Annotated in this window: 57 protein-coding genes and 2 tRNA genes (1 of these 59 running past the window's edge); 33 read left to right on the forward strand and 26 right to left on the reverse strand. The window is 66.2% G+C overall.

Annotated elements, in window-relative coordinates; genetic code table 11:
• The 9 genes from VGM20_01690 to VGM20_01730 form a co-directional block, all read left to right on the forward strand.
• On the forward strand, positions 1–233 hold a 233-nt coding region (locus VGM20_01690; protein ID HEY4099568.1), incomplete at its 5' end, for a hypothetical protein.
• Positions 226–1,146, forward strand: coding sequence for a hypothetical protein (locus VGM20_01695; protein ID HEY4099569.1), 921 nt, complete (start codon positions 226–228; stop codon positions 1,144–1,146). The genes VGM20_01690 and VGM20_01695, both read left to right, overlap by 8 nt.
• Positions 1,143–2,888, forward strand: a complete 1,746-nt coding sequence (locus VGM20_01700) for a DNA cytosine methyltransferase (protein HEY4099570.1) — start codon at positions 1,143–1,145, stop codon at positions 2,886–2,888. Before VGM20_01695 ends, VGM20_01700 begins: the two co-directional genes overlap by 4 nt.
• A gap of 17 nt (positions 2,889–2,905) precedes the next feature.
• The gene (locus VGM20_01705) at positions 2,906–3,967 is read left to right on the forward strand and encodes an HNH endonuclease signature motif containing protein (protein HEY4099571.1); all 1,062 of its coding nucleotides are present in this window, start codon (positions 2,906–2,908) and stop codon (positions 3,965–3,967) included.
• A gap of 4 nt (positions 3,968–3,971) precedes the next feature.
• Positions 3,972–4,421, forward strand: a complete 450-nt coding sequence (locus tag VGM20_01710) for a hypothetical protein (GenBank protein ID HEY4099572.1) — start codon at positions 3,972–3,974, stop codon at positions 4,419–4,421.
• On the forward strand, positions 4,418–6,916 hold the full coding sequence (locus tag VGM20_01715; GenBank protein ID HEY4099573.1) for a DNA methyltransferase: 2,499 nt from the start codon (positions 4,418–4,420) through the stop codon (positions 6,914–6,916). The genes VGM20_01710 and VGM20_01715 overlap by 4 nt, the downstream gene beginning before the upstream one ends.
• Positions 6,913–7,257, forward strand: a complete 345-nt coding sequence (locus tag VGM20_01720) for a helix-turn-helix domain-containing protein (protein ID HEY4099574.1) — start codon at positions 6,913–6,915, stop codon at positions 7,255–7,257. Before VGM20_01715 ends, VGM20_01720 begins: the two co-directional genes overlap by 4 nt.
• Positions 7,254–7,463 (forward strand): hypothetical protein, encoded by a 210-nt coding sequence (locus VGM20_01725; protein ID HEY4099575.1) that lies wholly within the window; start codon positions 7,254–7,256, stop codon positions 7,461–7,463. Before VGM20_01720 ends, VGM20_01725 begins: the two co-directional genes overlap by 4 nt.
• Positions 7,460–8,518, forward strand: a complete 1,059-nt coding sequence (locus VGM20_01730) for a hypothetical protein (GenBank protein HEY4099576.1) — start codon at positions 7,460–7,462, stop codon at positions 8,516–8,518. Before VGM20_01725 ends, VGM20_01730 begins: the two co-directional genes overlap by 4 nt.
• An 88-nt stretch (positions 8,519–8,606) precedes the next feature.
• Here the strand turns inward: VGM20_01730 and VGM20_01735 are convergent.
• Positions 8,607–8,679: transfer RNA gene (locus tag VGM20_01735), tRNA-Asn, on the reverse strand.
• A 380-nt stretch (positions 8,680–9,059) separates the two neighbouring features.
• Between VGM20_01735 and VGM20_01740 the strand changes: the two genes are divergently transcribed.
• Genes VGM20_01740 through VGM20_01750 form a run of 3 tightly spaced genes read left to right on the forward strand, consistent with a single transcriptional unit; the run spans position 9,060 to position 11,238 of the window.
• A complete protein-coding gene (locus tag VGM20_01740) occupies positions 9,060–10,127 on the forward strand; it encodes a hypothetical protein (GenBank protein HEY4099577.1) in 1,068 nt (355 codons plus the stop codon).
• Positions 10,124–10,606 carry a cyclic pyranopterin monophosphate synthase MoaC gene (moaC, locus tag VGM20_01745; GenBank protein ID HEY4099578.1) on the forward strand — a complete coding sequence of 161 codons (483 nt, stop codon included), beginning with the start codon at positions 10,124–10,126 and terminating at the stop codon, positions 10,604–10,606. Before VGM20_01740 ends, moaC begins: the two co-directional genes overlap by 4 nt.
• 17 nt (positions 10,607–10,623) lie before the next feature.
• Positions 10,624–11,238: a transglycosylase SLT domain-containing protein gene (locus VGM20_01750; GenBank protein HEY4099579.1), complete on the forward strand. Its 615-nt coding sequence runs from the start codon at positions 10,624–10,626 to the stop codon at positions 11,236–11,238.
• Positions 11,239–11,240: 2 nt separating this feature from the next.
• Here VGM20_01750 and VGM20_01755 read toward each other — a convergent pair whose 3' ends face one another.
• The 12 genes from VGM20_01755 to VGM20_01810 form a co-directional block, all read right to left on the reverse strand.
• Positions 11,241–12,923 (reverse strand): LysM peptidoglycan-binding domain-containing protein, encoded by a 1,683-nt coding sequence (locus tag VGM20_01755; protein HEY4099580.1) that lies wholly within the window; start codon positions 12,921–12,923, stop codon positions 11,241–11,243.
• A 100-nt stretch (positions 12,924–13,023) separates the two neighbouring features.
• A tRNA-Lys gene (locus VGM20_01760) sits at positions 13,024–13,096 on the reverse strand.
• 57 nt (positions 13,097–13,153) lie between these two features.
• Entirely contained in the window at positions 13,154–14,062 is a 909-nt protein-coding gene (locus tag VGM20_01765; GenBank protein HEY4099581.1) for a ChaN family lipoprotein, read from the reverse strand.
• Positions 14,059–14,706: a ribonuclease HII gene (locus VGM20_01770; GenBank protein ID HEY4099582.1), complete on the reverse strand. Its 648-nt coding sequence runs from the start codon at positions 14,704–14,706 to the stop codon at positions 14,059–14,061. The genes VGM20_01765 and VGM20_01770 overlap by 4 nt, the downstream gene beginning before the upstream one ends.
• 85 nt (positions 14,707–14,791) lie before the next feature.
• A complete protein-coding gene (gene rplS / locus VGM20_01775; GenBank protein ID HEY4099583.1) occupies positions 14,792–15,136 on the reverse strand; it encodes a 50S ribosomal protein L19 in 345 nt (114 codons plus the stop codon).
• A 39-nt stretch (positions 15,137–15,175) separates the two neighbouring features.
• The gene (trmD, locus tag VGM20_01780) at positions 15,176–15,889 is read right to left on the reverse strand and encodes a tRNA (guanosine(37)-N1)-methyltransferase TrmD (protein ID HEY4099584.1); all 714 of its coding nucleotides are present in this window, start codon (positions 15,887–15,889) and stop codon (positions 15,176–15,178) included.
• Between the two features lies 1 nt (position 15,890).
• Positions 15,891–16,418 (reverse strand): ribosome maturation factor RimM, encoded by a 528-nt coding sequence (gene rimM / locus VGM20_01785; GenBank protein ID HEY4099585.1) that lies wholly within the window; start codon positions 16,416–16,418, stop codon positions 15,891–15,893.
• 5 nt (positions 16,419–16,423) lie between these two features.
• On the reverse strand, positions 16,424–16,663 hold the full coding sequence (gene rpsP / locus VGM20_01790) for a 30S ribosomal protein S16 (protein HEY4099586.1): 240 nt from the start codon (positions 16,661–16,663) through the stop codon (positions 16,424–16,426).
• Between the two features lie 23 nt (positions 16,664–16,686).
• Positions 16,687–18,024: a signal recognition particle protein gene (gene ffh, locus VGM20_01795; GenBank protein ID HEY4099587.1), complete on the reverse strand. Its 1,338-nt coding sequence runs from the start codon at positions 18,022–18,024 to the stop codon at positions 16,687–16,689.
• 35 nt (positions 18,025–18,059) lie between these two features.
• Complete coding sequence (locus tag VGM20_01800; GenBank protein ID HEY4099588.1) at positions 18,060–19,280, reverse strand: hypothetical protein; 1,221 nt, start codon at positions 19,278–19,280, stop codon at positions 18,060–18,062.
• Positions 19,277–20,071, reverse strand: coding sequence for a prepilin peptidase (locus tag VGM20_01805; protein ID HEY4099589.1), 795 nt, complete (start codon positions 20,069–20,071; stop codon positions 19,277–19,279). The genes VGM20_01800 and VGM20_01805 overlap by 4 nt, the downstream gene beginning before the upstream one ends.
• A complete protein-coding gene (locus tag VGM20_01810) occupies positions 20,068–20,826 on the reverse strand; it encodes an RNA methyltransferase (protein ID HEY4099590.1) in 759 nt (252 codons plus the stop codon). Before VGM20_01810 ends, VGM20_01805 begins: the two co-directional genes overlap by 4 nt.
• A 15-nt stretch (positions 20,827–20,841) precedes the next feature.
• Between VGM20_01810 and thiD the strand changes: the two genes are divergently transcribed.
• Entirely contained in the window at positions 20,842–21,639 is a 798-nt protein-coding gene (thiD, locus tag VGM20_01815; protein ID HEY4099591.1) for a bifunctional hydroxymethylpyrimidine kinase/phosphomethylpyrimidine kinase, read from the forward strand.
• 13 nt (positions 21,640–21,652) lie between these two features.
• Here thiD and VGM20_01820 read toward each other — a convergent pair whose 3' ends face one another.
• From VGM20_01820 to VGM20_01835, 4 genes are read right to left on the reverse strand one after another with little or no spacing between them, the layout of a single operon-like run.
• Positions 21,653–22,480 (reverse strand): purine-nucleoside phosphorylase, encoded by an 828-nt coding sequence (locus VGM20_01820; protein HEY4099592.1) that lies wholly within the window; start codon positions 22,478–22,480, stop codon positions 21,653–21,655.
• Entirely contained in the window at positions 22,477–23,874 is a 1,398-nt protein-coding gene (locus VGM20_01825; protein HEY4099593.1) for a nucleoside transporter C-terminal domain-containing protein, read from the reverse strand. Before VGM20_01825 ends, VGM20_01820 begins: the two co-directional genes overlap by 4 nt.
• 28 nt (positions 23,875–23,902) lie before the next feature.
• The gene (add, locus tag VGM20_01830) at positions 23,903–24,922 is read right to left on the reverse strand and encodes an adenosine deaminase (GenBank protein ID HEY4099594.1); all 1,020 of its coding nucleotides are present in this window, start codon (positions 24,920–24,922) and stop codon (positions 23,903–23,905) included.
• Positions 24,915–25,154 (reverse strand): hypothetical protein, encoded by a 240-nt coding sequence (locus VGM20_01835; protein HEY4099595.1) that lies wholly within the window; start codon positions 25,152–25,154, stop codon positions 24,915–24,917. The genes add and VGM20_01835 overlap by 8 nt, the downstream gene beginning before the upstream one ends.
• A gap of 106 nt (positions 25,155–25,260) precedes the next feature.
• On the opposite strand from VGM20_01835, the gene VGM20_01840 reads away from it, so the two are divergent.
• From VGM20_01840 to VGM20_01890, 11 genes are all read left to right on the forward strand, one after another.
• Complete coding sequence (locus VGM20_01840; GenBank protein HEY4099596.1) at positions 25,261–25,968, forward strand: response regulator transcription factor; 708 nt, start codon at positions 25,261–25,263, stop codon at positions 25,966–25,968.
• Positions 25,965–27,296: an ATP-binding protein gene (locus VGM20_01845; GenBank protein HEY4099597.1), complete on the forward strand. Its 1,332-nt coding sequence runs from the start codon at positions 25,965–25,967 to the stop codon at positions 27,294–27,296. The genes VGM20_01840 and VGM20_01845 overlap by 4 nt, the downstream gene beginning before the upstream one ends.
• A gap of 24 nt (positions 27,297–27,320) precedes the next feature.
• Positions 27,321–29,438, forward strand: coding sequence for a polyphosphate kinase 1 (gene ppk1 / locus VGM20_01850; protein ID HEY4099598.1), 2,118 nt, complete (start codon positions 27,321–27,323; stop codon positions 29,436–29,438).
• 198 nt (positions 29,439–29,636) lie between these two features.
• A complete protein-coding gene (locus VGM20_01855; protein ID HEY4099599.1) occupies positions 29,637–30,713 on the forward strand; it encodes a hypothetical protein in 1,077 nt (358 codons plus the stop codon).
• 33 nt (positions 30,714–30,746) lie between these two features.
• Positions 30,747–31,799 carry a phosphate ABC transporter substrate-binding protein PstS gene (pstS, locus tag VGM20_01860; GenBank protein ID HEY4099600.1) on the forward strand — a complete coding sequence of 351 codons (1,053 nt, stop codon included), beginning with the start codon at positions 30,747–30,749 and terminating at the stop codon, positions 31,797–31,799.
• Between the two features lie 144 nt (positions 31,800–31,943).
• Positions 31,944–32,921 carry a phosphate ABC transporter permease subunit PstC gene (pstC, locus tag VGM20_01865; GenBank protein HEY4099601.1) on the forward strand — a complete coding sequence of 326 codons (978 nt, stop codon included), beginning with the start codon at positions 31,944–31,946 and terminating at the stop codon, positions 32,919–32,921.
• Positions 32,918–33,766, forward strand: a complete 849-nt coding sequence (gene pstA, locus VGM20_01870) for a phosphate ABC transporter permease PstA (GenBank protein ID HEY4099602.1) — start codon at positions 32,918–32,920, stop codon at positions 33,764–33,766. The genes pstC and pstA overlap by 4 nt, the downstream gene beginning before the upstream one ends.
• A complete protein-coding gene (gene pstB / locus VGM20_01875) occupies positions 33,759–34,526 on the forward strand; it encodes a phosphate ABC transporter ATP-binding protein PstB (GenBank protein HEY4099603.1) in 768 nt (255 codons plus the stop codon). Before pstA ends, pstB (VGM20_01875) begins: the two co-directional genes overlap by 8 nt.
• On the forward strand, positions 34,523–35,380 hold the full coding sequence (gene pstB / locus VGM20_01880) for a phosphate ABC transporter ATP-binding protein PstB (protein ID HEY4099604.1): 858 nt from the start codon (positions 34,523–34,525) through the stop codon (positions 35,378–35,380). Before pstB (VGM20_01875) ends, pstB (VGM20_01880) begins: the two co-directional genes overlap by 4 nt.
• Entirely contained in the window at positions 35,377–36,066 is a 690-nt protein-coding gene (gene phoU / locus VGM20_01885) for a phosphate signaling complex protein PhoU (GenBank protein HEY4099605.1), read from the forward strand. Before pstB (VGM20_01880) ends, phoU begins: the two co-directional genes overlap by 4 nt.
• Positions 36,063–37,697 carry a Ppx/GppA phosphatase family protein gene (locus tag VGM20_01890; GenBank protein HEY4099606.1) on the forward strand — a complete coding sequence of 545 codons (1,635 nt, stop codon included), beginning with the start codon at positions 36,063–36,065 and terminating at the stop codon, positions 37,695–37,697. The genes phoU and VGM20_01890 overlap by 4 nt, the downstream gene beginning before the upstream one ends.
• Before the next feature lie 85 nt (positions 37,698–37,782).
• On the opposite strand, the gene VGM20_01895 is transcribed toward VGM20_01890, so the two are convergent.
• Together VGM20_01895 and VGM20_01900 are read right to left on the reverse strand one after the other, a co-directional pair.
• Positions 37,783–38,298 (reverse strand): phosphatase PAP2 family protein, encoded by a 516-nt coding sequence (locus VGM20_01895; GenBank protein ID HEY4099607.1) that lies wholly within the window; start codon positions 38,296–38,298, stop codon positions 37,783–37,785.
• Complete coding sequence (locus VGM20_01900; GenBank protein HEY4099608.1) at positions 38,295–39,170, reverse strand: alkaline phosphatase family protein; 876 nt, start codon at positions 39,168–39,170, stop codon at positions 38,295–38,297. Before VGM20_01900 ends, VGM20_01895 begins: the two co-directional genes overlap by 4 nt.
• A gap of 180 nt (positions 39,171–39,350) precedes the next feature.
• Here VGM20_01900 and VGM20_01905 point away from each other — a divergent pair, with 180 nt between their 5' ends.
• Positions 39,351–40,559: a glycosyltransferase family 1 protein gene (locus tag VGM20_01905; GenBank protein ID HEY4099609.1), complete on the forward strand. Its 1,209-nt coding sequence runs from the start codon at positions 39,351–39,353 to the stop codon at positions 40,557–40,559.
• A gap of 75 nt (positions 40,560–40,634) precedes the next feature.
• Complete coding sequence (locus tag VGM20_01910; protein HEY4099610.1) at positions 40,635–41,180, forward strand: DUF4142 domain-containing protein; 546 nt, start codon at positions 40,635–40,637, stop codon at positions 41,178–41,180.
• A gap of 75 nt (positions 41,181–41,255) precedes the next feature.
• Here VGM20_01910 and VGM20_01915 read toward each other — a convergent pair whose 3' ends face one another.
• The 4 genes from VGM20_01915 to VGM20_01930 form a co-directional block, all read right to left on the reverse strand.
• Positions 41,256–41,405: a lmo0937 family membrane protein gene (locus VGM20_01915; protein HEY4099611.1), complete on the reverse strand. Its 150-nt coding sequence runs from the start codon at positions 41,403–41,405 to the stop codon at positions 41,256–41,258.
• A gap of 63 nt (positions 41,406–41,468) precedes the next feature.
• Entirely contained in the window at positions 41,469–44,585 is a 3,117-nt protein-coding gene (locus VGM20_01920) for an efflux RND transporter permease subunit (protein ID HEY4099612.1), read from the reverse strand.
• Positions 44,586–44,588: 3 nt separating this feature from the next.
• Entirely contained in the window at positions 44,589–47,714 is a 3,126-nt protein-coding gene (locus VGM20_01925) for an efflux RND transporter permease subunit (protein ID HEY4099613.1), read from the reverse strand.
• A gap of 22 nt (positions 47,715–47,736) precedes the next feature.
• Positions 47,737–49,068: an efflux RND transporter periplasmic adaptor subunit gene (locus VGM20_01930; GenBank protein ID HEY4099614.1), complete on the reverse strand. Its 1,332-nt coding sequence runs from the start codon at positions 49,066–49,068 to the stop codon at positions 47,737–47,739.
• Positions 49,069–49,254: 186 nt separating this feature from the next.
• On the opposite strand from VGM20_01930, the gene VGM20_01935 reads away from it, so the two are divergent.
• Genes VGM20_01935 through VGM20_01955 form a run of 5 tightly spaced genes read left to right on the forward strand, consistent with a single transcriptional unit; the run spans position 49,255 to position 54,088 of the window.
• Positions 49,255–49,935, forward strand: coding sequence for a hypothetical protein (locus tag VGM20_01935; protein HEY4099615.1), 681 nt, complete (start codon positions 49,255–49,257; stop codon positions 49,933–49,935).
• Positions 49,936–49,937: 2 nt separating this feature from the next.
• Entirely contained in the window at positions 49,938–51,050 is a 1,113-nt protein-coding gene (locus tag VGM20_01940) for an alanine--glyoxylate aminotransferase family protein (protein ID HEY4099616.1), read from the forward strand.
• Complete coding sequence (locus VGM20_01945) at positions 51,047–52,279, forward strand: dicarboxylate/amino acid:cation symporter (protein ID HEY4099617.1); 1,233 nt, start codon at positions 51,047–51,049, stop codon at positions 52,277–52,279. The genes VGM20_01940 and VGM20_01945 overlap by 4 nt, the downstream gene beginning before the upstream one ends.
• Positions 52,279–53,547: an aconitase/3-isopropylmalate dehydratase large subunit family protein gene (locus VGM20_01950; protein HEY4099618.1), complete on the forward strand. Its 1,269-nt coding sequence runs from the start codon at positions 52,279–52,281 to the stop codon at positions 53,545–53,547. Before VGM20_01945 ends, VGM20_01950 begins: the two co-directional genes overlap by 1 nt.
• 1 nt (position 53,548) lies before the next feature.
• On the forward strand, positions 53,549–54,088 hold the full coding sequence (locus VGM20_01955) for a 3-isopropylmalate dehydratase (GenBank protein ID HEY4099619.1): 540 nt from the start codon (positions 53,549–53,551) through the stop codon (positions 54,086–54,088).
• On the opposite strand, the gene VGM20_01960 is transcribed toward VGM20_01955, so the two are convergent.
• On the reverse strand, positions 54,072–54,809 hold the full coding sequence (locus tag VGM20_01960) for an SH3 domain-containing protein (protein HEY4099620.1): 738 nt from the start codon (positions 54,807–54,809) through the stop codon (positions 54,072–54,074). The genes VGM20_01955 and VGM20_01960 overlap by 17 nt on opposite strands.
• Positions 54,806–55,261 carry a hypothetical protein gene (locus tag VGM20_01965; protein HEY4099621.1) on the reverse strand — a complete coding sequence of 152 codons (456 nt, stop codon included), beginning with the start codon at positions 55,259–55,261 and terminating at the stop codon, positions 54,806–54,808. The genes VGM20_01960 and VGM20_01965 overlap by 4 nt, the downstream gene beginning before the upstream one ends.
• A 122-nt stretch (positions 55,262–55,383) precedes the next feature.
• Between VGM20_01965 and VGM20_01970 the strand changes: the two genes are divergently transcribed.
• Positions 55,384–55,776, forward strand: coding sequence for a VOC family protein (locus tag VGM20_01970; protein ID HEY4099622.1), 393 nt, complete (start codon positions 55,384–55,386; stop codon positions 55,774–55,776).
• Between the two features lie 56 nt (positions 55,777–55,832).
• On the opposite strand, the gene VGM20_01975 is transcribed toward VGM20_01970, so the two are convergent.
• Positions 55,833–56,168: a hypothetical protein gene (locus tag VGM20_01975; GenBank protein HEY4099623.1), complete on the reverse strand. Its 336-nt coding sequence runs from the start codon at positions 56,166–56,168 to the stop codon at positions 55,833–55,835.
• A gap of 265 nt (positions 56,169–56,433) precedes the next feature.
• Here VGM20_01975 and VGM20_01980 point away from each other — a divergent pair, with 265 nt between their 5' ends.
• Positions 56,434–57,332, forward strand: partial view of a hypothetical protein gene (locus VGM20_01980; protein ID HEY4099624.1) — the 5' portion only. 1,510 nt of this gene lie beyond the right edge of the window; 899 of the gene's 2,409 nt are visible here — the first part of the coding sequence; its start codon is at positions 56,434–56,436; the stop codon falls past the right edge of the window.

A 57,332-nucleotide genomic window follows, 5' to 3' on the forward strand; every position in this document is an offset into this window, starting at 1 on the left:
TCCGCGGCGCGTCGGTGGGCGAGCGCCTCCTGGCGCACCTCGTCTATCTCGTCGTCGACGGCTTCGAGCTCGGCGCCGAGGTCGGCCGGTTCTGGCCGAAGCGCAAGATGTTCCCTTCAACCCCTTCTCTCCGCGATGCCCACGGCGACTTCTACGACGCCGTCCGCTTCGCCTGTCTCGCGAGCCACGGTCACGCGGCCGCCGCCTCATCCCTGAAGCACGCTGATGACTAACACGTTGAAGGCCCCGCGCATCGTGCGCGAATTGCCGGACGGTCTCCAGCTCGCCGCTGGTGGCCACGCTGACCATAAATCCTTCTGCTTCAACGAGGCCGTGGCATTTGTCGCCGGCGAGAAGTGGAGCGACGCGCCGGCGTGCGTGAGCCCGGTGATTCGCCGCTTCGGTATGGGGCTCAACGACCGGTGGTCGGATGCGGATCGCCAGCTGTTAGTGCCGTTCATTCCTCGCGTCATCGGGACGCGGACGACCGACGCCGACGAACTGACGCGGAAGTTCATGGCGCTCGACTGGGCGTACCGCACGGCGGCTCCGGCCGCGTTCCGTCTCCTCAAGCTCGACGAGCAGGCGGAACGGCTTGCCACGATCGCGCCGATCGTCGATCAGGCGACGTGGGATCTCGCGTGGCCGGTCATGCGCCAGCTGCGCGACAAGGCGTGGGAGCGCCGCGCAGCGGCGCTCGAAAAAATCCGCGCAATCGTGAAACCGGCGGAGGTGGCGGCGGCGGTGGCGGCGGTGGCGGCGGAGGTGGAGGCGGAGGCGGAGGCGGAGGCGGTGGCGGAGGCGGTGGCGGCGGCGGTGGCGGCGGCGGCGGCGGCGGCAATTTCGCGAATTCTCGGCGATGAATCCGCCGAGAATTCGCTCCTGCGTCGCGAGCTCGTCGAGATCATCCGCAAGGGTGCGGCGTCACTCCCGAAGAATCCGAGCTGGGGCCAAGCATGGGAGGCGGTCTACTGGCCGGTACGCCACAAGATCCGTGAGCTGATCGGCACGCCCGGCGTCTTCGGGCCCGCGTATGAAGCGCACCGGGTCTGGGTGCGCGACTCCGCACTGGATCTCCTCGATCGCATGATCGCGGTCGGTCGGGTTGAGCCGACGATCGCGATCAAGAAGGGCGCCCAGGCGTGAGTCGTTCGCCTGTCGTCCGCCTGGGACTGGATCCCGACGAGCTGATCATCGACAGCTTCGCCGGCGGCGGCGGCGCGTCGGAGGGAATCCGTCTCGCGCTCGGCCGGGATCCGGACGTCGCGATCAATCATGACGCCGAAGCGATCGCGCTCCACAAGGCGAACCACCCCGGCACGAAGCATTACTGCGAGAACGTCTGGAAGGTCGACCCGGAGGAAGCCGCTGACGGTCGGCCGATCGGACTGATGTGGCTGTCACCGGACTGCAAGCACTTCAGCAAGGCGAAGGGCGGCAAGCCCGTTGAGAAGAAGATTCGCGGCCTGGCGTGGCTCGCGGTCCGCTGGGCGTCGTTGCCGGAGGGCAAGCGACCGCGCTGCATCTTCCTCGAAAACGTCGAGGAGTTTCAGGGCTGGGGGCCGGTGCTGGCCGACGGGAAGCCGTGCCCGGTCCGGAAGGGAAAGACGTTCCGCGCCTTCGTCCGGAAGCTCGAGCGGCTCGGCTATCGAGTGGAGTGGCGCGAGATGCGCGCCTGTGATTTCGGCGCGCCGACGATCCGTAAGCGCCTCTTCCTCATCGCGCGATGCGATGGGCAACCGATTGTCTGGCCGCAGGCGACGCACGGGAAGCACCACGCGTTGCCATGGCGCACCGCCGCGGAATGCATCGACTGGTCGATTCCCTGCCCCTCGATCTTCGACCGCAAGAAGCCGCTGGCGGCGAACACGCTCCGGCGCATCGCCCGCGGGCTGGATCGGTTCGTGATCAACTCGCCGAAGCCCTTCATCGTCAATATGGCGCACGGCGGGAAGATCGAGGACATCGATCGCCCCATCAGCACGATCGCGACCGAGAAGGGGGGCTGCAGGGCGTTGACCGCCCCTGTCCTCGCACCGGTGCGCCATGCCGACGACAATCGTCGGCAACGTGTCGACGATCCGATGCCAACGATCACCGCCTCGCAGCGCGGGGAGATCGCGCTCGCCGGTGCCACGCTCGTCCAGACCGGTTACGGCGAGCGTGATGGGCAGGCGCCGCGCGCGCTTGATCCGGAGAAGCCACTCGGGACCGTCGTCGGGTCTGAGAAGCATGGGCTCGCAGCTGCGACGCTGACTCGCTTCAACGGCGACCGCGTCGGTCAGGATGTTCGCGAACCGCTCGGCACGGTCGTCGCCTCGACACCTAAACACGGGGTGGTGGCGGCGTTCCTCGCGAAGCACTACAGCGAGACGCACGATACCGTCCAGGCGGCCTCGCTGTTCGCGCCCACGCCCACCGTCACCGCGGTTGACCACAACGCGCTCGTCGCTGCGCATCTGACACAATTCAACGGCACCAGCGACGGTCAGCCGGCGGACAAACCCCTCCCGTCGATCACGGCGCACGGGTGGAAGTTCGCCGAGGTGCGCGCGTTCCTGGTGGCGTACTACGGCAACGAGAAGGACGGTGGCACCCTCTTCGACCCGATGCGTACCGTCACATCGAAGGACCGGCTGGGGCTCGTCGCGGTCGAAGGGATCGACTACGAGATCGCCGACATCGGCATGCGGATGCTGGCTCCGCGCGAGCTCTACAACGCCCAGGGATTCCGGCCCGACTATCGGATCGATATCGAGTTCAACGGCAAGCCGCTGACGAAGACCGCGCAGGTGCGGATGGTGGGGAACAGCGTCTGCCCACCGATGGCCGCGGCGCTCATCCGCGCCAACTTCGCCACTGAGCAACGCGCCGAGGTCGCCGCTTAGTGGCCCGGATCCGGACGGTGAAGCCCGAGTTCTGGTCGGACGAGAAGATCGGTCCGCTGAGCCCGTTGACTCGCCTCATCTTCCTTGGGCTCGTTTCCCAAGCCGACGACGCCGGGCGATTGTTGGACAGTCCCCGGCTCCTCAACGGGATTCTGTTCCCCTACACCGATGACGATTGTGTCGAGTCGCTCGACGAGCTTGCCGAGGTGGGTGTCATCCGCCGCGGGACAACGGCGAGCGGTCAACCGGTGATTCAGATCTGCGGATGGAATAAGCACCAGCGTATCGAGAAGCCGAACATGAACGCAGCGCTCGGAGCAGTCGCCGAAGAATCTGCGACCCGTCGCCGACGCATCCCTGACGCTACCAAGACAGCCCTCATCGAGCGAGCCGAGGGCCGCTGTGAGGAATGCAACGTCGAGGTGAAGCTCGGGAAGTCGAACAAATACGACAGCTCGCCGAATTTGGCCGAGATCGACCACATCGTCGCGCTGGCTGACGGCGGAACAGACGAGCCGGAAAACCTTCGCCTGCTTTGCCTTAGCTGCAATCGCCGTAAGGCAGGACGCGACTTGTCCGCGAGGAATCGCCGACAAGTCGGCGATGCGTCTGCGACAAGTAACCTCCCCGACCAACGACCAACGACCAACGATCAACGACCAACGACCAACGATCAACGATCGGGGAGCGAGGAGCGAGCGGCGCGCGACAGCACACCGCGGCCAAACGAACGCCGGTTGCGGGAATTGTTGCCAGCGACCTGCCATGAAGCGCTCCGCCGGGTGCTGCTCGAATCTCACCGCGGGGCAGAAGGTGCCGCGCAGTCGATGCTCCAGATGCTTGACCCGAACGACGGAACCACCGGCCCCGGAGGTCGACCGGTGACACCGGCGGAGCTCGCGACGGCCCTGCAGCAGCTGGCCGGCATGCCCAATCCCGGGTGGAATGGCGGGAACTACGTCCGGAAGGCGATCCAGACGATGCGCGCGACGCCATCGACCGCCGCAACGCCTGGCGCCGACCCCATCCTGGACATGGCCGAAGAGATCAAGCGGAAGCAGGCTGGCTATGCAGCTTGACGAGTTGCCGATGGGATTTGTGCGCGAGCAGGTTGCGCGGCTGGCGGCGGCGTTCGGCGGCAAGCCTGCTGCCGAGCTCGCGGCATTCGCGGTGGAACTGCAACGGGCGACGCACAACTGGACGACCGGCGAGCTCTTCAACGCCATCACGTCATCGATCCAGTCGAGCGATCACTTCCCCCGGATCAAGGTGATCAAGCTCCATCGCGCCGCGCGCGAGACGCCACAGAAAGCGCAGGGGTCCTTCGACGTCTGCAACGAGTGCGGGCGGCACACGTATTACGCCGGGTTCGAATTCCCCGACGGCACGGTAAAGCCGCGGCTTCGCTGCGACTGCCCACACGCCGGCGCGGGATGGGAGACGGAGAAGGCAAAGGCGTACGTCGAGCAGGACAAGGTGCTACTCGCCGCTGGGTTCGGCACACCGCCGGATCGCGAGGAGTTCAGCGCGTGAATCAGGCCTACCTCGACTTCCTCCGCGCCAAGGCCGTCGCCGCGCCGCAGTTCGGCCGCGGCGATGAGCCTGGTCAGGCGAATGCCCTGCTGAAGGGACATCAGCGGGCGATTGTCGAATGGGCGGTTGGCGGCGGACGGCGGGCGATCTTCGCGTCGTTCGGACTGGGCAAGACACTCATGCAGCTCGAGACGATTCGACTGACACTAAATCCTGACGAGCGCGGGCTCATCATCTGCCCGCTGGGTGTGCGCGCCGAGTTCGCGAAGGATGCTGCGATGCTCGGCGCGGCCGCGACGTTCGTTCGCACTTCGGCCCACGTTGCCGGTCCGGGGATCTATATCACGAACTATGAGAGTGTGCGTGAGGGAAAGATCGACCCTGCCCTCTTCACGGCGATTAGCCTGGATGAAGCCGCGATCCTTCGCGGCATGGGCGGGACGAAGACGTTCCGCGAATTCATGCGGCTCTTCGAGCACACACCGTTCCGGTTCGTGGCCACGGCGACACCGAGCCCGAATGACTACATCGAGTTCCTCTCCTACGCCGCATTCCTCGGCATCATGGATATCGGCGAGGCGAAGACTCGGTTCTTCCAGCGGAACAGCGAGAAGGCCGACGAGCTCACCATCCTGCCGCACAAGGAAGACGAGTTCTGGGCGTGGGTTGCCTCCTGGGCGGTGGTGATCCTCCGGCCTTCAGACCTCGGATTCTCCGACGAGGGGTATGAACTGCCCGCGCTCGACGTGAAGTGGCACTGCGTCACGCCGGCGGTCGATGATCATGGGACCGAGTATGACGGCCAGGGAAAACTGCTGCGCGATGCGTCGCTCGGGGTACAGCAGGCCGCGGCCGAGAAGCGCCTTTCCCTTCCCGCTCGCGTCGCTGAGGTCGGGCGGCTCGTTGATTCGCGGCCGGGCGACCACGTCATCGTCTGGCACGATCTCGAATCGGAGCGTCATGCCATCACGTCCTCGATCGAGGGCATTGAGGCCGTCTATGGCTCACAGGATCTGGACGAGCGGGAAGACCTCGTCGCGGCATTCGCCGAGGGCCGTCTCGCGCGCCTCGCCGCGAAGCCGGTCATGCTCGGCGCCGGATGCAACCTGCAGCGCCATTGCCACTGGGCGATCTTCGCCGGGATCGGCTTCAAGTTCCGCGACTTCATCCAGGCGATTCACCGGATCCACCGCTTCCTCCAGCCGCAGCAGGTCACGATCGACATCATCTATTCCGATGCCGAAGCCGAGATCGTCCGCGACCTGCAGGCGAAATGGCGCCGGCACGATGCGATGATGGAGCGGATGTCGGCGCTGATGCGGGAATGCGGACTCGGCGGAGAACTGGCCCGAGCGCGGCTGCAGCGGTCGATCGGGTGTGAACGGAAGGAAGAACGCGGCAAGCAGTTCGTGGCGGTGCTGAATGATTGCGTCGACGAGACAACCGCGATGCCGGACGCATCGGTCGACCTGATCATCACGTCGATCCCGTTCGGGACGCAGTACGAGTACACGCCGTCCTACAACGACTTCGGCCACACCGACGACGACGAGCACTTCTTCCGGCAGATGGACTTCCTCTCGCCGCAGCTGCTCCGAGTACTCCAGCCGGGCCGAGTGATGGCGGTCCACGTGAAGGACCGGATCCGGCCCGGGAGCCTCGACGGGCTCGGCTTCCAGACTGCTAGTCCGTTCCACGCCGAGTGCATCCTCCACTACCGGCGCCACGGGTTCGCGTACCTCGGCATGATCACGGTCGTCACCGACGTTGTGCGGGAGAACAACCAGACCTACCGGCTCGGCTATTCTGAGCAATGCAAGGACGGCTCCCGGATGGGCGTCGGGATGCCGGAATATGTCCTGCTCTTCCGGAAGCCGCCGACGGATGCCAGCAATGGTTACGCGGATCACCGCGTCGTGAAATCGAAGTCGGAGTACTCGCGCGCCCGCTGGCAGGTCGACGCCCATGCGCTCTGGCGCTCGAGTGGCGAACGACTGATCGGCACCGAAGAACTCGTCGGCCTCCCGGCCGAGCAGGTCTTCAAGCGGTACCGGGCCATGTCCTTCGCCACCGTCTACGACCACGAGCGGCACATCGCGATCGGTGAGGCGCTCGAACGAGCGAAGCAGCTGCCGCCCGGCTTCATGCTCCTGCAGCCGCAGAGCCACGACGAGGATGTCTGGTCGGATGTCACCCGGATGCGCACACTCAACGGCGCCCAGGAGGCCGCGGGGCGGGAGAAGCATCTCTGCCCGCTCCAGTTCGACATCGTCGACCGGCTGATCGCCCGGTATTCCAATCCGGACGAGCTGGTCATGGATCCCTTCGGCGGCCTGATGACCGTGCCACTACGCGCGATCGAGATGGGACGGCGAGGCCTCGGGATCGAGCTGGCGCCGCCGTATTTCGCCGATGGTGTCCAGTATCTCCGCGCAGCGGAGGAGAAGATCTCAATGCCAACCCTCTTCGACTTCCTCGACGAGGCTGCGGCATGAGTCTCACTCGTAAGCAAGCCGCGATTCTCGACTTCCTGAAGATCGAGATCGCCCGCAACGGTTTCGCGCCGAGCTACGACGAGATGGTCCGCAGTCTCGGTATCACGGTTGCAACCGTAGCGGAGCACCTGCAAAACTTGGAACGCAAGGGGTATATCCGGCGCGAACGCATGAAGGCCCGGTCGATCGAGATCGTCGACCGTGACGCGATTCGCTGCGCCGTCGATGAAACGATCGATCTCATTCGTCGGAAATGCGACGGCGAGGGTACGGTGCCGTGGGGCGACGGTCGCGCCGACTTCCTGGCACTCGCCGATGAGATTCGGGAGCTGGCCTCGTGATCGACCTCAACGCGCACGCCGACGACGTGGTGCTCACCACCCGAGAGGTCGCGCTATGGCTCGGCATCTCCGTGAAGTCGGTGCGCCGGTTGCCGGTCCGGCCGGTGCCAGTGCGGACGCGCGAGCGGCAATTCCTTGCGGCCGATGTGAAGGCGGCGTATCGTGGGCAGGCGCAGAAGCGCCTGCACCTTCGGAAGATCTCGTGACGCCTCATCGATCCAGCAGCGGCCGCGGTACTCTCCTGATTGACCGGGTCTTCCCGGGCATCGGGCGCGTGCGTCGATCGAGTGGCACCACCGATCAGCGGACATTCAAGGGCATCAACGCGATGCTCACCGAGCTCTACGACAAGGGCCTGCACGGTCCGCTCGAGGCGATTCGCGACGGGAAGCTGCGCGCGGTGGCGGCATACAGCGCTGCGCGCACCAGCTCGGTGGAGAAGCTGCCCGATGCGCCGGCGATGGAGACGCTCTCCGACGCCTGGGCCGACTGGGTGAAGAAGACCACAAATGCCAGCACGCGCCGCCAACGCAACTATGCGTGGACGCACTTCGAAGCGGTGCTCCGCGACGATGCGCCGGTGGCCGGTCTGACGCCGGCGTTGCGCGAACTGCGCGAGACGCTCGAGGACCACGCCCCGGCGTTCAACCGGATCCGGAGTGCCGCCTCGGCTTTCCTGCGCGATCGCGTCGGCCGGCATCACCACCTCTACCTCGACCTCGTGGCGATCCCGGCGCTCGCCGAGGATCCGGCTGAGCGCACCGCGCCGTCGATCGAGCAGGTGATTCGGATCCGGAACCGGCTGACCGGCCACGCGCGGCAGCTCTGGTGGGATCTCTGCCTCACCGGCATGGGACCGGCCGAAATGGATGGCCCCTGGTCGCTGCTGCAGGATCGGATTGAGATCCTCGGCACGAAGCGGAAGGCGCGGGTGCGGATCGTCCCGCGGCTGACGACGCCGGCACGCCGGGCGATGGGGTGGAAGCAGTTCCGGGACCTGATCGAGCCGCTCGGCCTGCAGCGATACGACGGCCGCCGGGCCTTCGCCCGGCTCCTCGAGGACGCCGAGATCCCATTCACCCGGCGCAAGCTCTACATGGGGCACGCCCTGGCGAACGTCACCGACCGGTACGGCCGAGCGGAATTGACCGGGTACGTCGTCCAGGATGCCGAGAAGGTGCTGGCCCGGGTCGCGAAAGCGGAGGCGCTGGTCGAGCAGGAGACGAAGGCGGCGGGGCGGAAGGGGCTGCGTCGCGCATGAGTAGCGCCGTGTCGGTCCCCGAACATCTCCCCGAACAGGCAAACGCCCCCACGGGGATCGTGGAGGCGCATGCCGCTTCAGAATTGAGCTCCCGAGGAGGGACTCGAACCCCCGACCCGCTGATTAACAGTCAGCTGCTCTACCGACTGAGCTACTCGGGAATGCGCCGCGCAGTACCGCGCAACGGCGCGGTCAAAGTAGCTGTTTCGGCTGGCGTTTGGCAGTGTAGGTCACCCCGGCCCGCGGTTGAAGGACACGCCGCCCCTACTGACCTGGTCAGTCTTGGGAGCTAGCCGGCCGTACTCACAGATCCCCGACCAGCCAAGGGGAAAGACGCTCGATTTTGTTGCATCAGGAGACAAAATGAGCAAACGCTCACGAAATTCCACCACATGTGAGTGATCGCTCTTCCACGCCAGCCGGCATACCGGCCAAACTGACGTGAGTTGACAAATCGTAATGGTCGTAAACTATTGCGAAAAAACGAGTTATGAAACATTCCCGCCCTTGGAGAAGGCCGCACGTACGGCTATCTTGGAGCATGCCTTTGGCACCGATTACCGGTCACGAAACAACTCGGAAGGACCTTCTCTCCTCGCTGCAAAACGGGCGGGTGCCGCAGGTCCTGCTGATGACCGGAGCGATCGGAGTTGGCAAGCAACGCCTGGCACTCTGGTTCGCCCAGGTCCTCTTCTGCTCATCGCGCGCCGACGCGCCGTGTGGCCGCTGTTCTGGGTGCACCCGGGTACTGGCGCTCAGCCATCCCGACTTGCACTGGTTCGTTCCGGTACCACGTCCCAAGGCTGGTGACTTCGACAAGCAGATCGACGAAGTCGCCGAATCGATCGAGGCGCTCATCGCGGAACGGCGAGCGGCTCCGTGGTGGGGCCCCGCCGACGGGATGAGTTCGCACGGCGTCGCGTCGGCGCGGCTCCTTCAGCGTCACGCCTCGATGACACCGGTCGAGGGTGGCTGGCGCGTCTTCATCATCGGCGACGCCGAGCGGCTAGTTCCCCAGGAGTCCAGCCCCGAAGCGGCGAATTCGCTCCTCAAACTTCTTGAGGAACCACCGACCCGCACGCTCTGCGTCCTGACCACGTCGGAGCCTGGCCAGATCCTCCCGACGATCCGGTCGCGGTCGGTGCCGGTCAGGCTCGGCCGGCTCACCGACGCCGATGTCCGGAGTTTCCTCGCGGCCCATCGCCCCGACCTCGCCAGCGACGCCGTCGTCACGCGAGCGCGCGGTTCGATCGGCGCTGCGATCGCCACGGCCAGCGACGTCGCCGCCAAGGCGGCGGCGGGAGCTGCGAGCTTTCTCGATGCGATCGAAGCCGGCGGGAGTGCGCCAGTCGAGCGGGCACTCAAGCAGGGCCCTTGGCAGGCTCGGGGCGATTTCACCGCACTCCTCGATGCCCTTGCCGCTGAGCTCTCCCGGCAGGCCCGGCGTGCTGCGGACCATGGTGACCGCGTCTCCCCCGAGGGGCTGGAGTGGCTGACGGCGGCGATCGGGCACGTTTTGATGGCGCGAGAGCGGGCGCAGGGAAATATCAATCCCCAGCTCCTCCTCGCGTCGCTCGCGGACGAGCTCGCCACATCCGGGGCGGCATGACGCTGACGCATCTTGACGAATCGACAGGCCGCCCCCGGATGGTTGATGTCGCCGAGAAGCCGGTGACTGCCCGGCGGGCGGTGGCGGAGGGACGGGTGACGATGTCCAGCGCTGCGTTCGAACAGATCCGCAGCGCAACGGTGGCGAAGGGAGAGTTGCTGACGACCTCCGAGCTTGCCGGCGTGATGGCCGCGAAACGGACCAGCGAATTGATCCCGCTCTGCCACCCGCTGGCGCTCGACCAGGTGACCGTCGAGGCGGAACTGGTCGAGGAGTGGCCTGGCGTCCGGATCATCGCGACAGCGATGGCAACCGCGCGGACCGGAGTCGAAATGGAAGCGTTGACGGCGGTGAGTGTTGCCTGTCTCACCGTGTACGACATGATCAAGAGCGTCGATCGCGGGATGCGGATCGGCGAAATCAGGCTGCTGGAAAAGTCGGGCGGCGCGCGCGGACCGTGGCGCGCCGAAACGAAATGATCCGAGGAGACGCCAGGATGCGACGCTTCTTCGCTCGTATAGCAGTGCTCGTGGTTGGAACAGCAGCGTTCGTTGCGATCGGCGGCGTGTCGACGCTGCTCGCCACGCACAACGCCGTCGCCGCGGCGGCGCAGCCGACGGACACGGTACTCGCCGTGGTGCGGACCCAGCTCGCTGATACCCGGCGCGAACTCGATCGTGCGCACGAGGTTCTCGAATTCTCCTCCCGCTACGGCATTCCCGCCGACCTCTCGGCGCAGATCTACGACATTGCCGTCGCAGAGGGGATCCCCGCGTCGGTAGGCTTTCAGCTGGTCAAGGTCGAGAGCGGATTCCAGAACACAGCCCAGAGCCCGGCGTCGGCGATCGGCCTGACTCAGCTCCGCGTGGCGACTGCGCGAAGCTATGACCCGACCGTCGATCCCAGCGACCTGATGAACGCCAACGTGAATCTCAAGCTTGGATTCCGGTACCTGAAGGATCTGCTGACACGTTTCGATCAGAACCTGCCGCTCGCCCTGGAGGCGTACAACAAGGGGCCGACGTTCGTGTCGGCCCAGCAGGATTCAGGGATGGCTGTTGAGGGGCGCTACTCGAAAGCGGTGATGAGCGGCATTCGTCGCCGCGGCTGAGTTCAGCCCGGCGGGATGCGAAGGGTTTGACCCTCGCGAAGCGCCCTGCTCGCGAGGCCATTGAAAGCGACCAGCTCCGATTTCCGCACGCCGTATCGTTGCGCAATTCCTCCCACTGTTTCGCCACGCTGCACGACATGCACCTTGGTCCTGGCTGACTGAGTGGCTCGGCGCGAGGTATTGGCCGCGACCACACGGCCGCCGGACGTGACCATCGTCCGCCGCGTGACCAGCCGCTGCCCGGTCTTGACCCGATCGGCGCGGCCGAGGCTGTTCTCGCTGCGCAGGCGCGACACCGATATCCCGGCGCGGCGCGCGACCGACGCGATGCTTTCACCGCGACGCACGACGAAGGTGCGGGTCACGGTGCGAATGGTTCGCGGAGGATCTGGCTCATGCAGATCCGCCGCCGACAACGTCGTCGCCGCGGGAAGGTAGAGCGTCGTACCTGGTGCGACCCATCGACCGCGAGCGGCGCGGTTGATCGAGCGGATCGTCTCCGCCGGCACGTGATAGTGGCGTGCGAGCGTCGCCACTGTCTCGCCCGCCTTCACCGTGTGCGGTACGATCGCGCGCCGTTCGCTGTCGGGGAGCGCGGCGTAGGCAGCCTGGATCTGGGCGGCGCTTCCCACCGGCACCCGCACGGGGTATGGACCGTCCGGCGGCGTGACCATCCGCAGGAGGTGCGGATTGAGGTCACGCAGCGCGTCGAGCGTGGTGTCGGCGAGCCGCGCGATCAGGTCGAGACCGGTGCCACCCTCGACCATCACCGAGTCGCGGGAAAATGCCGGGATATCGCTGGCGATCTGGAAGCCGTACTTCTCCGGCTCCTTCGCCACGATCGCGGCGGCGATCAGCTGCGGGACATAGTTCTTGGTCTCGTCACGGATCATCCGGGTGTCGGCGAGCGTGAAGAACGCATCGTCGCTGGTGACATCGACGGAGTCGCTGTCGGCGCCGTCGTTGATCCGATTGAGGCCCCGCCCGACACGACCGGCACCGGCGTTGTATGCCGCGGCCGCGAGATAGTGCGAACCGAAGCGCTGGGTGAGGTCATCGAGATCGCGCGCCGCGGCATCGGTCGACTTGATCGGATCGCGGCGTTCATCGACCCACGAATCGGTCCTGAGTCCATACAGCTTCCCGGTGCCGAGCATGAACTGCCACATGCCCACGGCGTAGGTGCGGCTCACCGCCTCGGGTGAGAACCCTGATTCGATCAGCCCGAGATAGACGAAGTCGCCGGGGAGCTTGTGCGCCGCGAATTCCGCCCGCGCGAACCCCTCATAGCGTTCCATCCGATCGAGCCAGGTCTGGAAGCGCTGGTGTTCGCGCCCGGCGAAGAAGTCGAGATAGTACTTGACGCGCGGCTGATCCGCGAAGTCGGCGACATTGAGATCCCAACTGACGTGCGCATCGATCGGGACGTCGGGGAGATTCGCCGCCGGCTGATCCTTCTGGAGCGTGTCGAGTGCGGCGGCGTCGCTCGCTGAATCGGCCGCAGCAGCCGCCCGGCTGGTATCGCGCAAGGCGTTCGTCGTGTCGGCGTGGGTGACTGGAATTGCCGGAGAGGGCATCGCGCCCGGCAACACTTCGGCGTGCTGCGGACCCGCAGGGAGAGCAGCGACGGCAGCGAGCGTGTCGTGCGCGATGGCAGGCGCCGGGGCCCCGGCCGGGGGCGCCATCGACCGGCCTCCGCATGCTGCGAGACCCACAAGAGCTGCAGGCATCCATCGATGCATTGCTCTGCTCCTTCCGATTGGCATGCCTGAGAAGAGCCGCCCATGCGCCCAGCAGGGATCGAACCTGCGACCTGTCGCTTAAAAGGCGATTGCTCTACCGGCTGAGCTATGGGCGCCCGGGATGATTCTAACCGCCCCGGTCGCCCTGGGTGAAGTTGCGCGGGTAAACCCGCTCAGTGTGGTGACGGCGCGAGGGTGAAGACGAGCCAGTCGCCCTGTTTCCGCCGCGGCGCCGCTGTGACGCTATCGAGTGACGATACCGGTATCGCGGAGACCACCATGATCCGTGCTTTCCCGAGCCGTCGCCGGGTCCGCGCAACGGTTCCGTCGCCGAAATCGGAGTGGAAATCTCCGTTGAACTGGATGACCAGCGCATGACGATCGTCGCGTACGGCCTGCGCGATCGACTCGGCCATCGTTTCGTCCTTCACGCATTGTGCCTGGTAAAACCGCGATGTCATCGCGGCGAGTTCCCCTGGTGGCGGCGCCGGTCCGGTTCCCATCGGATGCGTACCCATCGCCGCGACGAAACGCGTGAAGTAATTGTCATGTTCCGGACAGTCAAACTCCGCTGCAGCCCATCGCCGGGTCGAATCGGCGAGTCTGGTGATCGTGCCGAGGCCGCCAGCCGATACCGAGCCCGCCATCCGACGCGGAATATTTGCTGCCACGACGGGCCAGCGATGCGCCCTGGCGAATTCCACCAGCGGCCGGTAATCGGTCCGGTAGTTCGGCCACGGGCGGCCCTGGCTGAGAAACGATTCTTCCGGGATGCGGCCCGCCAGATACTGATCGAGTATCGGCTGAACGTCGCGTTCGAACATCTCGAGCGATATGATCACCTGATCACGTCGCCGGGCCACCGCCTCCAGGAGGGCGAGTTCCATCCGATGGGTGCCGGGGTCGTCGTGCTGCTCGCCGAAGAAGACGACGTCGGATGTCGCTGCAGCGGCAGCGAGCGACTCGAAATCGCTGAACCGCTTGTGCCGCGAATCGTAGACCCGCTGGGGCGTCCACATTTCGCCGCGGACCGTGTCGATCGGCTGCTGCGCCAGCGCCGTGATCAGGGCCAGCGCAATCAATCTTCGATCCCGTCGAACAGTTCACGCTGGCCGAGCGCGGTGTCGCAGAAGAGCACCCGGTGATGTGGCGTGAGTCCGTGGATGCGCAGCGCCGCGACGTGTTCCCGCGTGGCATACCCGACGTTCGTCTGCCAGCCGTACCCCGGCCGACGCGTGGCGAGCGCCCTCATCAGACGGTCACGGGCAACCTTGGCGATCAACGACGCCGCAGCAATGGCGTGGCAATGGGCGTCGCCCTGGACCAGGGCGTCGTGGTCCTCGTTCAACTCCGGCATCCGAAGGCCGTCGATGACGATCCGCGTTTCGGTCCCCGCGGCGAGTCGCGTGCGGCACCGCGCCAGCGCACGACGCATCGCGAGCGCGGTCGCGCGCCGGATGTTGTCGCGGGCAATCTCGCGGACGCTCGCGGCACCGAGGCCGAACGCAAGCGCTTCCCGGCGAATCCGGAGGGCGAGCTTGCTGCGTTCGTCGTGATCGGGGACCTGCTTGGAATCGCGGACACCGCGGATACCGCGATGTTGCACCGGAAAGCAGACCGCCGCGGCGACCACCGGTCCCGCCAGCGGTCCGCGACCGACTTCATCGATTCCGATCAGGAGGTTGCCCGATGCCCATGCGAGCCGTTCGTACCGGAGTGGAGGCATCGACGGCAAGATAGAGCCGAAAACAGAAAAGGGAAAAGGCTGGGCCTCTTCCCTTTTCGATCAGGACCGACGCGTCGGTGTCGTGCTAGTCGCGGTCTTCGGTGATGCGCGACTTCTTGCCGCTGAGGCGGCGGAGATAGTACAGCTTGGCCCGGCGAACCCGGCCGCGGCGCATCACCTCGATCGAGGCATACATCGGCGAGTGCACCGGGAAGACGCGCTCCACGCCGACCCCGGCCGACACCTTGCGCACGGTGATGGTTTCGTTGATGCCGCCGCCGCGCCGCGCGATCACGACCCCCTCATACGCCTGCAACCGCTCCTTGTCCCCTTCGCGCACGCGGACCATTACCTTGATCGTGTCGCCGGAGTCGAACGTCGGGACATCAGTCCGCAGCCCTTCGCGCGAAATCTTGTCGAGCAATTCCATCCCCATCGTCATCTCCCTGCGCATCTCGCGCGTTGGTGGTCAGGACTTCGCATCACTGTCGTGATGCTCCGTTGCCATGTGCGCCGCCCAGAGATCGGGGCGCCGCATCTTCGTCAATTCCTCTGCCTGCTGCTGCCGCCACGCCGCAATCGCCGCGTGGTTTCCCGAGAGAAGCACCTCGGGGACCTTCTTTCCCCGGACGTCGGCCGGCCTGGTGTAGCTCGGCGCGCTCAACAATCCGTCGTAGTGCGAATCGGAGCTGGCCGATTCGTGATCGCCGATCGCACCGGGAAGGAGCCGGACGATCGCATCGACGATGCACAGCGCCGCCGGTTCACCACCCGAAAGGACGAAGTCTCCGAGCGAGACCTCGTCGGCGCCGAGAAGATCGACCACGCGCTGGTCGATGTCCTTGTAGTGCCCGCAGAGGAGGGTCAGCTGTTCACCCAGCGACCATCGCACCGCGTCATCGTGCCCGAATCGCCGTCCGCGCGCCGACATCACCACCACCGGCTGCGGACTGCCGAGACTCTCCACCGCTTCCAGATATGGCTCGGCGCGGAGGACCATTCCCGCACCCCCGCCAAATGGGTAATCATCAACCGTCAAATGACGGTCATGGGTGAAGTCCCGCAGCTGCACCAGCCGGTACTGCACCGTCCCCCGCTCGGCCGCGCGTCCCGGAATGCTCGTCGCCAGATACGGCGCCAGCGCTTCCGGAAAAAGCGTCACGACGTTGATCGTGAGCGCCATACTAGTCGAGCAACCCTTCCGGCACCGTGACGATCAGTTGCCGCGCCGCGCGGTCGACGTGCTTCACATATTCGCCGCGAAACGGGAGCAGGAATTCGCGTTTCGGCCCCTGCACTTCGATCGTCGGCCCCTGCGGCAGCTCGTAGACCTCGCTCACCAGCCCGAGGGGTTCGCCCGCCTCGTCGCGCACCGACCATCCCACCAGCTCCTGCTGGTAGACTTCGCCTTCTTCGAGCGGCGCGAGTTGGTCGCGTGGCACCGCAAGAAAGAGCTGCCGCAATCCGTCGACCGCTTCGCGCCGATCGAGACCGCGGAACTTCACCAGGCATTCGCGGTGATAGATCCGCGCCGATTCGATCACGACCTCGTCGACGAGGTCTCCCGCCAGATCCCGCAGCTGCATCGCGCGACCGGTGACGAAGACATCGGCCGGATCGTCGGTCAGCGGGAAGATCGCGAGTTCACCCTTCAATCCGTGCGGCTTGCGCACCCGGCCGACGACAATCGGCGGCGGTGCCGCGTCGGACATCGAGGTTAGACGCCCGCCTTCTTGAGGAGCGACGCGACCGTCTCGGTCGGCGTGGCGCCCTTGGCGATCCACTCGCGCGCCTTTTCCACGTCGACAGTGAACGGATCCTTGTCGCTCTTGGGGCGATACGATCCGATCGTCTCGATGAATCGGCCGTCCCGCGGCGATTCCTTGTCGGCGATCACAATGCGATACATCGGAACGCTCTTGCGCCCTTCGCGGCGCAGCCTGATGCGAACTGCCATGACACTCCTCACGGTCCTGCGGTTCAGCGCGGGGGGAACGACCGTCCGCCGAAGGGCATTTTCATCCCCGGCTTTCCCGCGACCTTCATGAACTTCTGCATCTGCTTGAACTGCGCCAGCAACTGATTCACTTCCTGCACGGTGCGTCCCGATCCCCGGGCGACGCGCGCGCGGCGCGAGCCGTTCATCAGGTCGGGATCGCTCCGTTCGCGCCGCGTCATCGACAGGACGATCGCCTCGACGTGCTTGAGGCGTTTCTCGTCGAGATTGGCACCCTTGAGCATCGCCGGGTTCACACCCGGCAGCATGCCGAGGATGTTCTTCATCGGCCCGAGCTTCTGCATCTGGCGCATTGCGGCGAGAAAATCCTCGAGGTCGAGTCCGCGCTTCGAGGTCGCCTTGCGCGCCAGCTTCTTCGCTTCGTCTTCGTCGACGTTCTGCTGCGCCTTCTCCACCAGCGACAGGACGTCGCCCTGCTGGAGAATCCGCCCCGCCATGCGGTCGGGATGGAACGGCTCGAGCCCGTCGAGCGTCTCGCCGGTGCCGATGAACTTGATCGGCGCGTGCGTCACCCCGTAGATCGAGAGCGCCGCACCACCGCGCGCGTCGCCGTCCATCTTGGTGAGGATCACGCCGGTGACGCCCAGGGCATCGTGAAATCCGCGCGCGATCCGCACCGCATCCTGGCCGGTCATTCCGTCGGCCACCAGCAGGATCTCGTGCGGCTTCACTGCCTCCTTGAGCCGCACCAACTCCTGCATCATCTCGGCATCGATCTGCAGCCGGCCGGCGGTATCGACGATCACCGTCCGCGCCCGTGCCTTCGATGCCGCATCCATCCCGCGGCGCACGATGCCGATCACGTCGGTCGCGCCGGCTTCGCCGTACACCCCGACGTCGACCTGCCGCCCAAGGGTCTCGAGCTGTTCGACAGCGGCGGGGCGGTACACATCCGCCGCGACCAGATACGGCGCCTTCTGCTCCGCCTTGAGACGCCGTGCCAGCTTGCCGGCGGTCGTCGTCTTGCCGCTTCCCTGCAACCCGACCATCAGGATCACGGTCGGCGGCACCGAGGCGAATGCCAGAGGCGCCTGTTTCTCGCCGAGCAGCGCGACCAACTCGTCGTAGACGATCTTGACCAGCTGCTGCCCCGGCCGGACCGCCTTCAAGACCTCTTCGCCAACGGCCTTCGCTTCGACCCGTTCGAGAAACTCGCGGGTCAGCTCGAACGAGACGTCGGCCTCGAGAAGGACGCGGCGGATGTCGCGCAGCCCCTCCTTCACCGCTGCTTCCGTGAGGACGCCGCGGCCGGTGAGGCGCCGCAGGGTATCCGTCAGCTTGGAAGACAGCTCGTCGAACATAGCCTTCAAAGATAAGCGGGGCTTGCGGTTGGCGGCTACTGGCCGGTCGGCGCCTCGATCTGGGCCCTGGGGAGGGAGGTCCAGCGAGCCCAGCCGGTCGGCGCGACAACGACCCGGACCGTGGGGCGGGTGGATCCGGGGAGGGTATCGACGGCAATCCGGTATCCCGGGCGGTGGTGGGACGCGAGGGGGGTGGCGATCTGGTCGTGGAACTGCAACGCGAATCGCGGCGCGTCCCAAGTGGTCACCCAGACCAGCGCCGGACCCGCGGGAGACCGATAGACGCGAAGCCGGTCGCCCGCCCAGCCGATCGCGGGATCGGTCCGGGGACTGGTGGCGCCCACCACCACGGCACGGAGGAGGTCGATGTCGAATTCGCCAAAGGTGTCGTCGAAGATCACGCCGGCGGTGTCGTCGGTGAACCGGACCCGGACCGGCCGCTCACCGGCGGCGTACCGGTCGGAATGGAGGATCTGCTCGGTCGATTGCGGCATCGCGGTGTTGAACGGCACGGTGCCGGGATGATTCTTGTCGTACCAGCGCATGAAATCCGCGCCCGCGACGTACGGGAAGGTCAACTCCTCGCGGATCACCATTGGTGCGCGCGCGTAGACGGTCGTTCCGGTCTGCTGCTGCTCGAGCTGGTCGCGAAAGGTCGCCCAAAATCCATCGTTGTTGACGATGTCCATCCCCGGCGCCATGACCACGAGCGAGACCAATGTCGCCTGCCCTTCGAGCACGGCCTGTGCGGCGGATTGACGGTCGGCATTGGTCGAATCGCGGAGGATCGAATCGAGCGCGAGATACTGTCCCTGCAGCGCATGCACCAGTTCGTGCGCCAGCACCAGGCGCAACTGCGCCGGGTCGGTTCCCTGGATCGCGAAGAAGGTCGTCGAATCGGGGTCGTAGAATCCGGCGATCTGCTCGGTATACAGATCGAGGAAGAGCTGCCGGAGGTCAACGGAATCGGGGAGCATGCCGAGAAGGCGGTACGTCGCCGCGATCCCTTCGAGCTTCGCCGGCGGGAGTTCGCGCGCCATCTTGGCGATCAGATATGCATGAATCTGCTCGCGGGTGCGGATGGCAGACCTGGGCGTCGCCTTGAACGCGAGGCCGGTCGCCTTTGACACCACCGGGAGCAGCGAATCGACCAGCGCGCCCAATTGGCGGTCACTCACCGCCTGTGCCGAGGGAGACGCCCCGCGACAGGCCACGACCAGGACGGCAACGAGGAAGAGCGGTCGCCAGCGGTTCATCGCCACATCCCTTCGTACCAGGTGATCAGTGCGGGTCCGGCAATCCAGCACGCCGCGGCGCCGATCGCGAGGAAGATCCCGAATGGTACCAGTTTCTCGCGCCCGGCGAGCTTGAACGGGAGAAAGATCAGCGTGCCGAGGAGCGCACCCAGAAAAAGTGTGAGGAAAACGCCCTGCCATCCGAGAAATGCACCGATCATCGCCATCATCTTGATGTCGCCGCCGCCCATGGCATCCTTGCCGAACGCCTTGGCCCCGAGCCATGCCACGATCCAGAGCAATGCGAATCCGACGATCGCGCCGAGCACCGACTGCGGCCATGGGAGGGCATGGAGATTGGCGGGGTGTCCATTCCACCCGGCGGCGACGGCCAGCAGCAAGCCGATGACCGCGCCGCCGACCGAAAACTCGTCGGGAATGATGTATTCGCGCGCATCGGTCACCGCGATGCCGAGGAGCAGCGTGCCGAAGACGGCGGCACGAAGCGCTTCGAGGTCCACGCCGTACGCCCACGCCGCGACGATCCAGATCACGCCAACGGTCAGTTCGACCAGCGGATAGCGCCACGGAATGGGCAAGGCACAGTGACGGCAGCGGGCCCGGAGCACCAGCCACGACGCGACGGGAATGTTGTCGTACCAGGCGATGAGGCTGTGACATTGCGGACAGCGCGAGCGCGGTGCGACAACGGATTCGAGCGCGGGCCAGCGCACGATGCAGACATTGAGGAACGACCCGAAGAGGAGTCCGAGCGCGCCGGCGAGGATAATCAACGCGGTGTTCGGATTCACCGCGTCACCTCATACAGCGCAATGCCGGCTGCAGTCGCCACGTTGAGCGATTCGGTGCCGGGCCGCAACGGAATGGTGACCTGTCGCGTCGCGTGCGCGAGGAGCGAGGGATGCAGCCCCGCCCCTTCGTTGCCCAGGAGAAGGACGATCGGTTGATCGCTTCGGGTCGTTGCGAGCGGAACGCCCTCCATCGTCATCGCCCAGAGGATGGCGCGCCACCGCGTGATGCTGTCGATGAATGCCGTTTCCGAAAGATGCAGATGCGGCAGGGTGAAGAGTGCGCCCATCGCGCCACGCACCACCTTCGGATTGGACAGATCCGCGGTCCCCGGAAGCGCAACGAGCCCCGCGGCACCAAACGCGCGCGCCGTCCGGGCGATGGTGCCGACGTTGCCGGGATCCTGGACGCCATCGAGCACCACGAGCGGTTGCCCGTTCCGGGGCGCGAGCGCTTCGATCGGCCAGGTCGGAACGGTGTAGACGGCGACGACGCCCTGCGGATGTTCGGTGGCGGCGAGATCGGCAAGCTCGTGATCGGCGACCTCCTCGAGCTGCACGCCGCCACGCACCAGCGATGCCCGCAATCGGGCGCCGCGCTCCGTCCCGGCGAGCGCCGGCGAAACGATCGCGCCCTTGCAGGCGGCGTTCGCCGCAAGCATTTCTTCGACCAGCCGGATTCCCTCGGCGAGGGCGAGCCCCCGTCGTTCCCGCCCCTTGCGGCGGTGCAGATCACGAATCGCGGTCACCAGGGCCATGAGTCCGGAGGTAGCATGTCATATGGGAAACGGATGATTGCGCTCACCATCGCCGGCTCGGATTCGGGCGGCGGCGCCGGAATCCAGGCCGATCTCAAGACCTTCGCCGCGTTCGGCTGCTACGGGACGTCGGTCGTGACGGCGGTGACCGCGCAAAATACCCTCGGTGTGCACGCCGTTCATCCCATCCCGGCCGAGATCGTCGCGGCACAGCTGACCGCCCTGGCCACCGACCTTCCCCCGGAAGCATGCAAGTCCGGGATGCTGGCAACGCGGGAAGTCGTCGAGGAGGTCGCGTCGGCGATCAGTACCCGGTCGTGGAGGAACTACGTGCTCGACCCGGTGATCGTCTCGACGTCGGGGCGGGTCCTTCTCGCCGCCGACGGCGTGGACGCGATGTGCCAGCGGCTGATTCCGCTTGCCGCGTGCGTCACGCCGAATCTCGATGAAGCGGAGACGCTCACCGGCCTCGCCGTGCGCGACCCCGACTCGATGGCCGAGGCCGGCGTCGCGATTCTCGATCTCGGCGCGCGCGCGGTGCTGGTCAAGGGCGGGCACCTCGACAGCGACATCGTGGTGGATGTACTGGTCACTGCACACGGCACGAGGCGATTCACACGCAGCCGGGTCTCGAGCACCGCCACGCACGGCACCGGTTGCACACTCTCCGCCGCGATGACGGCGCAGCTCGCCCTCGGTGTTCGCCTGGAGGAGGCGGTCCCTGCGGCGATCGATTTCGTGCAGAAGGCGATGCGTGCGGCTCCCGGGATCGGCAGCGGCCACGGACCGATGTGGCACGACCCGGTCAGCTGAGGCCGGCCCCGGATCAGAGCGCCGCGACGACGCCTTCGACCAGCGTCGCCAGCTTCACCGCCACCTGATTGGCGACATCCATCACTTCGGCGTGATGTAGTGGCGCCATGCCGATCCCGGCCGCGGGATTGGTGATTGTCGAGATGCCGAGCACCCGCATGCCGCGTGCGCGCGCCACGATGACTTCGGGGGCGGTGCTCATGCCGACTGCATCCGCCCCGAGTCGTTCGAGCATGCGGATTTCGGCCGGCGTTTCGTAGGTAGGGCCGAGGAGTGCCGCGTAGACACCTTCGCCGAGCGCGATGCCATGCTGTACCGCGACCTGATGCGCCAGTTTGCGCAAGTCTGCGTCGTACGCCACGGTCATGTCGGGAAAGCGAGTCTCGCCGGGGAGGACTTCTCCCTCGAGCGGATTGCGGCCGGTGAGATTGATGTGATCGCAGATCGCCATGAGCGTCCCCGGCGCGAAGGCGCGACGAATGCCGCCGGCGGCGTTGGTGACGATCAGCGTCTTCGCGCCGAGTGCAGCCATGACGCGAACCGGCAGCGCCGAGACGTGCGCGGCGTGCCCTTCGTACATGTGAAAGCGACCGCTTTGCAACACCACGTTGACGCCGGCGAGCGTGCCGGCGATCAACTCGCCCTTGTGCCCCTGGACCGTCGGGACATGAAATCCCGGAATCTCCCCATACGGGATTCGTCGCGGCGCCTCAACGCGATCGCCGAGACCACCGAGGCCGCTGCCGAGCACGATGGCGACCTCCGGCGTGACGCCGTCGAGCCGCGGGCGGACGGCGTCGACGGCGCGCGCGATGGCATCGGTGCCGGCGCCGGCGCTCACATCAGGATCCCGGCGATCGCCGCCGAGAGGAAGTTGGCGAGCGTTCCGGCAAGCATGGCGCGGAAGCCGAGTCGCGCCAGATCACTCTTGCGATCGGGGACGAGTGCGCCGATACCGCCGATCTGGATGCCGATTGAGGAGAAATTCGCAAAGCCTGCGAGTGCGAATGACGCGATCGTGAACGACCGTGGATCGAGGGTTCCCTTCATCGGACCGAGTTGCGAGAAAGCGATGAATTCATTGAGGACCGCGCGGGTCCCGAGGAGACCGCCGACTGCGCCGCTGTCCTTCCACGGGACACCAAGCACCCAGGCGACCGGGCGGCCGACCCACGACAGGACGGTCTGCATGTCGCCGGGGAACCACGCCGCGAGATTGGTGTGCACCCATCCCATCCCGCCATTGATCAGTGCAATGATCGCGATGAATGACACCAGCATCGCGATGACGTTGAGCATCAGATGCAGCCCTTCGCCGGTGCCGCGTGCTGCCGCGTCGAGGAGGTTGACGTCGGTCTTGGGAATGTCGATGCGCGTCGTTCCCGATGTTTCAGGCACGGCTGTTTCGGGCTCGAAGAGCTTGGCCATCATGATCGTTCCCGGCGCGGTCATGATCACCGCGCTGAGGAGGTGGCGCGCCTCGACGCCGAAGGCGATGTACGCCGCCATGATCGACCCGGAGACGTGCGCCATCCCGGCGGTCATCACCGTCATCAACTCCGATTGCGTCATCCCCGGGAGGAACGGCCGGATGGTGAGCGGGGCTTCGGTCTGGCCCATGAAGATCGATGCGCCGACGTTGAGCGATTCGGCGCCGCTGGTGCCGAGAAAGCGCGTCATCACCGACGCCGCGGCGCGGACCACCACCTGCATGATGCCGAGATAGTAGAGGATCGCGAAGAGCGCGGAGATGAAGATGATCGACGGGAGAATCTGGAAGGCGAAGATCACGCCGGCCTTGGAGTCGGCCTTGCCGAGATCGCCGAAGACGAACTCGGATCCGGCGTAGGAGAAGTGCAGGATCGCGGTGATCGCATCGCCGAGATGCTTGAAGAGATCGGTGCCAAACGGCACGCGGAGGACGAAGATCGCGAAGAGGAGCTGCAATCCGAGTCCCCATCCGACGGTCTTCCACCGGATCGCCTTGCGGTTGCGCGACATCAGGAACGCGAGTCCGAGAATCAGCGCGATCCCGAGGAAGCCGACCGACCGCGCAGCGAGCGACACCGGTACTGCGACCGGGGCCGGCGCCGGACCATTCGCCAGTTGCGTCGCCTGTGCGGACAGTGTTGCGAGGCCGCGCCCCGCGGCGCCGGGGAGGAGCCAGCCGGCGGCGATAGCGACGCCGATGCCGGCGAGCGCGATGGCAAACGAGGCGCGAGGGGGAAGCTTCATCGGGACTCCGCCGCGGCCGCGCCGCGGATCAGGAAAGGCTCGCCATCGTGGCCCGCGCCCGCGCGGCAATGGCGCGCCGCTCCGGCAAGGGGAGAAATGCGTGCTCGAAGGCCGTCAGCGCCATCGTTTCGAGTTCGTGCCGTGCAAAGGAGAGTGCGTCGTGGGCGGTGACGTATTCGTCGGTCAATGACACGCCGCTCATCAACCAGGAATCGGTGCAGAGCGTCACCGCGACGCCGTCGTCATAATAACGTCGAACCGGATGGACCGCTGCCCGGTCCACGACACGCGTCTGCACGTTGCTGGTGATGTTGACTTCGACGCAAATCTCGCGATCGCGCACGTAGGCGAGCAGCGCCGGATTCTCGAACAGTCTCGTCCCGTGTCCGATCCGGACGGCGCGACAGGCATGGATCGCCTCGAAGATCGACGGCCACCCCGCGGCCTCACCGGCGTGGACGGTGATGCCGAGCCCGCCGCGCGCGGCAAGGTCGAACGCCTCGCGATGTTTCTCCGGAGGATTCCCCGCTTCCGGGCCGGCGATGTCGAAGCCGACCACACCCGTCCCACGCATCGCCACCGAGTGTTCCGCGATCGCGATCGACACGTCGGGATCGAACTGGCGGAGGGTGCAGTTGATGATCCGCGCCGGCAGGTTGAACTCTGCCGTTCCGCGCGACAGCCCTCGCCACTCCGCGGCGATGACCTGATCCATCGTCAATCCTTGGCGGGTGCTGAGCCGCGGACAATACCGCACTTCGAGATATTGCAGCCCGTCGGCCGCGGCGTCGGCGACCATTTCATACGCCACGCGCTCGATCGCATCGGGAGTCTGCAACAGTGCGATGGTGTATTCGAAGCGCGCGAGGTAGTCCTCGAGACCGCGGGCATCGCTGACCAGCATCCATTGGCCAAGCGCCGCGACATCGGTCGTCGGGAGGGGAACGCCCGCGGTGCGCGCGAGTTCGATCATCGTCGCCGGACGGAGCGAGCCGTCGAGGTGGACGTGGAGTTCCGCCTTCGGCATTCGCTTGAGAAGGTCACGCATCGGCATCGCCACCCGGCCGACGGGCGCTCCGGTTGACCCGGAAGATTGCGCCGGGGACGAGCGGGGCGTCACGGTCCACCGGGACGCCGCGGCCGTCCGTGGCGGACGCGAGGCCCTGGTCGAGTGCCGTCAGGAGGTCGGGGTCGGTGGTCGCAAGGAGCTGGGCCAACGTCCTCCCGGCCGCGACCTGATGGGCGCGGTCGTTGAGAAACACAGGGATGAAATCGGGCATCAGGACGTAAATATCCGGTCACAAGTATCGTTCGAGCAACGGCCAGCGGCTTGCGAGTGTCACGCCGCATGGTGTTCGTTTGGCCGCCCTCCTTTTCGGAGCCGGATTGAGTCACCGCATTCTGGTGGTGGACGACGAAGCCGACATCACTGCCCTGGTCGCCTATCACCTGGCCAAGGCGGGCTATCGCGTGTCGACGGCGGCGAACGGACAGGAGGCGTTGCGAGCCGCGCGCGAAGAACGACCCGACATCGTGGTGCTCGACCTCATGCTCCCGGGAATCCCGGGGTACGAGGTGCTCGCGGAGCTGCGGCGACGGAATGAAACGAGCGACGTCGGGGTGATCCTCCTCACCGCGCGCCGCGACGAGCCCGACCGGATCCAGGGGCTCACCCTCGGCGCCGACGACTACCTCACCAAGCCGTTCTCCCCGGCCGAGCTGGTGCTCCGCGTGCAGGCGCTGCTGCGCCGACTCACCGCACCTGCGGTCGCCGGCGGGTCAACCCTCGTCGCCGGGCCGCTGCTGATCGATCGCGCGGCCCACCGCGTCATCGTGGACGGCCGGGAACTCGGCCTCACCGCCACCGAGTACAAACTGCTGGTGACGCTGGTCGAGCGGCGAGGCCGGGTGCAGGCGCGCTCGCAGCTGCTCGAAACGGTCCTCGATGCGCAACCGGATATCCAGACGCGGACGATCGACATGCATGTGCAGCGTCTTCGCACCAAGCTTGGCGATCACGGCGACCTGGTCGAGACCGTCCGCGGTTTCGGCTACCGCTTCGCCGCCGGCGATCGGAGCGGCAAGACGAAGTGAGGCTCGCCACCCGCCTCGTGCTCGGCACGTTCACCATCGTCATCCTCACGATCGTGGGGCTGGCGTGGCGATCCGACCAGACCATTCCTGCGGTCGTGATCATCGCGCTGGCCATTGCGCTGGTTGTCGCGTGGTTTGCCGGAAGGGCGATCGCCCAACCGCTCGTGGTGCTGTCGGACGCGGCGCGCGACATCGCGGCAGGGGGGACGCCACGATTCCCGCGCTCGGGGATTCCCGAAGTCGACACGCTGGTCGAGGCGTTGCGACGGATGCATCGCGAGCTCGGCGACCGGATGGTCGAACTGCAACAGGAGCGAGTCGGCGGCGGCGCGGTGGTCGATGCAATGGTCGAAGGGGTCATCGCGTCCGACGCGCGCGGGATCATTGTCGCCGCCAATCCTGCCGCGCGGCGACTCCTCGGCTACGGCCCGGACGCCCGGCTCCCGGAATTGCCGTCCCTCTTTCGCGACAAGGTTGCCCGCGATGCAGTCTGGCAGGTCCTCGCCGGTCGGGAGGTTCACGACTGCGAATTCGACCGTGACGGGACGGTCATCGCGATCAACGCCCGCCCGGTGCCGGGACGCGGCGCGGTCCTGGTCCTCCACGATCTGACCGAATTGCGACGCCTGGAGGCGGTGCGGCGCGACTTCGTGGCAAACGTCTCCCATGAACTGAAGACGCCGCTGACATCGATCGCGGGATATGCCGACACGCTGACGGATGCGGAGATCGATCCGGCGCTGCGGCAGAAATTCGTGGCGACGATCCTGAGCAATGCACACCGGATGCAGCGGCTCGTCGACGACCTGCTCGACCTGTCGCTGATCGAATCGGGGCGCTGGAGTCCCGCGGCGCAACGGATCGACGTCGGACTCGCGATTCATGACGCGTGGGCGCCGATGCGTGAGAAGGCGGCCGCACGCGGAGCCGAACTGGCGGTGTCGATTGCACCGGACGCGGACCGGATCTGGGCTGACCCGGAGGCGTTGCGGCAGGTACTGGTGAATCTGGCCGACAATGCCCTCCGATATGTCCCCAGCGGCCGGGGGCGGGTCGAATGTTCGGTCGAGCGGGTCGGCGGCGGGGTGACCGTGAGCGTGGCCGACAACGGCTCCGGCATCGCGAGGGACCACCTCCCGCGGGTGTTTGAGCGGTTCTACCGGGTCGACCCGGCGCGATCTCGTGACGAAGGTGGTACAGGACTGGGACTGGCGATCGTCCGCCATCTGGTAGAAGCTCATGGCGGGTCCGTTGAAGCCGAAAGTGAGTTGCAAGTTGGAACAACAGTGCGATGCTGGTTTCCTGATAGTCCGAGTGGCGATTCCTGAGCCCACGGCCATGGGGCCGAGTCGATGAGCACCACCCTTTCCGAACCGGCGGTCAGACGCGCGTCCGTGCCGGCTGATCTCCGCGATCCGGGGCTCTATCTCAATCGCGAGCTCGCCTGGCTGGAGTTCAATCGCCGGGTGCTGCATGAGGCGCTCGACGCAAGGACGCCGCTGCTCGAGCGAGTGAAGTTCCTCGCGATCTTCTCCAGCAATCTCGACGAGTTCTTCCAGGTCCGCGTTGCCGGCGTTCGTGAACAGGTTGCCGCGCGGCGACTCGAGCGCGTCACCGAACCGCCGCCGCCGAGCCTGCAGCTCAATGCGATCCGCGACGTGGTGCGGAGCCTCGTGACGCAGCACTCCCGCTGCCTGGTCGACGATGTCCTTCCCGCACTCGCGGCGCAGGGAATCCAGATCCATCGCCGGCTCGATGCACTCCCGGTCGCGGAACAGCAACATCTCGCCGCGTATTTCCGGTCGCATGTGTTTCCGGTGATCACGCCGCTCGCGGTCGATCCGGCGCATCCGTTCCCGCACATCTCGAACCTCTCGATCTCGCTGGCGGTGTCGCTGGTCGACCATCTCGGCCAACCGCGCTTTGCCCGGGTCAAGGTTCCGAAGCTGCTGCCGCGGTGGGTTCCGCTCACGATTCCGAATCAGTTCCTCGCGCTCGAGGACCTGATCGGCGCGCATCTCGGCACGCTCTTCCCCGGCGTGGCGATCTCCGGGTGGCACCTTTTCAGGATCACGCGCAACACCGACCTGAATCTCGAACTCGGCGGGCCGAGCGACGAGGCGGACGATCTCCTGGAACTGATCCAGGAGGAGGTCAGCAATCGCAAGTTCGGCGAAGTGGTGCGGCTCGAAGTCCATGCATCGATGCCGCGTGAACTGCGGCAGCGGCTGATCGAGGAATTCAACGACGCCGACGCGGGCGAGGGATTGCCGCTCACAGAGGACGACGTCTTCGAAGTGTCCGGGCCTCTCGACGTCAACGACATGATGTCGATCGCAACGCTCGACGTTCCGGCGCTGCGCGATCCGCCGTTCACGCCATCGACCCCGCGGCGGCTCGCCGAAAACCGCGACCTCTTCGCCGTGATCCGCGAAGGGGACCTGCTGCTGCACCATCCGTACGATTCGTTCCAGACGTCAGTGGAGCGGATGATCGAACTGGCGAGCGAAGATCCCGACGTGCTCGCCATCAAGATCACGCTCTACCGCACCGGCGGCGAGATTGCGCGGTTGCTGGCGCAGGCGGCGGTGCGCGGCAAGCAGGTCGCGGTGCTGATCGAATTGCAGGCGCGGTTCGACGAGGAGAACAATATCAGCTGGGCGCGCCGGTTCGAGGATATCGGCGTGCATGTCAGCTACGGAGTGGCCGGGCTCAAGACCCATGCGAAGGTGCTGTTGATCGTGCGGCGCGAGGGGTCGACGATCCGACGGTACGTACACATCGGCACCGGGAACTACAATCCGCGCACCGCGCGCTTCTACACCGATTTCGGCCTGATGAGCGCCGACCCCGAACTGGGCGCTGATCTGAGCGACCTGTTCAACGTCCTCACCGGCTTTGGCGAACCGATCGGCTATCGCAAGCTGCTGGTGGCACCGCGGTGGATGAAGACGCGCTTCCTCGAATTGATTCATCAGGAGCGGGATGCGGCGCGTGCCGGCGGCGATGGGCGGATCCTCGCCAAGATGAACGCGCTGGTCGACCCCGACATCATCGAGGCGCTCTACCAGGCGTCGATCGCTGGCGTCGAAATCGACCTGATCGTGCGGGGGATCTGCTGTCTTCGCCCGGGGATTCCCGGCGTGAGCGACCGAATCCGGGTGATCTCGATTCTCGGGCGCTTCCTCGAGCATTCGAGGGCATTCGTGTTCGGCAACGGCGGCACGGACAAGGTGTGGATCTCGTCGGCCGACTGGATGCCGCGCAACCTCGATCGCCGCATCGAGGCGGCGGTGCCGATCGAGAATCCCAAGCATCGCGCCGAGATCCGACGGATGCTCGAGACGATGCTGGAGGACAACCGGCAGGCCTGGGACATGCAGCCTGACGGGAGCTACGTGCAGCGCGTCCCGGCGCTGGGCGAATCCGAACACGCCACCCACCGACTCTTCATCGAGCGAGAGCGCTAGGCATTGGTCAGCGTTCCGCGGTGATTCGTCGCACGGCCGCTCCACGCGGCCGTTACGTTGTTACCGTCCTGTGACAGATCCGACACTCTCGCGTGATCCCCCGCGCGCCTATTAGTGCGCGTCCAGGCGAAGGCGCGGCTTTCCTGCCGCTGCGCCCGTTCGCCGAGCGAGGGCCACTCTCAGGCAGGCGGAGGTGTCATGCGTCTTTCCAATGTGTGCCGGGTGATGTGCGCGGCGGTCGTCGGTCTCGGCCTCAACGCGACAGCGGCCCGGGCTCAGGTGTCGGTTGGCGGCGTCGTGTATTCGCAGTTCATGTACGGGTTGAAGGACGACTCGTCGCTGATCGCGACGCGCGGCGCGCCGGCGCACGACAACAATTTCGACGTGACCCGCGCCTACGTGAACGTGACGGGCAAGTTCTCCGATGGCGTGCAGACGCGGATCACGACCGACGTTGATGGCCGCAAGGCGGCGTCAAATCAGCTGAGCATCCGCCTCAAGTACGCGTACGTCGGCTGGACGCCCCAGGGAAGCGCGCTGACGTTCAAGACCGGCCTGATGCAGACGCCGTGGATCGACTACGACGAAGCGGTGTGGGGCTACCGAATGCAGGGGACGACGCTCTTCGACCGGACCTCGTTCATGCCGTCATCGGATTTCGGTCTCGGCGCCGACGGTAACTGGAACAAGGACCAGGTGAACATGCAGGTCGGTGTCTACGACGGCGAAGGGTACAGCAACGCGCCGGGCGACCCGGGCAAGGATGCGTCGGGGCGCGTTTCGGTGCGGCTGGCAAACACCGATCAGGGGGGACGGGTTGGTGGCGTGCGCCTCACCGGGTTTGCCCAGGTGGGATCGGCGACGGGCGGCTCCTCACGCAGCCGGTTCATCGGACAGTTGTCGTACAAGTCGAAGTCGGTGACGCTCGCAGGCGAGTTCGGCGTGCGGCAGGATTCGACCGGCGTGCACACCCCCAAGCAGAAGGGCACTGCGTTCGGCGTGTTCGGTGTGCTCAACATTCCGAAGTCGAAAGCCGCGATCATCGCGCGTTTCGAATCGTTCGACCCCAACACCGACTCGACCTCCAATTCGACGACTGTCGGCAACACCGCGATCGACAAGCAGACTCGCATCATCGCCGGCGTGTCGTATGCGATCTCGCCGAACCTGATGGTGCTCCTCGATGTCGACAACACGACGTTGCAGTACGGCAGCACGAACGCCTTCGACGTCGCGAACAAGAACCTGTTCTTCCACACCCAGTTCACCTTCTGATCACCGATGCCCGCACTTACCTGGAGACTTCAGATGGCAAGAATGCGATGCACGACGTTGGTGGGATCGGTGCTGGCCGCGACTGTGCTGGCGCTGCCGGCGGTGGTCTCCGCCCAGTCACTCAATGGCGCCGGCGGGACGTTCATCACGCCGTTGGCGCAGAAATGGTTTGACGCCTACAACAAGAAGACCGGCGTCCAGATCAACTATCAGTCGATCGGCTCGGGCGGCGGGATTCAGCAGTACACGCAGGGCACGGTCGATTTCGGTGAGTCGGACGGACCGCTCACCGACACGCAGCTTGCCGCAGTGAATGGCAAGGTGATCCACATTCCCGCGACCCTCGGCGCGGTCGTGATGACGTGGAATGTCCCGGCGCTCGGATCGACGAAGCTCAAGTTCGACGGGCCGACGATCGCCAACATCTATCTCGGCAAGATCACCAAGTGGAACGACCCGGCGATCGCCAAGCTCAATCCCGGGGTGAAGCTGCCGAGCGGCGACATCATCGTGGTGCATCGGTCGGAAGGATCGGGGACGACGTACATCTTCACCGATTACCTGGCCAAGGTGTCGCCGGACTGGAAGACGAAGGTTGGCAACGCAGCGTCCGTCAACTGGCCGGTCGGCCTCGGCGGCAAGGGGAGCGAAGGGGTGACGCAGCAGATCAAGCAGGTCGAAGGATCGATCGGCTACGTCGAACTGATCTACGCACTCTCGAACCATCTCGCCTACGCCGATGTCAAGAACGCAGCTGGAAACTTCGTGACACCGTCACTGACGACGGTCACCAATGCGGCCGGAAGTGCCAAGTTCCCGGCAAACACCGATTTCCGGGTGTCGATCACCAATGCGCCGGGTGCGCAGGCGTATCCGATCTCATCGTTTACCTGGTTCCTGGTGCGCCCCGACATGACCGACGCCGGCAAGGCGAAGGCGATGAAGAACTTCCTGGAGTGGATGGTGACTCCGGAAGCCCAGGACATGGCGCCAGCGCTGCAATACGCGCCGCTGCCGAAGGAAGTCATTGCGCTGGAGAAGGTGCGCTTCAAGACACTGACGGCGAACGGCAAGCCGATCATGTAATCGGGGCCACCCGCACCGGTGACCTGGAGCGTGTGCCGGACCGGATGTCCGGCACACGCTCGTTTTCTTGAAGATCGAGCAGTGACGCGCCTGTTACATCGCCGTGACTCGGGGACGCCGAACCCGGTCTAATCTCATGGCGTCATGACAACAGCCACCAATTCTGCGCCTCGAAGCCGCGCCCGCTCCCTGATCGCCACCGCGCGAGGCGACGACATCTTCCGCGGCGTGCTGATCGTGGCGGCGGTGATGGTCCCGGCACTGATTCTCGCGCTGGTCTACATGCTCTGTCGCGGCGCGGCGCCGGCGGTTGCCAAGTTCGGCATCAACTTCGTGTTCACCAGCACCTGGGATCCCGTCGCCGGGGTGTTCGGCGCGTGGCCGATGGTGGTCGGCACGTTGCTGACGTCATTCCTGGCGCTGCTGATCGCGGTGCCGCTTTCGCTCGGCGTGGCGGTGTACCTCACCGAATTCGCGCCGGTCGCGGTCCGGCGTCCGGTGGCAACGGTGATCGAGCTGCTGGCCGCGATCCCCAGCGTGGTGTACGGGCTCTGGGGAATCTTCGTCCTGATCCCGGTGCTGCAGCACACGGTGTTCCCGCTGCTTCGCAGCGTCCTCGGCTTTCTCCCGTTCTTCAGCGGCGCGATCTACGGACCATCGGTCCTGTCGGCGAGCATCATCCTCGCGATCATGGTGATGCCGTTCATCATGTCGGTGGCGCGCGAGGTGTTGCTGGCGGTTCCCAACAGCCAGCGCGAGGCGGCGCTGGGGCTCGGCGCGACGCGCTGGGAAGCGGTCCGGACGGCGATCATCCCGTATTCACGGTCGGGAATCATCGGCGCGATCATCCTCGGCCTTGGCCGCGCGCTTGGTGAGACGATGGCAGTCACGATGCTGATCGGGAACAGCCACGATCTGTCGAAGTCGCTGTTCGCCCCCGGCTATACGATGGCCGCGGCGGTCGCCAACGAATTCAACGAGGCGACGACTCCGATGCACTACTCGGCGCTGACGTATGTGGCGCTGATCCTTTTCGCCATCACGGTCCTGGTGAACGCCGGCGCCCGGCTGCTGATCTGGCGAGTCAGTCGCGGCTCGGTGGCAGGAGGGCGCGGGATATGAATCGTCGCACGCTCCGCCGGTACAAGAGCAACGCGATGGTGGCGTTGATGATCGCCGCGGTGGTGGTCGCGGTTGCACCGCTGCTCTTCATCCTCGGTTCGCTGCTGGTGCGAGGAGCGGGAAGTCTCAATCTCGCCTTCTTCACCAAGCTCCCCGTTCCGCCGGGCGAGACTGGCGGCGGCGTGCTCAACGCCATCGTCGGCACGCTGATCATCGTCGGCATCGCGAGCGTGATCGGTGTCCCGATCGGCGCCGCGGCCGGAATCTTCTGCGCCGAGTACCCGGGGAGCCGCCTGGCGGTGGTGACACGGTTCGTCTCCGACGTGATGAACGGCACGCCGTCGATCGTCGTCGGCGTCTTCGCGTGGACGTTCCTGGTCGCGCGGCAGCATCACTATTCGGGGATGGCAGGGAGCATCGCGCTGGCGATGCTGATGATCCCGATGGTCATGCGCACCACCGAGGAACTGATCAAGCTGGTTCCGAACTCGTTGCGCGAGGCCGCGCTGGCGCTGGGGTATTCGCGGTGGCGCACCACGCTGTCGATCATCCTTCGGACCGCGTTGCCGGGGATCGTCACGGGAACGCTGCTCGCCATCGCGCGGGTTGCCGGCGAGACGGCACCGCTGCTCTTCACCTCGCTCGGCAATCAGTTCCTCACCATGAAACCGGCGCAGCCGATGGCGGCGCTCCCGCTGGTGGTGTTCACCTACGCCACCGGACCGTATCCCGAGTGGCATCGTTTCGCGTGGGCGGCGGCGCTGGTGCTCATCGTCGTCGTGCTGCTGCTCAGCATTGCTGCCCGGATCGCCACCCGCCAGCGCTTCGGAGCGTCGCGTGGCTGAGGGCGTGCCACGGATGCAGACGGTCGGCCTGAACGCGATGTACGGCAAGTTCGCGGCGGTGAGGGATGTCTCCCTCGGGTTCACGGCCAATCAGGTGCATGCGCTGATCGGGCCGTCGGGGTGCGGCAAATCGACGTTCCTGCGCACCCTCAACCGGATGCACGAGATGTCGATCGGCGGGTCGACGACCGGCAAGGTCCTCCTCGACGGTGCAGACGTCTACGGCCCCGACGTCAGCGTTATGCAGTTGCGGCGACGGGTCGGAATGGTGTTCCAGAAGCCGACGCCGTTCCCGACCAAGTCGATCTATGACAACGTCGCCGCGGGGCTGGTGCTCGAGGGGGGACGATCGAGGGCGGAGCTCAATGCAACCGTGGAGCGCTCGTTGCGACGCGCGGCACTCTGGGACGAAGTGAAGGACCGGCTCCACAGCAGCGCCATTGCGCTCTCCGGGGGCCAGCAGCAGCGGCTCTGCCTGGCGCGGACGATCGCGCCCGAACCCGAAGTGATCCTGCTTGACGAGCCAACTGCATCGCTTGATCCCCAGGGGACGCAGCGGATCGAGGAACTGGTGTTCGAGCTGAAGGGCGACTTCACGATCATCATCGTGACGCACAACATGCAGCAGGCGGCCCGCGTTTCCGACACGACGACGTTCTTCTACCTCGGCACGATGATCGAGCACGGGCCGACGAAACAGATCTTCACGACGCCGACCAACGAGCAGACGGAAGCCTATATCACGGGACGGTTCGGATGAGCACTACCCTGGATACCCCAGTCGCGCCGGCGCGGACGCCGGCACCGCGCGTCACCCTCGATCCGCGCCACGCCACGCCGAAGCCGGAAGGGACCGGCGAACTGGCGGTCGAAGTGCGGAACTTCTCGTTCTGGTATGGACAGACGCGGGCGCTTGCCGACGTGTCGCTTACGGTGCCCCGGCGTGCGGTGACGGCGCTGATCGGTCCGTCGGGATGCGGAAAATCGACCTTTCTCCGGTCGATCAACCGGATGAACGATCTGATTGCCGACACGCGAACCATCGGCGAGCTGATTGTCGAGGGGACGTCGGTGTACGGCGATGGGATCGATCTCGTGGCCCACCGTCAGCGGGTCGGCATGGTGTTCCAGCGCCCGAATCCGTTTCCCAAGTCGATCTTCGACAACGTCGCCTACGGGCCAACGCTCAACGCGCTCTGTTCCCGGCGCGACCTTCCCGATCTGGTGGAGCAGTGTCTCCGGCGTGCGGCGCTCTGGGACGAAGTCAGTGACCGCCTCAACGCCCCGGCGACGGGGCTCTCGGGCGGGCAGCAGCAGCGGCTCTGCATCGCACGCGCCCTGGGGAACCGGCCGTCCGTGCTCCTGATGGACGAACCGTGCTCGGCGCTCGATCCCGGCGCCACGCAGAAGGTCGAGGAGTTAATCTTCGAGCTCAAACGTGAGTACACTATCGTGATCGTGACGCACAACATGCAGCAGGCCGCGCGGGTGTCGGATTTCACCGGTTTCTTCGACCGCGGCGGAACGCTGGTCGAGGTCGGCGAGACGCATCAGATGTTCACCAATCCGAGGCACGAACGGACCGAAGCGTATATCACCGGGAGGTTCGGATGAGCGGCGACGCGCCACGACACTTCCACGAGGAACTGGCGCAGGTCAAGTCGCGACTGCTCACCATGTCGGGGGAGGCCGAAGCTGCGCTCGAACTCGCGGTCGAGGCCCTCCTGGAACGAAGCCTCGAAAAGGCGCAGGCGGTCATCGCGGGCGACCGGAACATCGACGATCTCGAAGTGACGATCGAGGAGCAGGTCGTCAACCTGCTGGCGTTGCAGCAGCCGATGGCGCGCGACCTCCGCATGCTCACGTCGGCGCTCAAGATCGCCAACGATCTCGAGCGGGTGGGTGACCACGCGGTCAACATCGCGCAGTCGGTCGAGCGGCTGATGCAGGCGCGGCCGATCACCCCGGAACCCGAGATCATCGAGATGGCGCGGCTGGCGCGCGACATGCTGTCCGACGCCCTCGAGGCGTTCATTCGCGGCGACGCGGCGACCGGGCGCGAAGTCTGCCGCCGGGACGACAAGGTTGACACGCTCCACCGGTCGGTGTTCCGGATCCTCCTGACCTTCATGATGGAGGACCCGCACATGATCAGTGCGGCGATGGAGCTCTTCCTCGTCTCCCGGAATCTGGAACGTGTCGCCGACCTCGCCACCAATATCGGCGAGGATGTCGTCTTCCTGGTGGAAGGCAAATCGATCAAACACCACGCCGAAGACCGGGGAGAATCCGCCGCATGACCGGAACTCCGACCCCACGCGAGCGCATCGGCGCCATCGATGTCGGCTCGAATTCGATCCGCCTCGTCGTGGCGGAGTACGACCCCGAGACCGGCTTCGAAATCATCGATGAAGTGAAGGATCAGCCGCGTCTTGGCACCCGGGTCGAAGAGACGGGCGCCCTCGACCGCGGCGCGATGACCCGCGCCTTCGCGGCGCTCAAGCGGATGAAGGAGGTCGCCGACCGCCGTGGCGTGGCGCGGCTCGCTGCCGTCGCAACCTCGGCGATGCGCGACGCCCGCAACGGCGAGACGTTCGCCCGCCGGGTCGAGCGGCAACTCGGCATTCCGCTCGAGATCATCGGGGGCGACCGCGAGGCGCAGCTCCTCTGGCGGTCGGTGGCGCACCATTTCCGCCTGGAGAACGCGCGTACCCTTGTCGCCGACATCGGCGGTGGCTCGCTCGAACTGATCGGCGCGGTCGACGGGCTGGTTGAGGTGACCGCCTCCCTTCCTCTCGGCGCGGTCCGGCTGACCGAGCAGTTCCTCACCGGCGAACGGCCGATGCGCAAGGAACTCGACGCGCTCCGCAAGCACATTCGCAAGACGCTCCGCAAGACACTCTCCTGGCGCGACTGGAAACAGGCGGTGGTGATTGGTTCAGGCGGGTCTTTCACCAACCTGGCCCGGATTGCTGCAGCGCGCGCCGGCCACCTCGGCAACGCGATCCACGGCACGACGGTCGGAACCGGTGAGGTCGAATCGCTGCTCGAATGGCTGGCCAACAAGTCGCCCGAGCAGCGCGCCCAGGTGCCCGGGCTCAACCCGCAGCGTGCCGACATCATCGTCGCGGGGGTGGCGGTCGCGGCGGAGATGCTGGCGCTGCTCGATGCGCGGGAACTCACGGCGAGTGCGTTCGGGCTCCGCGAAGGCGTGCTGCTCGAGATGACCGGGATCCACGAGCCGGCCCGGCTCAACGATCCGCTGCAGCTGATCCGCGAATTCGTCGATCGCTGCCGCGGTGACCGGCGGCACGTCGAACAGGTGCGCGTCCTGGCGATGGCGCTCTATGAGCAGCTTGCCGCGGCGCTGGGGTGCGGCGTGGACGATGCCGCGTTGCTCGAAGCGGCTGCGCTGCTGCACGATGTGGGTCAGCTGGTGTCGTATCGCAATCACCACAAGCACTCATACCGCTTGATCTCACACGCCGATCGCCTCGGCCTCGACTCGCGGGCTCGCGCGCTGGTGGCGGTGATTTCACGCTACCACCGCAAGCGCGGACCAACGCGCCAGCACGAGGAGTTCAATCGCCTGTCGCCCGAGGATCGTGCCACGGTGCGTCGTGTCAGCGCGCTGCTGCGCGTTGCCGACGGCCTCGATCGCGGGCATACGGCCGCGGTGGAGCGGGTCGCGGTGGCGATCGAGCATGGACGCTGCGTCATTCGCGTCTCGCCCCGGCTGCAGGACGCCGATGTCTCCCTCGAGATCTGGGGTGCGATGCGCAAGGCCGATGTCCTGGCTCGCGAACTGGAGTGTGAGGTGGTCATCATGTCGGCACTCCAGACAGCACGCGCGCCGAAGCGCGCGCCGGAGCGGCGGAGCCGGCGGCGCACCGAGCGGACGAAGCGCAGTCGCCGCGCGGCGGCGGCATAGCCCTGCTACAGCTGCACCACCGTCCGGGCCATTGGCCCCTGAGATCCAACCGCCCGGCGCACCATCCCCCAGACCATTCCACCCCTCAGATGATCCGGAGCAGTACCACGGTGCCGAGCGCGATGAGCTGCCCGGCGATCACGTCCCCGGGGTAGTGCACACCAAGCACCACGCGGCTCCAGCCCACCAGCAGCCCCAGCATCAACAGCGGAATCGCCAGGATTGGGAATGCCAGCGCACAGACGGTGGCGACCGCCAGGCTCGCCGTTGCGTGACCCGATGGGAATGAGAAGCGATCGGGTGCGGCGACCAGCGGCGTTGCCGGGGGCCGCGCGCGATGCACTGACCGCTTGACCAGCTGCACCAGGAGATGCGACGCCGCAAGCGCCTCGCCCGCGTGCCATCCGATGCGTATTGGCCAGAGATGGAGCAGGGGCGGCAGCATCGCGACGCCGATGGTGAACCCCGCGCTCCCCAACTGCGTGACGGCGATCCACCCCCAGCGCGCGACGATGCTGTCGGCGGGGTCAATGACGAGGCGATCAAGCAATCCCCGATCGCGCGCGTCAATCGCGCCGACCCACCGGATGGCGGAGATCATGCCGCCCTCGACGCCTCCAGCGCCACCTGCGGCGCCGGGGAACGCTCCATGGCAAACGCCTCGACGAACGGGCGCCCTGCGTAATTCGCCGGCTGAGCAATGCCGAAGAGCCATGCGATAGTGGCAGGGATATCAAGGAGCGAACTCATCGGCGCGAGTTCGCCGGTCACCACCTGTCCGCCTGCGATGACGATCGGGATGGTGACGTCGAGCGGGTGTCGACTCTCGTGGTTGTGCGTTTCCCTGCCGCCTCCACCATGATCGGCGAAGGCGACGACCACGGTGCCGGGATCGTCAAACGGGTCGAGTACCGCGATCAGGCGGCCGAGTGAGGCATCGAGATCGCGCGCAGCTCCAGCGTATTCGCGCGATGTCCAGCCGTGTGCGTGCCCGGCACGGTCGGCATCCGGCCAGTGCAAAAAGGTGACGCCTCCGTCCGGCGATTGCAGCTGCGGCAATGCGCCATCGAGAATCTCGGCCGCTGTCTGACCGTGAAGGGACAACGTGACGCCGAGATGCTCGGCCATCCGCGCAGCGAGGCCGCGATAGGCGCGCGGAATGTCGTGGATGAAGGCATGGACGGGTCGATCGTGATCCCGCAGCAGACGCGGCAGGAACGTCAGCGGCTGCCGGGGCCGCGGCAGCGCGAATCGATCGCTCTGGATGCCGTGAATCCACGGCGAGACACCGGTGAATAGCGACGTCATCGCCGACGCGGTGATGCTGGGCTGGACCGTGGTCGCTTCGAAGGTGGCGGCGCCGCGCCGCGCCAGCGCATGCAGATTCGGCAACGGAAAGAGCGGTGCGGAATCGGCGCGGAGGCCGTCGAGCACGACCAGAACGACACGGGTGATCCCTTGCGGACTCTCCATCTCCCCTCCGGGGTCAGGTAGCCTCGGAACTCATGGAATGCCGCAGATAAGGATCGATTGCGCCTGCGACAACTCCGCCACGACGACGTACCGGATTGGTCGCACCGGTCGGGCGCTTGATGAGAGGATTTGTGACGTTGCGGTGATCGAACCGTGAGCGAACCACCGCACCTTGCGCCGATGCCGATCTCCGACCGACCTCCGCGGGTGCTCTACTGCACCGATACGTATCCACCACAGCTGAATGGCGTGTCCGTCGTGACAGCGCTTTCCGTGGCCGGCCTCCGGCGCCGTGGGTGGGAAGTGGCGGTGATCGCGCCACGGTATCCGGTACCGGCGTTTGACCCGTTCCAGAGCGACGGACCCGCCGCGCCGCACGACGCCATCACGACGCTGCCGAGCTGTTCCCTGCCGATGTATCCGGATCTCCGGCTCGCGCTTCCGTCACGCCGGGCCGTGGCAACGGTGGTGGAGCAATTCCGCCCGGATCTGGTCCACGCCGCGACCGAGTTTGTGATCGGCCGGATGGGCCAGCGCGAGGCGATCTCGCGTGGCATTCCGGTGGTGTCGTCGTATCACACTGATTTCTCGCGGTACACGGCTGCGTATGGCGTGCCGTGGTTGCGCGAGCCGGTTCAACAGTATCTCCGCCGGTTCCATCTCCGGAGCGACCGGGTCTACACGCCGGGCGCGGCGGCTGTCGACGAACTCCGGCACCTGGGAATTGCGAATGTCGAGCTCTGGGGTCGCGGTGTCGACACCGAGATCTTTCATCCACGCCGTCGCGACCGCACGCTGCGGCAGGCGTATGGATGTGGCGGCGGGGCGGTCCTCTTTCTCCACGTGGGCCGACTCGCCGCGGAGAAGGGTGTCGAGCGGATCATCGGTGCCTTCGCACGCGCGCGAACGCTGGTCGGCTCGGACCGTCAGATTCGGCTGATCATTGCGGGCACCGGCCCGCGCGAACCGTCCCTCCGCGCGCTTGCCGTCGACAGCGGCATCATCTTTCTTGGCAATCTCGACCGTGTCACCATGCTGCCGCAGCTGTATGCCAGCGCGGATGCGTTCCTCTTCGCCTCCCACACCGAAACGCTGGGTCTGGTCGTCCTCGAAGCGATGGCCAGCGCGCTTCCGGTCGTCGCGGCGCCGGTTGGCGGCGTTGCCGATCATCTCGATCATGCGACGAATGGACTTGCGTATCGGCCGGGCGACATCGACGGGATGGCACACGCGATCGCGCGTCTCGCGGGATCGGCGGAGCTTCGCCACGCGCTGTCGGTCGGCGCGCGCCGGACGGCTGAAGGCTTGTCGTGGGAGGCAGAGCTGGACCAGCTCGACCGGAGTTACCGGGAAGTGATGGGGAGGGCGCCCGCGCAACAGGCAGCCTGAGGCCGGATAGTGCACCGCGAGCACCATCGGACGTCACCGGTCAGTAGTGCATTCTCATCACCCGTGAGGTGTCCGATGTTGGTCGCATGGCTGGTCCTTGCGTCGATGCAGGGGATTCCGGTGGTACCGCCGGTCCCGATGAACGATGCGGCGATTCTTGGCGCGCGCACCACGGTCGACGAAGAAGAAATCGAATCCGCCCAGTGGGCGGCGAAGCACGCATCCTCTCCCGCCGTGCGCGACTTCGCGCGGTCACTGCTGCGCGGTCATGGCAGCGCGCAGAACAGCGCCGAAGGGATCGCCGACCGGCTGAAGATCCGGATGACGATTCCGGCAGACACCGACGAGGCGATCATCGGGCGCCACAATGCCGAGATGGCCTCCCTGCGCGCCGCGCATGGTCGTCAATTCGATCGAGTCTTTCTGGAAGCGGTACGAGACGATCACATGAACGAGATCGCCAAGGTCACCAACTGGTATGCGCCGGCCGCGAAGAACGACAGCGTCCGGATCTATCTTCACGACATCATGCCGACGCTCAACCGGCACCAGCAGGAGGCGGAGAAACTCATCAAGCAGACCCACGCGACGGTCGCCACCGCGAAGCGCGGCGGCCGCTGACGCAGCGACAGCTGAAGCGCAACAAGACGGCACGGCGATGCCCGGGGAATCCAGCGCCCCCGGGCATTGCGGCGTTCAGACGACTCGTCGCCCGGCAAAGAGGTGCCAGACGAACGAGATGATCGCGACGAGCAGGAGCAGGTGGATCAGGCCGGATGTGACGTGAAACACGGCGAAACCGAGGATCCACAGGATGAACAGGATGACGGCAATCGTGGCGAACATGCATTCCCCCATGAGGTTGCTCTGTCGATGGGACGCGCAACCGCGCGATCGATGCACGAACGCTCAGTGGTCGAGCACCACCCCGCCGTCCGGCGCACCGGGTGTGGCCGGCGCCGGGGACGGCGCGCGCCGGGTGAACCTGCGCTGCAGTTCGTCGAAATAGGTGTAGAACACCGGGGTCACGTAGAGCGTCACGAGCTGTGAGAACGCGAGGCCGCCGACCACGGCCACGCCGAGGGGCCGGCGCGTCGCGGCCCCCGCGCCCCAGCCCACGGCGATCGGAATGGCACCCATCAGGGCGGCCATGGTGGTCATCATGATCGGCCGGAATCGGACGCTGGCAGCCTGCAGAATCGCCTCGGAAGCGGGCTTGTTGCCGTCCTGCTCCGCCTCGATGGCGAAGTCGATCATCATGATCGCGTTCTTCTCCACGATGCCGATCAGCATGATGATCCCGACGAAGCCGTAGATGTCGAGATCGAGCCCCACCAGCCGGAGCGTCACCAGCGCGCCGAAGGCCGCAAACGGGAGCCCGGTGAGGATCGTCACCGGATGCACGAAGCTTTCGTAGAGCACGCCGAGAATGACGTAGATCACGAAGACGGCGAGAATGAGCAGCAGCACCAGCCCCTGCTGCGTGCTCATGAATGCTGCGGCGATCCCGGAGAATGACGCCGCGATCGCCGGCGTGAGGACCGTCGCCGCCTGGTCCTGCACCGCTTTCACCGCGGTGCCGAGCGACACGCCGGAGGCGAGATTGAACGAAATCGTGACCGACGGGATCTGGCCGGAGTGGTTGACGGTGACGGGGCCGACGGTGAGATCGAACTTCGCCACTGACGAGAGCGGCACCACCGGGCCACGTGACGACCGCACGTAGAGGCTGCCGAGCGCGGCAACGTCGGTCTGGTAGCGCGGCTCGACCTCCATCACCACCCAGTATTCGTTGGTCGCCGTGTAGATCGTGGAGACCTGCCGCTGGCCGAAGGCGTCGTACAGCGTGTTCTCGATCTCGCTCGCAGAGACGCCGAGTTCGCCGGCGGCCTCGCGATTGATGTCGACGGTGACCTGGGGATTGTCGATCAGCAGGTCGCTGGTCACGTCAGTCAGGATCGGCAGCTGCCGGAGCTTCCGCTCCAGCGACGCCGCGGCCGAATCGAGCGCCACGATATCACCACTTTGCAGCGTGTACTGATAGAGGCTCTTGGACGCGAGTCCGCCGATCGAGATCGCCGGCGGATTCTGGATGAACGTCGTGATCCCCTGCACATTCGATGTCGCCGCCGAGAGATCGTGGGTGATCTGCTCGGCGCTGCGGTGACGCTGGTCGATCGGCTTGAGGTCGATCGTCAGCTGTCCCTGGTTGGCCGCGGCCGTGGTCCCCACGGATGACGTCACCGATTCGACGCCGGGATCCTTTGCCACGACGGCAGCCACGTCGGCCTGACGATTGACGAGCTCGTCGTACGACACTCCCTCCGCCGCCTCCGTCGTGGCGAGGAGCTGGCCGGTGTCGTCGGTCGGAAAGAGTCCCTTCGGCGTCGACCAGAAGAGCCAGGCCGTGGCTGCGAGGATCACCGCGGAGAACACCAGTGCCCACGGCCGCCGATCCATCACCCACGCCAGCGTCCGCTCATAGAATCCGAGCCAGACATTGAAGAAATGCTCGCTCATCTGGTACAGCCGACCGTGCTGGCGCCCATGCTCCGCGCGGAGAAAGCGGCTCGACAGCATCGGCGTCAATGTGAGCGACACGAAACCGGACACGAGGATTGCCACGCCGATCGTCACCGCGAATTCGTGGAACAGCTTGCCGATGATCCCGCCCATGAACAGGAACGGGATGAACACCGCGGCGAGCGAGAAGGTCATCGAGAGGATCGTGAACCCCACCTCGGAGGCGCCGTCGATCGCCGCCTGCATCTTCGGCTTCCCCATCTCGAGGTGCCGCACGATGTTCTCGAGCATCACGATGGCATCGTCGACGACGAAACCGACGGCGAGGGTCAGCGCCATCAGCGACAGGTTGTCGAGCGAGTAGTGCAGCAGGTACATCACCGAGAAGGTGCCGATGATCGACATCGGCAGCGCCAGGGACGGGATCACCGTCGCCGAGATGTTGCGGAGGAAGAGGAAGATCACCAGCACCACGAGCGCCAGCGTCAGCTCGAGGGTGAAGGTCACGTCGTGCACCGACGCTTCGATCGTCGCCGAGCGATCGTAGAGGACGGCGACGTGCACCGACGCCGGGATCTCGCTTTCGACCTTCGTCAGCGCCGTCTTGATCCGATCCGACACTTCGACCGTGTTGGTCCCCGGCTGCCGCTGGATCGCCAGGACGATCGACCGCTCTCCGTTGTACCAGCTCGCCGTCTTGTTGTTCTGCACGTCGTCGACGATGTGCCCGAGATCGGTGAGGTGCACTGGCGCGCCGTTGCGATACGCCACCACGATGTTGCGGAACTGCGACGCGCTGTCGAGCTGCCCGGTCGCCTGCACCGTCAGCGCCGTCTTCGGTCCCCAGAGCACGCCGGTTGGGAGGTTGACGTTCTGCCCCGTGACCGCGCTCGCGACGTCTTCCAGCGCGATGTTCCGTGCCGCCAGCTGGGTCGGATCGAGCTGCAGCCGCACGGCGTACTTCTGGGTGCCGTAGACCAGCACCTGTGCCACGCCGCCGACCATCGACAGCCGCTGCGCGATGGTGGTTTCGCCGTATTCGTCGAGCGCCGCCAGCGGCACCTGGTTGCTGGTCAGCGCGAGGGTCAGGATCGGCGCGTCGGCGGGATTGGTCTTCTGGTATGACGGCGGGATGATCCCCTGCGGCAGCTGGCGCAGCGTCTGGGCGATCGCCGCCTGTACATCCTGCGCGGCGGCGTCGACGTCGCGATCGAGCGCGAACTGGATGACGATCTGCGACTGGCCAAGGCTCGACGTTGACGTCATGTTGTCGATCCCGGCGATCGTCGAGAACTCCTTTTCGAGCGGCGTCGCGACGGTCGCGGCCATCGTCTGCGGCGAGGTGCCGGGGAGCACCGCAGTGACCGTGATCGTCGGGAAATCGACGTTGGGGAGGTCGCTCACCGGGAGCTGCCGGTACGCCACGATTCCGAAGACGAGAATCGCCACCATGACCAGCGTGGTCATGATCGGGCGGCGGATGAAGAGGGAGGTCAGATCCACGAGTTATCCATGGGTGACAGGCGCCGACGCAGGAAGTGTCGCATCCCGATCCCGGCGCCGCAGCATCCGGTCGAAGATCCTCCCGCCCCACCCCTGCAGTTCATCGAGATAGGTATAGAACACCGGCGTCACGTACAGCGTCACGATCTGGGAGAAGGCGAGACCGCCGACGACCGCGATCCCGAGCGGCCGGCGCGACGCCGCGCTTGCTCCGACGCCGATGGCGATCGGGAGCGTCCCCGCGATCGCCGAGACGGTGGTCATCATGATCGGCCGGAACCGCACGCTCGCCGCGCGCACGATCGCTTCCGCCGGCGTCGAATGGGACGCACGCTCCTCCGCGATCGCGAAGTCGATCATCATGATGGCATTCTTCTTGACGATGCCGATGAGCATGATGATCCCGACGTAGCCGTACACGCCGAGCTCCACGTGCGTGACGTACAGCGCCAGGAGTGCGCCAAAGGCGGCAAACGGGAGGCCGGTGAGGATCGTGACCGGATGGACGAAGCTCTCGTACAGGATGCCGAGGATGATGTAGATGATGAAGACGGTGATCAGCAGAAGGATGCCGAGACCGCGCTCCGATTCCTGGAACGCCTGGGCCGTGCCGGAAAAGCCGGTGGTGATCGAGGCGGGAAGATCCTGCCGCGCCAGCCGGTTGACGTCGTCGACCGCGGCGCCGAGGGAGACGCCCGGCGCCAGGTTGAACGAGATCGTCACCGACGCCATCTCCGCCGAGTGGGCGATGCTGAGCGGACCGACGGTGTTCTCGAAGTAGGCGACGTCGGTGAGCGGAACCATCGCGCCGCCTGGCGTCGGAATGGAGAACTGCTGCAGCGCGCTGGCGTCGACCTGCGCGCCAGGAATCGTCTCCATCACCACTTCGTATTCGTTGGTTGGCGTGTAGATCGTCGAGATCTGCTGCTGATTGAAGGCGTCCGCCAGCGCTGATTCGATCGTCGCAGGCGAAATGCCGAGCGACATCGCGTGCTCGCGGTCGATATGAATCATCAGGATCGGCGAGGTGTTGAGCAGGTCCGAGGTGACGCCGCTCAGCATCGAATCCTGTTGCAGGACGCCGAGGAAGCGGCCGGCCTCGGCATAGAGCTCGTGGATGTCGGCACCGCGGAGCGAGAACTGATAGAGTGTCTTGCTCGATCGCCCGCCGATGCGGATCGACGGCGGATTCTGGAAGAAGGCCTGCAGTCCCGGAATCCCCGAGAGCCGGCGCGTCAGTTCGATGACCATCTCGTCCGCCGGAGGCCGGTGCCCTTCGGGCTTCAGCGTGACGTTGATGTTCCCCTGGTTGCCGTTGCCGATGTTGGCGGTGAAGGACGCGATGCTGGTGTCCTGCTGCAACCGCGCCATGGCGATCCGGACGTACCGCTGCATCTCCTGGAACGATGTCCCCTGCGCCGCCTCGATCGTGCCGCTGATCGACCCGGTGTCGTCGGGCGGAAAGAGGCCCTTGGGTATCCGCTGCCAGAGGACGCCGGTCAGCACCAGCACGGCGAGGGAGAACGCCAGCGCGAATGGGCGATGCCGCATCACCCATGAGAGCGAGGACTCGTAGCGGTGCTGCATGGCGTGGAGGACGCGCTCGGCCAGCAGGAACCAGCGGCCGTGCGTGGCATGCGCCGGGCGCGCCAGGAGCCGGGAGCAGAGCATCGGCGTCAGGGTGAGCGAGACGAACCCCGACACCAGGATCGCGGCCATGATCGTCACGGCGAATTCGCGGAAGAGCCGCCCGATGATCCCGCCCATGAACATCAGCGGGATGAACACCGCGGCGAGCGACAGCGTCATGGAGAGGATGGTGAATCCGACTTCCTGCGCGCCGTCGAGCGCCGCCTGCGGCGCGCTTTTCCCATGCTCGATATGCCGGACGATGTTCTCGAGCATCACGATGGCATCGTCGACCACGAAGCCGACCGCGAGGGTCAGCGCCATGAGCGAGAGGTTGTCGAGCGAGAAGCCGAGGAGCGACATCACCACGAAGGTGCCGATGATCGACAGCGGCAGGGTGAGGCTGGGGATCAGTGTCGCGACGAGCGATCGCAGGAAGATGAAGATCACCACGATCACCAGGGCCAGCGCCACCATGAGCGACAGCTTCACGTCGCGCACCGATCCGTTGATCGAGGTGGCGCGGTCGAAGCCGATGTGCACGGTGAGCGACTGCGGCAGCGACCGCTCGATCTGGTCGAGTTCCGCATGGATCCGCGCGGCGACCTCGACGGTGTTCGTCCCGGGCTGGCGCGAGACCGCCATGTAGATGGTCCGCTGCCCTTCGTGACCGTCATCGTACCACGATTCGTTCTTGTTGTTCTCGATGTCATCAACCACATCGGCGACGTCACTCAGGTGCACCGGGGCGCCGCGCCGATACGCAACGATCAGCCGGGAGAACTGCGCGGCGTTGCGCAGTTGTCCTGTCGCCGTCACGGTGAGCGTCTTGTCGTGCCCGTACAGGACGCCGGTCGGCAGCATCACGTTGTTCTGGCGGATCTCGGTGGCAATCTGCGAGACGCCGAGGCCGAGGGCTGCGAGGCGGCGAGGATCGACCTTCACCCGCACGGCGTACTTCATCGACCCGAAGACACTCACATCAGCGACGCCGTCGACCATCGACAGCCGCTGCGCGATGTCGGTCTCGGCGTACTCGTCGATCTGGGTCAGCGGCAGGACGTTGGAGGTCAGCGCGATGAACATGATCGGCGATGCCGACGGATTCTGCTTGCGATACGACGGCGGCAGGATCTGCGGCGGGAGGAGCGGCAGCGTCTTCGAGATCGCGGCGTTGACGTCCTGCGCCGCCGACTCGATGTCACGATCGACCGAGAACTGCAGGGTGACGTTGCTCGATCCGAGCGAGCTGCTGGAGGTGATCTCGTCGATCCCCGCGATCGCCGAAAACGCCTTCTCGAGCGGCGTGGCGACCGTCGCCGCCATCGTCTCGGGCGACGCACCGGGGAGCGAGGCGCGCACGCTGATCGTGGGGTAATCCACCGCGGGGAGATCGCTCACCGGCAGGCGCAGGTAGGCGACGACACCAAACACCACGATGCCGATCATCAGCAGCGTGGTCATGACAGGTCGGCGGATGAACAGCCCGGTGAAGTTCATGACAGCCGACGACCCACCGTCATCATGGTGTTGGCGCGGCTCCGCCCGAACGACCTCCGCCCCCACCGCCGCCGCGACCGCCGTTGCGCCCGCGTCCACGGCCTCGTCCGCCAGCGCTCCGGCCTCCCCCGCCGCCCGCGGAATCCGGGTTCATGCCAAAGCTCACCGGTGCGCCGGGCGAGAGCCGCGACTGTCCCACGGTCACCACCTGCTCACCGTTCTGCACCCCGGACGAGATGACGGAGATATCACCAGCGGCCCGTTCGACCACCACGGGCCGCTGCTGCGCCGCGTTGGAGGAATCGACGATCCAGACATACGACCCGTTCTGGCCGGCAACGACCGCCACGGTCGGCACCACGAGCGCGCTGTCCTCGACGTAGAGGCGAAGCGTCGCCGAGACGATCTGGCCGGCCCAGAGCGTGCCGTCGGTGTTCGGGAAGGTCGCCTTGAGGAGCAGCGTGGCTGTTGCCGTGTCGACGGTGTTGTCGATGAAGGAGAGTTTCCCCTGCGACTCACCGACCGGCGTCCCGGACAGCGGCACCCCGGCCTGCGCGGGCGCTTCGTGCGGCGCCTGGCTTGTCGCCGACGTATCGCTCGCGCCCGCGATGTTGGGCGCATCGCTCGGCCGCGCAGTCACCGGGAGGCCGCCGCGCCCGCCATAGTGAAGGATCAGCGGAAGGATCGACCCGGGGACGGCGAACCGCACCAGCGTCGGCCGGACCTGATTGATCACCACCAGCGGCGACCCGCCTGAGGCGTGCACCACGTTGCCGATATGTACCAGCAACGACCCGGTCCGCCCGGTGATCGGCGCCTTGATGGTCGTGTTGTCGAGATTGAACTTGGCGGTGTTGAGCGCACCCTGGTCGGCATCGACCGTTGCCGCGGCCGCCGCTGCCGTGGCGCGCGCCTGCTCATCCTGCTCGCGCGTGACGCTTCGCTCCGCCGCGAGGGTATCGTAGCGGGCGGCTTCCTTGGCGTCGTACGCCGCAGTGGCCCGATCACGGGCGAGGACAGCGAGCGCCTGGTCATACGACGCCTGATAGGGTCGCGCATCGATCCGGAAGAGCGGCTGCCCCTTGCCAACATCCTGCCCTTCGGAGAAGAGGACGTCGGTCACGATGCCGTCGACCTGCGACACCACCGACGCCGTCTGCATCGGCGTGACGCCGCCGATCGCGGTCACGTCGAAGGGGACCGATTCGCGTCGGACGGGAGCGATCGTCACCGCCACCGGCGCGCGACCTTGTCGCGGCGCGGCCTTCTTGGCGCACGCCGCCGCCGTCAGCACCACCAGGAATTGCGCGCCGCGCGCCATTCGCCGGACACCGCTCACCATGTCATTCCGCATGAATCCTCAGGCCACGAACGGGCATTCAAATCGGGGTGAATCATACTCGGGTCGGATCGGGCCGCATCGCCTATTGTTACGGGCAAGGGAGAAGTTTCGTCACGGGACGCCGTCGCGGGTGCCGCTCACACGGCGGAAGGTGTTTTCTTTCGATCACCACCCCCGACCCACACCTCGAGTTTGCAGATGCCCGCACCTGGCAAGATCGGCTTTCGTGTCCTCCCGTCACCTCCTCGGCTTCCGCACGACCTCGTCTCCCGGTTCCACGGGATGGCGGCCGCGAATCTCGCCGATGCCATGGGGCGATTTCGCTGGATGGATCCCGGCATGCGCGCGCGGAGCGGCCTCCCCGTCTGCGGCGTTGCCGTCACCGTCTGCGCCCGGCCCGGCGACAATCTGATGGTCCACAAGGCAATGCAGGTCGCCGAACCGGGCGATATCCTGGTGGTGAATACCGGTGGCAACATCACCAGCGCCGTCTTCGGCGAGCTGATGGCGACCGCGGCCGTCGCAAAGGGGCTCGGCGGGATCATCGTCGACGGTGCGATTCGCGACGTCGAGGCGATCACCACCCTCGCCTTCCCCGCCTTTTCCCGGTCGGTCTGTCCGGGAGGGTGCGACAAGGACGGGTGGGGCGAAATCAACGTCCCGGTCAGCTGCGGCGGGGCGGTGGTGATGCCCGGGGACCTCGTCGTCGGCGACAACGACGGCGTCGCGATCGTCCCGCGTGACGAAGCGGAAGACGTGCTGGCGCTCGTCACCCAGTTGATGGACGTCGAAAAAAAGCGGCTCGCCGAAATCGCCAACGGCCTGGTGTTCAAGCCGGAGATTGATGCAACCCTGCGGCAGAAAGGCGTGATCGAGTGACGATGGAGGAGGCGGTTCCACTGCTGATGACGCCGGGTCCGACGCGCGTTCCCGAACGCGTCCTCCGCGCCGGTGCCCGCCCGATGATCCATCACCGCACCGCGGCGTTCTCCGCCGAGCTCGACGTTGCCCTCACGCTCCTCGGCGAACTGTTCGGCACACGGGAGCGGGTCCTGCCGGTCCACACCACTGGCCGGGGCGCCATGGAAGCGGCGATCTGCAATCTCTTCTCACCGGGAGACGCGATCGCCGTGGCGTGCAACGGGAAGTTCGGCGAGATGTGGGCCGGGTTCGCCGAGTCGTACGGGGTCGTGGTGCATCGGTTCGCGACCGACTGGAATCGCAATGCCGATGCCGCCGAACTCGCCGCGCTCCTCGCCCGCCATCCCGACATTGGTGCGGTCGCAGTCGCCTACTGCGACACCTCGACCGGTGTGCGCAACGATGTCGCGTCGATTGCGCGCGTTGCCGCCGATCGCGGCATCCTCACGATGGTCGACGCCGTCTCCGCGCTCGGCGGGATGCCGTTTTCGTTCGATGCCTGGGAGATCGATGTCGCCGTCACGGCGTCGCAGAAATGCCTGATGGCGAGTCCCGGGCTCGCGTTCGTTGCGATGAGTGCAGGTGCCTGGCGACGCGCCGAACGCGCCACCCTTCCGCGCAACTACTGGGACTTCCGCGCCATCCGCGACGCCATCTCGCGCGCAAAACCGGAAACACCGGGGACGACGCCGGTGCACCTGGTGCTGCAGGTCGCCGAGTCGCTGCGGATGATGCGCGAGGAAGGATTCGATGCGATCACACGCCGGCATGAAGCGATCGCCGGCCGGTTGCGCCAGGTCGTCGCCGAACGCAGCCTCGCGATGCAATGCCCCGGTCTCGATTCGCTGGCTCCGACGGTCACCGCCATCGCGCTCCCCGCCGGCGTCTCGCCGCGGGCGGTGCGCGACGGGCTCAAGGCGCGCGGCATTCTCACCGCCGCCGGCCTCGATCGTTTCGAGGCGACGGCATTCCGGATTGGCCACATGGGCGATATCCGCATGTCCGACATGGAACGGACGATCGGCGCGCTCCACATCGCGCTCGACGGCGTGCGCGCCGCCAGCGCGAGATGAAGCTCCACACCCGGATCCTCACCGGGCTCGTGGCGGGCGCGGCGATCGGCGGGATCGCGCGGATCCCCGGGATGACGTGGCTGGCGCGCGGCATCGTCGCGACCGAACCGATCGGCACCGCGTTCATCAAGCTGGTGTCGATGGTCGTCATTCCGCTGGTGGTGGCATCGCTCTTCACCGGTGTCGCTTCGCTCGGCGACGTGCGGCGACTCGGCAGGATCGGCGGCAAGACATTGCTCTTCTTCGCCGGGTCGACCTTTCTCGCCGCGACGATCGGCCTCGCCGTCGCAATGATCTTTCGTGTCGGTGCCGGGGTCTCCGCACCGGGGATCATTGCTTCGGCGGGATCGGGCCTCGGCGCGGCGACTCCGTCGCTGGTCGAGTCGCTGCTCGCGATGATTCCCTCCAATCCGATCGCCGCCGCCGCAGAGGGCGACCTGCTGCCGCTGATCGTGGCGGTGTGCATCTTCGGCGCCGCTGCGACGGTGATCAGCGGCGATGCGAGAGAGATCGTCGTCCGATTCTTCCAGGGGATCAACGACCTCGCCATGGTCGTGATCGGGTGGCTGATGGAACTGGCTCCGATCGCGGTCCTCGTCCTCGCCGCCGTCACGGTGGCGCGCTCGGGAAGCGATCTCCTCGGCTCGCTCCTCATCTTCTGTCTCGCCGTCGTCGTCGCGCTGGCCATTCACGTGACGCTCGTGCTGCTGCCGGTGCTTCGCCTCGTCGCGCGACTCGACCCGCGATCGTTTGTCCGCGCGGTCTCCGACGCACTGCTCCTCGCCTTCTCCACGGCGTCATCGAACGCGACGCTGCCGGTGAGCATGGCCGCGGCGCGCAGCCGACTCGGCGTCTCGAACGAGGTCGTGAGCTTCGTTCTTCCCCTCGGTTCGTCGATCGACAAGAACGGCGCGGCAGCGTACAAGGCGGTTGCGGCGGTATTCATCGCGCGGCTGTACGGGATGCATGTCGGCCCGTCGGTGATGATCGCGATCATCGTGATGTCGACGGTCGCAGCGTTCGCCGGCACCGGTGTCCCCGGAAGCTCGCTCGTCACCACGCTGATCGTCCTCGACGGCATCGGTCTCGGCGCGTATGCGGCTGCCGGGATCGCACTGGTCGTCGGCGTCGACCGGCCGCTCGACATGTGCCGCACCCTGGTCAACACCTTCGGCAATCTCGTCGGCACCGCGGCGGTTGCGCGCAGCGAGGGTGAGGCGATCGGCTGATGGGATTGCCGCAGACGATCAGCGAGAAGATCCTCTCCGCCAAGTCCGGCCAGCGCGCGGCGGCGGGCGACATCGTCATCTGCCGCGTCGATCATGTGATCGGCACCGACGCGTCGACGCCGATGGCGATCGACTACTTCGAACGGATGGGCGGGAAGAAACTCTTCGATCCGGAGCGCGTTCTCTTCGCGTTCGACCACTACGCGCCGCCGTCGCCGAGCGGCGAGCGATTCCACGAACGAGTCCGCACCTTCGTCCGCAAGTATGGCGGCACGCTGCTCGAGGCCGGTGAAGGGATCTCCTTCCAGCGGGCGATCGAATCGGGGAAGGTGCTGGCGGGGGATCTCGTTGTCGGCGCCGACAGCCACACCGTCACGTGCGGAGCGCTCAACGTCTTCGCGACCGGTGTCGGCTCGTCCGATCTCGCTGCGGCGATGCTCACCGGCGAGATCTGGCTCCGGGTCCCCGAGACGATCCACATCACGCTCGCCGGCCGGCGCCCCAGGGGGACCAGTGCGAAGGACGTCGCCCTCGCACTCGTCAAGGCGCTCGGCCCCACCGGTGCCTCGTACCGGACGATCGAGTTCTTCGATCCGCTCGATCAATTTGCCGTCGATGACCGGATGGTGCTCTGCAATCTTGCGGTCGAGATGGACGCCAAGGCCGCGATCTTTCCGACCGACGCCGCCACGCGGCGCTATCTCACCGTGCGCGCCACCGAGTATCGCGACGCATGCAACGCCGACCCCGGCGCGGGATATCAGCAGTCGATCGTCTTCGACTTGTCGACGATCACGCCGCAGGTCGCGCTTCCGCACGCACCGGATCACGTCGTGCCGATTGCCCAGGCGATCGGCACGCCGGTGCAGATGGTCTTTCTCGGCACCTGTACCGGCGGTCGGGTTCGCGATTTCCACGAAGCGATGGAAGTGTTCGTGCGCGCCGGTGAGCGGATTGCGCCGGGGGTGACGCTGGTGGTGACGCCGGCGTCGCGCGAAGTCGCCGAGGTGCTGACCCGCGACGGGACACTGCCGCGCCTCGCCGCGATGGGCGCCATCGTCACGACCGCGGGGTGCGGCGCATGCTGCGGCACGAGCGGCGTGATCCCGGGCGACGGGATGACGGTTCTCTCGACAGCGAACCGGAACTTCTCGGGACGGATGGGGAATCCCACGTCGTCGATCTATCTCGCATCGCCCGCCGCGTGCGCCGCCGCCGCCGCAACCGGCGTGATCATCGACCCGACCCTCCTGCCGCCGGCGTACTGAGATGCCGATCACACTGGACGGGCGCGCGCGACGACTCGGCGACGACATCAACACCGACTACATCATCTCGTCGGCACGGAAAAAGGAATCGATCGATGGCGAGGTGCTCAAGGAGTATTTGCTGGAGCGGATCGATCCGGAGTTCGCGCGGTCGGTCCGCCCCGGGGACGTGATCGTCGCCGGACGGAACTTCGGGTGCGGATCGGCAATGGAAGTGGCGGTGACGGTGATTCAGGCGTCCGGTATCGTCGCGGTCGTCGCGGCGAGCTTTTCCCGGTCGTTCTTCCGCAACGCGATCAACAACGGACTGCTGGTCATCGAGTGCGATACCGCGGGAATCACCGACGGGGATCAGATCACTGTAACCGCCGGCGACGCCGCGCCGACCGTTGAGGACAGGACCCTCGGCCTTACGCGTCGGGGGGCGGCGTTGCCGCCGATCATGCAGGAGATCCTTGGCGCCGGCGGTCTGGTGCCGTACCTCCGGCAGCGAGGCAATTTCGCCGGCGACACCCGCCGAGGTGCTACGGGATCACCGTGATCGACGTGACCGGGTGGATCTCCATCCACTTGTCGTGATTGTTGTCCATCACATACGAGCCGACCATCCGTACGTGCGAGCCGACGGGCGGGAGTGTCACCGTCGTGTGATATGACGCCGGGCACGCCGGCTCCGCGTCGGTCTGCGTCACGTGAAAGCGGCAGACGATCTCGAAGACGAGATTGGATCCTTCCTTGCTGCGATTTCCGTCATTGATCAGCGTGTCAAACGGCGCGTCGAGCTTGAGCCAGCCATGCGTGTCGCCGTCCTTCTCGTGGCGGACGCCGTCATGCTGCTTGCCGTTGGTCGCGTCGACGATGGTGCCGGTGATGGCGATGCACTGTGCATGCACGATAAGCCGCTCGGCGTTATACACGTGCATCCAGAGCGACGCGTCGCATTGCGCTGCGGTATCAGGCGCAGCGCCGTGCGCGACTGCGACATTCCGAGACCAGACCCATCCCTCGTTGCCGTCGGCGATGACCTTGACGTGGTAGTACCCGGACTGCGCCGCGGCGGTGAGCAGGGTGAGCGTTGCGCCGGGATGGAGGAGTTCGATAGGGGAATTGGCGGTCGACGGAGCGCTGCGAAGGTTGACGTCGCGGCTCACGGTCGCCTGCTGCGCGCGGAGTGCCGTGGGCAGGATCAGCACGACGGTGGCAAGCGATAGGCGATGCAGCGTACGCGACACCGCTGCGGCGCGCGGCGTGGAGAGGATCACTCGCCGCAATCCACGTCGGTCTGCGCTTGCGGCGACGTGAAGTCGACCGGCGCAATGATATGGACCCGTTCCCAGAACCGGCCACCGCGGGCCGGGAACCCGACTTTCCAGCGATCGACCGCTGTCGGGACTGAATACGGCGCCGCCCCGGAATCGGCGCCGTGATTGCGCGCCGCAGCGGTGACGGTGACGTGTTGGACCTTGCTGGTGGAACCGTTGCTCCGCTCCCACTGGTAGTCAATCGTCATCCCGACCGCGGTGGCGATGATCCGTCCGATGAAATCGATCGGCGCGGGGCAGTTGCCCGAATACCGTGATGGCACGGCGGCGGCAGTCGCGACTGCAGCGGCGGCTTGCGGGGGGATCGGCGTCGCCTGGGCGGCGGCGGGCGGGGCGATGGCGAGCATCGTGGCGATGGAAATGGCGGTGGAGATGGCGATGATTCGTGACATTGAGAGTGTCGAGCTCGTGGCGACGAGAAGCGTGCGTCCTATATTCTAGCCCAGGTGCCACAGCCGCGCGCGAATCGCGCAGGCCGGCGGCCGCGTCACATCGACTACCACCCGAGGATCGCATGAGCCACACCGCATTGCAGGCCGACTCCCTTCGCCCGACCGTCACCGCGACCGATCTCGAGAAGAGCATCGCCTTCTACACCGAGGGCCTCGGCTTCGAAGTCACGCACCGAGGGGAAATCGAGGGGGCGCTCCGGTACGTGGAGATGAAGGCCGGCAACGTCGGCTTCGTCCTTGGCCGAGATGATTTCAAGAAGGGGCGCGACCGGGTGAAGGGCGTGGGACTGCGATTCCACATCGACACGAGCGAGGACATCAAGGAACTCGCCGACCGGGCGATCAAGGCGGGGATCACGCTCGACGAAGGGCCGGCGCCGCTGCCGTGGGGTCCGATGGCGTTTGCCGTCACCGACCCCGACGGCTTCCATCTGACGATCGCCAATCCAAGGTAGTATTCGTTACTATAGCGCGCGGCGGGGATCAACTCCGCCGCTGCGCGTTCCTGCCCTCACGCCGGCTTGCGGATCATCAGCACCTTGTCGTCTTCGCGCGGCGTGATCCGCGCCCGGGCCCTGCGCCGCGCATCCGCCGCCGTCCACTTGAACCAGCACGACGGGATGCTGCGCTCGACGAAGTCGGGGTGGCATTTCACCTCGCTCAACAGCGCGCTGTCCACCCGGCAGACGCCGGCGGGCACACCCCAGTGCGTGGCGCACGATTGCACGTCGACCCCGTGCGGCACGATGTAGTCCGACAGGACATCGCCGTGCGTCGGTGGCTTCCTCGTCAGGAGGTAGACGAGGACGGGAATCAGGATGAGTGACAGCAACGAATAATCGAACATGTCCGGGTCCGGTTGGGTGTCTTCCAGCTCACAAGGCACGACGAGTTACCCGCCGGATTTCGCACAATGGCGCCTCGTTCTGCGACACCGCCACAGTCGTCATCCCGAGGCGCTGCGTTCGGTCAGCAATTGTCGGATCGTTTCGACACCCCCGACTCACTGCGAACGGCGTCGCGAAAGCAGCGGCCAATGGAGCACTGATCGGAGTTCAGTCGCGCCAGCAGAGCCACGCCTGTACATTCGAAAACCCTCGCGAAGGTACCCGATGCACATCTGCTGGCGATCGGTCGGCGCCGCCCTGGCCTTCGTCGCGACCACCACGACAGCTCGCGCGCAGTCTCCCCTCGAGCGGGTCGCCCTGCTCCGATGGGATGACTCGCTGCAGCGCGACTCGACTGCGCCGTCGCTTCTGGCAGCGGGACGGCGCGCCGGCGCCGAGGGGGGTGCGGCCGGTGACGTGCGAGTGGCGCTCTTCCAGCTCCGTCAGGGCGTGGTCACCAGCAATCGCGGCGAGATCGAACTCGGGCTGATTCGCCTCGACGCCGTGGCGGCGGCGCATCACGACTGGCCGTGGCCGGAGTTCGCGATGGCCCGCGAATTCTTCCGCCTCAACGCCGACGACGCCCCGGGGACGCTGTCGGCCGGAATGCACACCGGTGAACTCCACGTCGAGGCCGCGTGGCGGCACGCACGCGAGGCGATGAAGATCGATCCCGAGTTTCTCCCCGCGCATCGGATGGTGATCTCCCTGATGCTCGCTGAAGGCGATCGCGAACTTCTCGGCGACGAAGAGAGCGTGCTGCGCGACCTGATGGCGCGTCCCCGCCCGCCCGCGTCGGCGTTCGTGATCGCGGGCCGCGACCTGCGACGGCGCGGCGACCCTCGCGGAGCGCTGGCGATGTTCGATCGGGCGGCGGCGGGCGCCGATACGGCAACGGTCGATCTCGAACGCGCCCACACCCTGCATGCGCTCGGCGACACCGCCGGCGCCCGCGTGGCGTACTGGGACGGTACCCGGCACATGACCGCCGAAGGCCGGGAGATGTACCGCTTCGACCTGGCGTGGATTCTTCCACCCGACACGCTGGCACTGTTCAACGCGGTGCCTGACGATTCCGTCAATGGGTGGCTGCATGACTTCTGGAACGAGCGTGACGCCGCGGC

Source organism: Gemmatimonadales bacterium, assembly GCA_036500345.1.
Taxonomy (GTDB): domain Bacteria; phylum Gemmatimonadota; class Gemmatimonadetes; order Gemmatimonadales; family GWC2-71-9; genus Palsa-1233.

Coding starts and splice junctions, on each gene's coding strand:
- VGM20_01950 (HEY4099618.1), top strand. CDS start 52,279: ATGGGATTGCCGCAGACGATCAGCGAGAAGATCCTCTCCGCCAAGTCC.
- VGM20_01945 (HEY4099617.1), top strand. CDS start 51,047: ATGAAGCTCCACACCCGGATCCTCACCGGGCTCGTGGCGGGCGCGGCG.
- thiD (HEY4099591.1), top strand. CDS start 20,842: ATGTCATATGGGAAACGGATGATTGCGCTCACCATCGCCGGCTCGGAT.
- trmD (HEY4099584.1), bottom strand. CDS start 15,889: ATGGCGCTCACGATCAACGTCGTGACGCTTTTTCCGGAAGCGCTGGCG.
- pstC (HEY4099601.1), top strand. CDS start 31,944: ATGACAACAGCCACCAATTCTGCGCCTCGAAGCCGCGCCCGCTCCCTG.
- VGM20_01800 (HEY4099588.1), bottom strand. CDS start 19,280: ATGAACCGCTGGCGACCGCTCTTCCTCGTTGCCGTCCTGGTCGTGGCC.
- moaC (HEY4099578.1), top strand. CDS start 10,124: ATGACGCTGACGCATCTTGACGAATCGACAGGCCGCCCCCGGATGGTT.
- VGM20_01910 (HEY4099610.1), top strand. CDS start 40,635: ATGTTGGTCGCATGGCTGGTCCTTGCGTCGATGCAGGGGATTCCGGTG.
- VGM20_01925 (HEY4099613.1), bottom strand. CDS start 47,714: ATGAACTTCACCGGGCTGTTCATCCGCCGACCTGTCATGACCACGCTG.
- VGM20_01770 (HEY4099582.1), bottom strand. CDS start 14,706: ATGCCTCCACTCCGGTACGAACGGCTCGCATGGGCATCGGGCAACCTC.
- VGM20_01965 (HEY4099621.1), bottom strand. CDS start 55,261: ATGTCACGAATCATCGCCATCTCCACCGCCATTTCCATCGCCACGATG.
- VGM20_01930 (HEY4099614.1), bottom strand. CDS start 49,068: ATGCGGAATGACATGGTGAGCGGTGTCCGGCGAATGGCGCGCGGCGCG.
- VGM20_01720 (HEY4099574.1), top strand. CDS start 6,913: ATGAGTCTCACTCGTAAGCAAGCCGCGATTCTCGACTTCCTGAAGATC.
- VGM20_01955 (HEY4099619.1), top strand. CDS start 53,549: ATGCCGATCACACTGGACGGGCGCGCGCGACGACTCGGCGACGACATC.
- VGM20_01855 (HEY4099599.1), top strand. CDS start 29,637: ATGCGTCTTTCCAATGTGTGCCGGGTGATGTGCGCGGCGGTCGTCGGT.
- VGM20_01740 (HEY4099577.1), top strand. CDS start 9,060: ATGCCTTTGGCACCGATTACCGGTCACGAAACAACTCGGAAGGACCTT.
- VGM20_01915 (HEY4099611.1), bottom strand. CDS start 41,405: ATGTTCGCCACGATTGCCGTCATCCTGTTCATCCTGTGGATCCTCGGT.
- VGM20_01900 (HEY4099608.1), bottom strand. CDS start 39,170: ATGGAGAGTCCGCAAGGGATCACCCGTGTCGTTCTGGTCGTGCTCGAC.
- VGM20_01935 (HEY4099615.1), top strand. CDS start 49,255: ATGCCCGCACCTGGCAAGATCGGCTTTCGTGTCCTCCCGTCACCTCCT.
- VGM20_01825 (HEY4099593.1), bottom strand. CDS start 23,874: ATGAAGCTTCCCCCTCGCGCCTCGTTTGCCATCGCGCTCGCCGGCATC.
- VGM20_01940 (HEY4099616.1), top strand. CDS start 49,938: ATGGAGGAGGCGGTTCCACTGCTGATGACGCCGGGTCCGACGCGCGTT.
- ffh (HEY4099587.1), bottom strand. CDS start 18,024: ATGTTCGACGAGCTGTCTTCCAAGCTGACGGATACCCTGCGGCGCCTC.
- VGM20_01835 (HEY4099595.1), bottom strand. CDS start 25,154: ATGCCCGATTTCATCCCTGTGTTTCTCAACGACCGCGCCCATCAGGTC.
- ppk1 (HEY4099598.1), top strand. CDS start 27,321: ATGAGCACCACCCTTTCCGAACCGGCGGTCAGACGCGCGTCCGTGCCG.
- pstB (HEY4099604.1), top strand. CDS start 34,523: ATGAGCACTACCCTGGATACCCCAGTCGCGCCGGCGCGGACGCCGGCA.
- VGM20_01905 (HEY4099609.1), top strand. CDS start 39,351: ATGCCGATCTCCGACCGACCTCCGCGGGTGCTCTACTGCACCGATACG.
- phoU (HEY4099605.1), top strand. CDS start 35,377: ATGAGCGGCGACGCGCCACGACACTTCCACGAGGAACTGGCGCAGGTC.
- pstA (HEY4099602.1), top strand. CDS start 32,918: ATGAATCGTCGCACGCTCCGCCGGTACAAGAGCAACGCGATGGTGGCG.
- VGM20_01750 (HEY4099579.1), top strand. CDS start 10,624: ATGCGACGCTTCTTCGCTCGTATAGCAGTGCTCGTGGTTGGAACAGCA.
- pstS (HEY4099600.1), top strand. CDS start 30,747: ATGGCAAGAATGCGATGCACGACGTTGGTGGGATCGGTGCTGGCCGCG.
- VGM20_01755 (HEY4099580.1), bottom strand. CDS start 12,923: ATGGCGCCCCCGGCCGGGGCCCCGGCGCCTGCCATCGCGCACGACACG.
- VGM20_01810 (HEY4099590.1), bottom strand. CDS start 20,826: ATGGCCCTGGTGACCGCGATTCGTGATCTGCACCGCCGCAAGGGGCGG.
- VGM20_01695 (HEY4099569.1), top strand. CDS start 226: ATGACTAACACGTTGAAGGCCCCGCGCATCGTGCGCGAATTGCCGGAC.
- rplS (HEY4099583.1), bottom strand. CDS start 15,136: ATGGAATTGCTCGACAAGATTTCGCGCGAAGGGCTGCGGACTGATGTC.
- VGM20_01890 (HEY4099606.1), top strand. CDS start 36,063: ATGACCGGAACTCCGACCCCACGCGAGCGCATCGGCGCCATCGATGTC.
- VGM20_01895 (HEY4099607.1), bottom strand. CDS start 38,298: ATGATCTCCGCCATCCGGTGGGTCGGCGCGATTGACGCGCGCGATCGG.
- rimM (HEY4099585.1), bottom strand. CDS start 16,418: ATGTCCGACGCGGCACCGCCGCCGATTGTCGTCGGCCGGGTGCGCAAG.
- add (HEY4099594.1), bottom strand. CDS start 24,922: ATGCGTGACCTTCTCAAGCGAATGCCGAAGGCGGAACTCCACGTCCAC.
- VGM20_01970 (HEY4099622.1), top strand. CDS start 55,384: ATGAGCCACACCGCATTGCAGGCCGACTCCCTTCGCCCGACCGTCACC.
- VGM20_01975 (HEY4099623.1), bottom strand. CDS start 56,168: ATGTTCGATTATTCGTTGCTGTCACTCATCCTGATTCCCGTCCTCGTC.
- rpsP (HEY4099586.1), bottom strand. CDS start 16,663: ATGGCAGTTCGCATCAGGCTGCGCCGCGAAGGGCGCAAGAGCGTTCCG.